Source organism: Evansella sp. AB-rgal1 (assembly GCF_041820985.1).
Classification (GTDB): domain Bacteria; phylum Bacillota; class Bacilli; order Bacillales; family Salisediminibacteriaceae; genus Evansella.
The window spans coordinates 1-57671 of record NZ_JBGUAU010000028.1 but is presented as its reverse complement, the minus strand read 5'-3'; the positions used below and the strand labels follow the sequence as shown (position 1 = coordinate 57671).

At 35.2% G+C, this 57671-nt stretch carries 55 protein-coding genes and 1 pseudogene (1 of these 56 running past the window's edge); 18 read left to right on the top strand and 38 right to left on the bottom strand.

The window, feature by feature from the left end; genetic code table 11:
• On the bottom strand, positions 1 to 156 hold the 5' portion of the coding sequence (locus ACERII_RS20205) for a DEAD/DEAH box helicase (RefSeq protein WP_373644719.1). Its footprint begins 2121 nt before the window's first position; 156 of the gene's 2277 nt are visible here — the first part of the coding sequence; its start codon is at positions 154 to 156; the stop codon falls past the left edge of the window.
• 419 nt (positions 157 to 575) lie between these two features.
• On the opposite strand from ACERII_RS20205, the gene pgeF reads away from it, so the two are divergent.
• Complete coding sequence (gene pgeF, locus ACERII_RS20200) at positions 576 to 1403, top strand: peptidoglycan editing factor PgeF (RefSeq protein WP_373644717.1); 828 nt, start codon at positions 576 to 578, stop codon at positions 1401 to 1403.
• Positions 1404 to 1481: 78 nt separating this feature from the next.
• Here pgeF and ACERII_RS20195 read toward each other — a convergent pair whose 3' ends face one another.
• Positions 1482 to 2060 (bottom strand): CBO0543 family protein, encoded by a 579-nt coding sequence (locus tag ACERII_RS20195; RefSeq protein WP_373644716.1) that lies wholly within the window; start codon positions 2058 to 2060, stop codon positions 1482 to 1484.
• 201 nt (positions 2061 to 2261) lie between these two features.
• On the opposite strand from ACERII_RS20195, the gene ACERII_RS20190 reads away from it, so the two are divergent.
• Positions 2262 to 3548, top strand: coding sequence for an ATP-binding protein (locus ACERII_RS20190; RefSeq protein ID WP_373644715.1), 1287 nt, complete (start codon positions 2262 to 2264; stop codon positions 3546 to 3548).
• Between the two features lie 79 nt (positions 3549 to 3627).
• On the top strand, positions 3628 to 4182 hold the full coding sequence (locus tag ACERII_RS20185) for a hemerythrin domain-containing protein (protein WP_373644713.1): 555 nt from the start codon (positions 3628 to 3630) through the stop codon (positions 4180 to 4182).
• A 64-nt stretch (positions 4183 to 4246) separates the two neighbouring features.
• On the opposite strand, the gene ACERII_RS20180 is transcribed toward ACERII_RS20185, so the two are convergent.
• Together ACERII_RS20180 and ACERII_RS20175 are read right to left on the bottom strand one after the other, a co-directional pair.
• Positions 4247 to 4630, bottom strand: a complete 384-nt coding sequence (locus ACERII_RS20180) for a VOC family protein (RefSeq protein ID WP_373644712.1) — start codon at positions 4628 to 4630, stop codon at positions 4247 to 4249.
• A 114-nt stretch (positions 4631 to 4744) separates the two neighbouring features.
• Entirely contained in the window at positions 4745 to 5278 is a 534-nt protein-coding gene (locus ACERII_RS20175) for a DUF4269 domain-containing protein (RefSeq protein WP_373644710.1), read from the bottom strand.
• Between the two features lie 140 nt (positions 5279 to 5418).
• On the opposite strand from ACERII_RS20175, the gene ACERII_RS20170 reads away from it, so the two are divergent.
• Positions 5419 to 6261: a hypothetical protein gene (locus ACERII_RS20170; RefSeq protein ID WP_373644708.1), complete on the top strand. Its 843-nt coding sequence runs from the start codon at positions 5419 to 5421 to the stop codon at positions 6259 to 6261.
• 96 nt (positions 6262 to 6357) lie between these two features.
• Positions 6358 to 7953, top strand: a complete 1596-nt coding sequence (locus ACERII_RS20165) for an N-acyl-D-amino-acid deacylase family protein (RefSeq protein WP_373644707.1) — start codon at positions 6358 to 6360, stop codon at positions 7951 to 7953.
• 72 nt (positions 7954 to 8025) lie between these two features.
• On the opposite strand, the gene ACERII_RS20160 is transcribed toward ACERII_RS20165, so the two are convergent.
• Genes ACERII_RS20160 through ACERII_RS20150 form a run of 3 tightly spaced genes read right to left on the bottom strand, consistent with a single transcriptional unit; the run spans position 8026 to position 13205 of the window.
• Positions 8026 to 9594 carry an ATP-binding response regulator gene (locus ACERII_RS20160; RefSeq protein WP_373644706.1) on the bottom strand — a complete coding sequence of 523 codons (1569 nt, stop codon included), beginning with the start codon at positions 9592 to 9594 and terminating at the stop codon, positions 8026 to 8028.
• Entirely contained in the window at positions 9584 to 10468 is an 885-nt protein-coding gene (locus ACERII_RS20155) for a CheR family methyltransferase (RefSeq protein ID WP_373644705.1), read from the bottom strand. The genes ACERII_RS20160 and ACERII_RS20155 overlap by 11 nt, the downstream gene beginning before the upstream one ends.
• A gap of 22 nt (positions 10469 to 10490) precedes the next feature.
• Positions 10491 to 13205, bottom strand: coding sequence for an ATP-binding protein (locus tag ACERII_RS20150; RefSeq protein WP_373644704.1), 2715 nt, complete (start codon positions 13203 to 13205; stop codon positions 10491 to 10493).
• Positions 13206 to 13668: 463 nt separating this feature from the next.
• On the opposite strand from ACERII_RS20150, the gene ACERII_RS20145 reads away from it, so the two are divergent.
• Positions 13669 to 14112: a hypothetical protein gene (locus ACERII_RS20145; RefSeq protein WP_373644703.1), complete on the top strand. Its 444-nt coding sequence runs from the start codon at positions 13669 to 13671 to the stop codon at positions 14110 to 14112.
• A gap of 139 nt (positions 14113 to 14251) precedes the next feature.
• On the opposite strand, the gene ACERII_RS20140 is transcribed toward ACERII_RS20145, so the two are convergent.
• The 6 genes from ACERII_RS20140 to ACERII_RS20115 all read right to left on the bottom strand — a co-directional run bounded on the left by ACERII_RS20140 (position 14252) and on the right by ACERII_RS20115 (position 20129).
• Positions 14252 to 15310 carry a C40 family peptidase gene (locus tag ACERII_RS20140; protein ID WP_373644702.1) on the bottom strand — a complete coding sequence of 353 codons (1059 nt, stop codon included), beginning with the start codon at positions 15308 to 15310 and terminating at the stop codon, positions 14252 to 14254.
• A gap of 81 nt (positions 15311 to 15391) precedes the next feature.
• On the bottom strand, positions 15392 to 15775 hold the full coding sequence (locus tag ACERII_RS20135; protein ID WP_373644700.1) for a DUF1360 domain-containing protein: 384 nt from the start codon (positions 15773 to 15775) through the stop codon (positions 15392 to 15394).
• A 12-nt stretch (positions 15776 to 15787) separates the two neighbouring features.
• Complete coding sequence (locus ACERII_RS20130) at positions 15788 to 15982, bottom strand: hypothetical protein (RefSeq protein ID WP_373644699.1); 195 nt, start codon at positions 15980 to 15982, stop codon at positions 15788 to 15790.
• Positions 15983 to 16246: 264 nt separating this feature from the next.
• Entirely contained in the window at positions 16247 to 17380 is a 1134-nt protein-coding gene (locus ACERII_RS20125; protein WP_373644698.1) for a GerAB/ArcD/ProY family transporter, read from the bottom strand.
• A gap of 4 nt (positions 17381 to 17384) precedes the next feature.
• Positions 17385 to 18563: a Ger(x)C family spore germination protein gene (locus ACERII_RS20120; RefSeq protein ID WP_373644697.1), complete on the bottom strand. Its 1179-nt coding sequence runs from the start codon at positions 18561 to 18563 to the stop codon at positions 17385 to 17387.
• 18 nt (positions 18564 to 18581) lie between these two features.
• Positions 18582 to 20129, bottom strand: coding sequence for a spore germination protein (locus tag ACERII_RS20115; protein ID WP_373644695.1), 1548 nt, complete (start codon positions 20127 to 20129; stop codon positions 18582 to 18584).
• A 108-nt stretch (positions 20130 to 20237) separates the two neighbouring features.
• Here ACERII_RS20115 and ACERII_RS20110 point away from each other — a divergent pair, with 108 nt between their 5' ends.
• The 3 genes from ACERII_RS20110 to ACERII_RS20100 all read left to right on the top strand — a co-directional run bounded on the left by ACERII_RS20110 (position 20238) and on the right by ACERII_RS20100 (position 23656).
• Positions 20238 to 20441 (top strand): hypothetical protein, encoded by a 204-nt coding sequence (locus ACERII_RS20110; protein ID WP_373644694.1) that lies wholly within the window; start codon positions 20238 to 20240, stop codon positions 20439 to 20441.
• 464 nt (positions 20442 to 20905) lie between these two features.
• Entirely contained in the window at positions 20906 to 22177 is a 1272-nt protein-coding gene (locus tag ACERII_RS20105; RefSeq protein ID WP_373644693.1) for an L-lactate MFS transporter, read from the top strand.
• Positions 22178 to 22498: 321 nt separating this feature from the next.
• The gene (locus ACERII_RS20100) at positions 22499 to 23656 is read left to right on the top strand and encodes an MFS transporter (protein WP_373644691.1); all 1158 of its coding nucleotides are present in this window, start codon (positions 22499 to 22501) and stop codon (positions 23654 to 23656) included.
• Here the strand turns inward: ACERII_RS20100 and ACERII_RS20095 are convergent.
• A complete protein-coding gene (locus tag ACERII_RS20095) occupies positions 23619 to 24569 on the bottom strand; it encodes an alpha/beta hydrolase (protein ID WP_373644690.1) in 951 nt (316 codons plus the stop codon). The genes ACERII_RS20100 and ACERII_RS20095 overlap by 38 nt on opposite strands.
• Before the next feature lie 39 nt (positions 24570 to 24608).
• Entirely contained in the window at positions 24609 to 25136 is a 528-nt protein-coding gene (locus ACERII_RS20090; protein ID WP_373644689.1) for a type 1 glutamine amidotransferase domain-containing protein, read from the bottom strand.
• Between the two features lie 216 nt (positions 25137 to 25352).
• Here ACERII_RS20090 and ACERII_RS20085 point away from each other — a divergent pair, with 216 nt between their 5' ends.
• The 3 genes from ACERII_RS20085 to ACERII_RS20075 all read left to right on the top strand — a co-directional run bounded on the left by ACERII_RS20085 (position 25353) and on the right by ACERII_RS20075 (position 30831).
• Complete coding sequence (locus tag ACERII_RS20085) at positions 25353 to 26777, top strand: C40 family peptidase (RefSeq protein ID WP_373644688.1); 1425 nt, start codon at positions 25353 to 25355, stop codon at positions 26775 to 26777.
• A 743-nt stretch (positions 26778 to 27520) separates the two neighbouring features.
• Positions 27521 to 28534 carry a 2-oxoacid:acceptor oxidoreductase family protein gene (locus tag ACERII_RS20080; protein ID WP_373644687.1) on the top strand — a complete coding sequence of 338 codons (1014 nt, stop codon included), beginning with the start codon at positions 27521 to 27523 and terminating at the stop codon, positions 28532 to 28534.
• On the top strand, positions 28534 to 30831 hold the full coding sequence (locus tag ACERII_RS20075) for a thiamine pyrophosphate-dependent enzyme (protein WP_373644685.1): 2298 nt from the start codon (positions 28534 to 28536) through the stop codon (positions 30829 to 30831). The genes ACERII_RS20080 and ACERII_RS20075 overlap by 1 nt, the downstream gene beginning before the upstream one ends.
• 61 nt (positions 30832 to 30892) lie before the next feature.
• On the opposite strand, the gene ACERII_RS20070 is transcribed toward ACERII_RS20075, so the two are convergent.
• The gene (locus ACERII_RS20070; RefSeq protein WP_373644684.1) at positions 30893 to 31651 is read right to left on the bottom strand and encodes a DUF3891 family protein; all 759 of its coding nucleotides are present in this window, start codon (positions 31649 to 31651) and stop codon (positions 30893 to 30895) included.
• Positions 31652 to 31932: 281 nt separating this feature from the next.
• On the opposite strand from ACERII_RS20070, the pseudogene ACERII_RS20065 reads away from it, so the two are divergent.
• A pseudogene (locus ACERII_RS20065) lies at positions 31933 to 32070 on the top strand (hydroxylamine reductase); the annotation flags it as partial.
• Positions 32071 to 32271: 201 nt separating this feature from the next.
• Here ACERII_RS20065 and yhfH read toward each other — a convergent pair.
• Positions 32272 to 32403 (bottom strand): protein YhfH, encoded by a 132-nt coding sequence (gene yhfH / locus ACERII_RS20060; protein ID WP_373644683.1) that lies wholly within the window; start codon positions 32401 to 32403, stop codon positions 32272 to 32274.
• A 441-nt stretch (positions 32404 to 32844) separates the two neighbouring features.
• On the opposite strand from yhfH, the gene ACERII_RS20055 reads away from it, so the two are divergent.
• On the top strand, positions 32845 to 33039 hold the full coding sequence (locus ACERII_RS20055; protein ID WP_373644682.1) for a hypothetical protein: 195 nt from the start codon (positions 32845 to 32847) through the stop codon (positions 33037 to 33039).
• A 231-nt stretch (positions 33040 to 33270) separates the two neighbouring features.
• Here ACERII_RS20055 and ACERII_RS20050 read toward each other — a convergent pair whose 3' ends face one another.
• Entirely contained in the window at positions 33271 to 34062 is a 792-nt protein-coding gene (locus ACERII_RS20050) for a peptidylprolyl isomerase (RefSeq protein ID WP_373644680.1), read from the bottom strand.
• A gap of 87 nt (positions 34063 to 34149) precedes the next feature.
• Between ACERII_RS20050 and ric the strand changes: the two genes are divergently transcribed.
• Positions 34150 to 34863 (top strand): iron-sulfur cluster repair di-iron protein, encoded by a 714-nt coding sequence (ric, locus tag ACERII_RS20045; protein WP_373644679.1) that lies wholly within the window; start codon positions 34150 to 34152, stop codon positions 34861 to 34863.
• Between the two features lie 182 nt (positions 34864 to 35045).
• The gene (locus tag ACERII_RS20040) at positions 35046 to 35435 is read left to right on the top strand and encodes a YhjD family protein (RefSeq protein ID WP_373644678.1); all 390 of its coding nucleotides are present in this window, start codon (positions 35046 to 35048) and stop codon (positions 35433 to 35435) included.
• Positions 35436 to 35592: 157 nt separating this feature from the next.
• Here ACERII_RS20040 and ACERII_RS20035 read toward each other — a convergent pair whose 3' ends face one another.
• From ACERII_RS20035 to ACERII_RS20025, 3 genes are all read right to left on the bottom strand, one after another.
• Positions 35593 to 36465 (bottom strand): amidohydrolase family protein, encoded by an 873-nt coding sequence (locus ACERII_RS20035; RefSeq protein ID WP_373644677.1) that lies wholly within the window; start codon positions 36463 to 36465, stop codon positions 35593 to 35595.
• Position 36466: 1 nt separating this feature from the next.
• Positions 36467 to 39565, bottom strand: coding sequence for a GNAT family N-acetyltransferase (locus ACERII_RS20030; RefSeq protein WP_373644676.1), 3099 nt, complete (start codon positions 39563 to 39565; stop codon positions 36467 to 36469).
• An 86-nt stretch (positions 39566 to 39651) separates the two neighbouring features.
• A complete protein-coding gene (locus ACERII_RS20025; RefSeq protein ID WP_373644731.1) occupies positions 39652 to 40173 on the bottom strand; it encodes a YwpF-like family protein in 522 nt (173 codons plus the stop codon).
• Positions 40174 to 40342: 169 nt separating this feature from the next.
• Here ACERII_RS20025 and ACERII_RS20020 point away from each other — a divergent pair, with 169 nt between their 5' ends.
• The gene (locus ACERII_RS20020; protein WP_373644674.1) at positions 40343 to 41167 is read left to right on the top strand and encodes a hypothetical protein; all 825 of its coding nucleotides are present in this window, start codon (positions 40343 to 40345) and stop codon (positions 41165 to 41167) included.
• Between the two features lie 40 nt (positions 41168 to 41207).
• Here ACERII_RS20020 and ACERII_RS20015 read toward each other — a convergent pair whose 3' ends face one another.
• The 13 genes from ACERII_RS20015 to ACERII_RS19955 form a co-directional block, all read right to left on the bottom strand.
• Positions 41208 to 41933, bottom strand: coding sequence for a TVP38/TMEM64 family protein (locus tag ACERII_RS20015; RefSeq protein ID WP_373644673.1), 726 nt, complete (start codon positions 41931 to 41933; stop codon positions 41208 to 41210).
• A 135-nt stretch (positions 41934 to 42068) separates the two neighbouring features.
• A complete protein-coding gene (locus tag ACERII_RS20010) occupies positions 42069 to 43250 on the bottom strand; it encodes an MFS transporter (RefSeq protein WP_373644672.1) in 1182 nt (393 codons plus the stop codon).
• 304 nt (positions 43251 to 43554) lie between these two features.
• Positions 43555 to 44622, bottom strand: coding sequence for a hypothetical protein (locus ACERII_RS20005; protein WP_373644670.1), 1068 nt, complete (start codon positions 44620 to 44622; stop codon positions 43555 to 43557).
• A 199-nt stretch (positions 44623 to 44821) separates the two neighbouring features.
• A complete protein-coding gene (locus ACERII_RS20000) occupies positions 44822 to 45691 on the bottom strand; it encodes a PHP domain-containing protein (RefSeq protein WP_373644669.1) in 870 nt (289 codons plus the stop codon).
• Positions 45692 to 45694: 3 nt separating this feature from the next.
• The gene (nadE, locus tag ACERII_RS19995) at positions 45695 to 46522 is read right to left on the bottom strand and encodes an ammonia-dependent NAD(+) synthetase (protein WP_373644668.1); all 828 of its coding nucleotides are present in this window, start codon (positions 46520 to 46522) and stop codon (positions 45695 to 45697) included.
• Positions 46519 to 46839 carry a hypothetical protein gene (locus ACERII_RS19990; protein WP_373644667.1) on the bottom strand — a complete coding sequence of 107 codons (321 nt, stop codon included), beginning with the start codon at positions 46837 to 46839 and terminating at the stop codon, positions 46519 to 46521. Before ACERII_RS19990 ends, nadE begins: the two co-directional genes overlap by 4 nt.
• Before the next feature lie 129 nt (positions 46840 to 46968).
• Entirely contained in the window at positions 46969 to 47175 is a 207-nt protein-coding gene (locus tag ACERII_RS19985; protein ID WP_373644666.1) for a hypothetical protein, read from the bottom strand.
• Positions 47176 to 47337: 162 nt separating this feature from the next.
• Positions 47338 to 47565 (bottom strand): small acid-soluble spore protein Tlp, encoded by a 228-nt coding sequence (gene tlp / locus ACERII_RS19980; protein WP_373644664.1) that lies wholly within the window; start codon positions 47563 to 47565, stop codon positions 47338 to 47340.
• Between the two features lie 66 nt (positions 47566 to 47631).
• Positions 47632 to 48063 carry an acyl-CoA thioesterase gene (locus ACERII_RS19975; protein WP_373644663.1) on the bottom strand — a complete coding sequence of 144 codons (432 nt, stop codon included), beginning with the start codon at positions 48061 to 48063 and terminating at the stop codon, positions 47632 to 47634.
• A 4-nt stretch (positions 48064 to 48067) separates the two neighbouring features.
• Positions 48068 to 50398: an AAA family ATPase gene (locus ACERII_RS19970; RefSeq protein WP_373644662.1), complete on the bottom strand. Its 2331-nt coding sequence runs from the start codon at positions 50396 to 50398 to the stop codon at positions 48068 to 48070.
• 80 nt (positions 50399 to 50478) lie between these two features.
• Complete coding sequence (locus ACERII_RS19965; RefSeq protein WP_373644661.1) at positions 50479 to 50697, bottom strand: hypothetical protein; 219 nt, start codon at positions 50695 to 50697, stop codon at positions 50479 to 50481.
• 71 nt (positions 50698 to 50768) lie between these two features.
• Positions 50769 to 51701 carry a DMT family transporter gene (locus tag ACERII_RS19960; protein WP_373644660.1) on the bottom strand — a complete coding sequence of 311 codons (933 nt, stop codon included), beginning with the start codon at positions 51699 to 51701 and terminating at the stop codon, positions 50769 to 50771.
• Between the two features lie 213 nt (positions 51702 to 51914).
• On the bottom strand, positions 51915 to 53201 hold the full coding sequence (locus ACERII_RS19955; RefSeq protein ID WP_373644659.1) for a glycosyl hydrolase family 18 protein: 1287 nt from the start codon (positions 53199 to 53201) through the stop codon (positions 51915 to 51917).
• A gap of 199 nt (positions 53202 to 53400) precedes the next feature.
• Between ACERII_RS19955 and ACERII_RS19950 the strand changes: the two genes are divergently transcribed.
• Positions 53401 to 54039: a TVP38/TMEM64 family protein gene (locus tag ACERII_RS19950; protein WP_373644658.1), complete on the top strand. Its 639-nt coding sequence runs from the start codon at positions 53401 to 53403 to the stop codon at positions 54037 to 54039.
• A gap of 184 nt (positions 54040 to 54223) precedes the next feature.
• On the opposite strand, the gene ACERII_RS19945 is transcribed toward ACERII_RS19950, so the two are convergent.
• The 4 genes from ACERII_RS19945 to ACERII_RS19930 form a co-directional block, all read right to left on the bottom strand.
• Positions 54224 to 54652: a hypothetical protein gene (locus ACERII_RS19945; protein ID WP_373644657.1), complete on the bottom strand. Its 429-nt coding sequence runs from the start codon at positions 54650 to 54652 to the stop codon at positions 54224 to 54226.
• Positions 54653 to 54956: 304 nt separating this feature from the next.
• The gene (locus tag ACERII_RS19940) at positions 54957 to 55856 is read right to left on the bottom strand and encodes a GNAT family N-acetyltransferase (RefSeq protein WP_373644656.1); all 900 of its coding nucleotides are present in this window, start codon (positions 55854 to 55856) and stop codon (positions 54957 to 54959) included.
• 97 nt (positions 55857 to 55953) lie between these two features.
• Complete coding sequence (locus ACERII_RS19935) at positions 55954 to 56124, bottom strand: hypothetical protein (RefSeq protein ID WP_373644655.1); 171 nt, start codon at positions 56122 to 56124, stop codon at positions 55954 to 55956.
• 150 nt (positions 56125 to 56274) lie between these two features.
• Positions 56275 to 56757, bottom strand: a complete 483-nt coding sequence (locus ACERII_RS19930; RefSeq protein ID WP_373644654.1) for a VanZ family protein — start codon at positions 56755 to 56757, stop codon at positions 56275 to 56277.
• Between the last annotated feature and the right edge of the window lie 914 nt (positions 56758 to 57671).

Sequence of the window (57671 nt, the reverse complement as noted above, 5' to 3'; positions counted from 1 at the left end):
TCCTCGTTTTCTCAGAGCTTGTTTTATTTTGTCATCCATTTTCTTAGGAAAAGCAACACTATTTGCGGGTTGCTCGTCCATCTCAAGCCAAAAGGATACGTGTTGATCAGTTCTTAATTCTTGTATTAGATCATGCAATGATTTTTTTCCAAACATATAAACCCCTCCACTTTCATTATAGCGAATATACGTTTGGTTTTCAAAAAAGAATTTTTAGTTTTTCATTATCTATCTTTTAGTTTACATAATATTATTATTGTAGTCTATAAAGGTTTTTTATGTGTAGATCTTCCCTTAAAATACGTGTATCAGACTTTCTAGTAATACTCACTTTGTTGGATAATATTCCATTCGCTTCTGTCCACTCCTTTCCGTGGGGAGCTGTGCTTTCCACTGGAGTTCTCGCACCTTCGCTCATTCCATATACAGTTGATGTGCTAAATCATCAAATTACATAGATTCATTCTCGAAGGTGCAAGTTTTTAGTTTACTTGGTAACCCGCTCGTGAATGTTTAGATATATGAAAAGTATTTTATGGTAAAATAAAAAAAATGAATCATAAAGGATGTTTGCTATGAAAAATGAACCATTTTCATTAGTTCAAAAGCAATTTTTAGTATTAGAGAGTTGGAAACACATACCAAATATTGTTGCTGGATTCACAACCAAAAACGGTGGTACAAGTGATTCTCCTTTTCGTTCCTTTAATTTAGGACTTCATGTAAATGATGACGTAAACAAAGTGATAGATAACCGCAAATTGTTAAGTTCCTTGTTAGGTTTTCGGACTACAAATTGGGTTTGTTCTGATCAAGTACATGGTAATAATATAGAAAAAGTTACGATAAAAGATGCTGGCAGTGGTGTAGTAGATTATCAAACCTCCATTAAAAGTACAGATGGCTTATATACAGACGAACCTAATATACTTTTAACATCCGGATATGCGGATTGCGTTCCTTTATTCTTTTGTGAACCAAATAAAAAGCTGATAGGGGTCGCGCATGCGGGATGGAAAGGTACAGTGAAAGATATTGCAGGAGAAATGATTCGAAAATGGCAATTAACTGAGGGGATAAATCCTTCAGACGTGTATACTGTAATTGGTCCTTCCATCGGTGGATGCTGTTATGTAGTTGATGATCATGTCATTGATTTTGTTAATAATGCATTATCACAGAAAGATCCTAGACCATATCAAGAGATTAGTAAAGGTCAATATGCATTAGATTTGAAAAGAGTTAACAAATTATTGATGTTAGCAGCTGGCATCAGAGAAGAGAACATTATCATTTCTTCATACTGCACGAGTTGCAGTGACAATTTGTTTTTTTCTCATCGACGAGACAAAGGGAAAACCGGGAGAATGTTAAGCTTTCTAGGATGGAAACAAGAAAAATAACTGATTAGTTTACATTGATAATACTAATGAGGACAAATTCCAATATTCATTGAATTTGTCCTTTATTTAATGCTTCCCTCAATCTCTTTCTGGGTTTACAATAAACGTTAGTTTGAAAAACTCTTTTATAGCCGCTGGTTTAAACATACTATTGGAGATAGGAATTTTAAACAACTGGACAAACATCTCAGTAGACAGAATCGTTAAAATAAAAGTAAGAAACCGGCTTCGGGTATATAAATAGCTAAAAAGATATTGCAAAAAATAAATCAATCCAGACCAGCATATATTCCATCGATGATAAAAAGAAATCATATCAAATTTTGATTTAGCAAGCCACTCAAGTAGTGTAGAACCTAGTGAACATTTAACAATATGAAAAATTTTCATGCCGAAGGATTGTTGATTCGTTAAACCAGAAAGACACAGAAGTGTTAGTAAAGGTGTACCTAAAAATACTTGTAGTACCCTCACCTTAGGTAAAGGCATATTATTAGATTCAAATTCCCATACTAGTTTCTTTTGACATACAAAATAATATAATATATTTACAAATGAAACATAAAATAACGCAGAAGAATATAGAGGTAGTTTTCTCCATGTTTTATATTTTAGGTTTAACAATAGTAACAATAGTACCATGACTATATGCTTCACTTCATGCACCTACTCTCTTCAAACAACTATGACCGTTTTTATTTTTTTCTACATTTGCAAACATTATGTAAATAATTCATAAACAAACGTAAAGTAGAAAATATATCGTATATAGGTCGAGAAGCATAAGTAAAATTATTTTACACACAATATGGTAATATTGTTCGTATAATAACATTTTTTGTACGGAAGGATTTCATTATGACCGAAACATTATTAATTAACTTTCTCTTTCTACTAATACCTGTAACACTCTATTTAATTTTCTTTGAGAATAAAGCGAATGTATACAATTATAAAATAATTCTATTCCTTCTATCCTCTATTACTATGATTCTTTGTATGACATATCCAATAAAAATGGAGTTTGGAAACATCTTTGATCTACGATATATCCCTTTTATCATTGCATCTCTTTTTGGTGGTTATATCATCGCTGCACCCCTATATTTAATCTTAAATATATATCGTTTTATTCTTGGTGGAGAAGGTATATTTTTATTTCTGTCTTTTATTTTTTCCACCTTTACAGTCCTATTCGTCCCGTTATTAAAACGCAAATTCATACGAGCACAACCACATATCCGTGTTCTTATTGTAGGATGTATCGTATTTATTATTATGGGAACTTACGTCATTATGTTAAGTAGTTTCTTTGTTAGCCTAGATAGGAATTTTTGGATTTATGCTGTAAATATCATCTCAACGAATGTAATTGGATCCATTGTCATTATGTTATTAATAGAAAAAATCAATATAAATATCAAAACAAGGGAAAAGATGATAGACTCTGATAGACTTTCTGTTGTTAGTGAATTATCTGCTAGCATTTCACATGAAATAAGAAACCCACTTACTGTTACAAGTGGATTCCTCCAGCTTTTGAATAAGTCTCAGAATGTGAACGAAGAAGAAAAGAAATATATATATTATTCTTTAGAAGAATTAAAAAGAGCTGAGAAAATTGTTAGTGATTTTCTATCTCTTGCAAAGCCGCAAGCGAAAAATATGGTTTATTCAAATTTAAAAGATGAAGTAGAATATGTGCAAAACATCATGGTTCCTTACGCAAATAATCATCATGTGGAGCTTCAACTTTCTTTTTCCAATGAGTTATGTAAATGCTATGATAAAAACCAAATGACACAATCTTTAGTTAACTTATATAAAAATGGGATTGAATCAATGAAAAATAAGGGGGGAATTTTGAAAGTACAGGTAATAGGAGAAAAAAATACCATCACGATAATAGTGAATGATACAGGAGTAGGAATGTCAAATGAAGATCTAGCTCGCTTAGGAAAGCCTTATTATTCAACAAAAGAAGGCGGAACAGGTCTTGGTATGATGATTGTTTATAGTACCATTCATAAACTCGGAGGAAAAATAAAAGTGTACAGTTTGCTGCAAAAAGGCACATCCTTCCATATAACAATACCCATAAAAAAAAGTGATGTAAATAAAAGACCTAATGACATTTTACCTTAAGATGTGATTAACATCACCTTCCATTCCTTCAAGATCTATTACAATAAAGTAATAAAATGATCTACAGGAGGAATTGACAATGACTCAACATGCTTGTTTTGGTAATTTAGGGGACATAAATGACATTGATTTTTGTGTTCCATTACAACAATTATATGATGAACACCCTTCCCTATTAGCAAAAATGGGGGATTTCTATTCCATGGTTCAACAATTAGAAACTAACAAAGAAAATACAGATTGGTCTGAAGCAATAGCTTCACTAAATGATAAGTTAGAAATTTTTGTAGCAGAATTAGAGCCACATTCTGATCGTGAGGAAGATATACTGTTTGAAATGATGGTGAAGTATATTGGTAGAGAAGGTGGTCCTATCCAAGTAATGGAGTATGAACATAATACTGCCAAACAGAACATAAAACTATTTTTTGAAAAAGTGACGGATATAACAGTAAATCATAATCAAGTATCACAAGAGAAAGCCTTTGAGCTTTTTAACCATATTAAAATAATTTATACTACCTTAACTGATCATTTTATGAAAGAAGAACAAATTCTCTTTCCAATGGCAGAGAAAATGTTATCAGATGCGGAAAAAGAAGAGCTAGCTTTACAATTTAAGACATTTAAGTAACATCAAGGGTGTCGCCACAGTGACACCCTTAAAAACTGTATTATATTTATAGCTACTTGTTCTTCTATACTTCACTATTCAACCATTCTAAAAATTCTAACCTGTTCCCAAAGGGATCATTTACAAAAATTCTATTTGCTCCAGGTAATTTATTATCAACGGAGAAATCTATCCTATGTTTCGATAAATGCTCCTTTAAATCTTCTAAATTCTCTACTTCAAATGCTGGATGTGCTTTTTTTGCAGGTGAAAAAGGCTCTTCAATTCCAATATGGATTTGAGTAACGCCTAAAGAAAACCAGACTCCCCCACGCTTCTTTAATACTCCTGGCTTCTCTACCTCATCAAATCCTAGTACATCCACAAAAAATTGTTTTGCTCTTCCTTCTGAACCTTTTGGTGCAGCCAATTGAATATGGTCAATTTTTTTTACAGAAAAATGATTCATAAATAACCTCCAGTATGAAAATGTCATACTTTAAAGGTACCTCATTCTCCGTGATAAGAATAATACTTCTTTATTATAAAATTCGATAACTTTTCCTTATACACTCAATGATATTTATATAAGAGCATGTTTCCTTCCATAAGCCAGTAGTGTTTCATACGCATCTTCCCCTTTTAATCCTAATACCTGACAAAAAGCCCGCTCCGTCTTAACTCCTTTTTGTTTAAAATGAATTACCTTTTCTTTCATTTCAGGGAATTGTATCATCAACTTGTATTCAATTATCATATGTAGATAGGCATATTGTTTTGTTACTGGTTGAGCTTGACCAAATAATTCAAACTCAAATCCTTGATAAAGGAAATTTGCTTTTATAACAGGAGATTTTCTACTATTTGTTCGTTTAAGTACAAACTTTTCGTAATTCTTATATAGCTTGGTCACTTTATTTTCAAACGATAAAAAATGATTCACATTTAAAATAATATCTAAATCCGACCCTTCGATATCAATTTCAATGGGGATTGTTCCACAAACAATTGGATTAAATTCACTTAAGTCATTCATTAAATTTAATTCTTGAATAACACTATATGCCTCCTGTTGTTTAGAATTGCCCGAAAATAGATAGTCAATAGTTTGAAACATGTGCGCACTCCCCTTTTTTTGATCTAGTATACAAAAACAGATTCAAAATAAAAAGTAATGTAAAATTATTCCGCTCCTAATTGGGAACTATAATTATTACCATAACAATATCAATCCATTCGTTCTATAGGAGTATAACAATGAAAAATAGGATCTATTATTTAAGTTTAAACTTTCTGTCGCTACTATTATTAATCTATACTTTTAAAAACGCAAAAGTTCATCAAAAAAGATATCTCATACCTTTGTATTTATCATTTACAGGTATAAATTATCTGTTTGAATTTTTCGTTCTTGTAATTGGAAGAGCATATGAATACAAACCAACTATTTTTAAACAAACATACTTTGATAATATCTTCGGTTCTAATGTTTCACAGCTTTTTGTAATTCCAACAACGGCCCTATTCATTTCGGTTTTCCATTTAAAATATAAATGGTTCTTATTTTTTGCGAGTTTATTAACCTTTATTGAAAGAATATTTATAAAACATAATGTATTCAAACTTAATTGGTGGAGAACTCCTTTCACCAGCATTGGTGTTCAACTTTTTTATACGCTTGCAAAAGTGTGGAATACGAATTTAACGGAAAAACACAATAAAATAATAGAAAGAGCTACCATATTTTTGGCCGTATTCGTTAGTTATGCAACATTTAATTTTTACCATGTTGCCATATTAAAGACATGCTTCTTTAATTTAAAATTATTTTCGAATTCATATCGAAGTCATGTAACTTATTCTAGCATTTATAGTTTCATTTGTTCCTTTTTCTTTACTTTAAGTGTCCATAAGAAAAAATGGAAACACACTCTTTTAACCATGATATCTTTTCTAGGGATAGAATTTATTTTTATAAAAAATAATTGGATTATTATTGCTGGGAAATACTTCTATATCATTTCACTTTTAACGAAGGTTGGAAGTATTCAAATAGGGAATTATGTTTTCGAATTAATTCACGAAAACAAAAATGAATAATATAAGGACTAGTATGTTTTTAAGAATTATTGCAGGGATATGAATATAAATAGAGAAGTGTTGTTTCTGAAGTGAAAGGTTAAAGGGAGGATTCTCGTGAAAGTAGATACGTTAATAAAAAACGGATTTATTGTTGATGGTACAGGAAAAGAAGGAACATACGGTCTAGTAGCTATGAAAGACAATAAAATTCTCTTACCGAGGGATGAAGATGATGTAGTTGCTAAAGAAATTATTGATGCTACCGGTTCCATAGTTTCACCAGGTTTTATCGATATTCACACACATTCCGATTTAACATTATTGATCGATTCTCGAGGTGCGAGTAAATTATCACAAGGAGTTACTACAGAAATTATTGGTAACTGCGGAATTGCACCTACACCATGTCCACCTTCTAGAAAAGAATATATTATGGAATCTGGTACCCTTCTTTATGCAGAAAAAATAGATTGGGGTTGGGAAGATTACGCTGACTATTTACAAAGGTTTGCAGATGGGAATGTTTCCATGAATATTGGCTTTTATATAGGGCATGGAGCAATTCGAGCATCTGTTATGGGGTTTGATGATAGAGCGCCAACGAAGAAAGAAATGGATCAAATGAAAAAGTACGTAGCAGAAGGAATGGAGCTGGGAGCTGTTGGATTATCCACCGGTTTAGGGTATGCACCAGGTATGTATGCTGATGTAGATGAAATAGCAGAGTTATGTAAAGTAGTTGTAGATTATGGTGGCATCTACTCCACTCATATTCGGAATGAAGGAGATCAATTAATTGAATCCATTGACGAAGCTATCGCAGTTTCAAGGAAATCTAGAGTTCCCCTACAAATTTCACACTTAAAAGCTGTAGGTAAACAAAATTGGGGAAAAGTGATCACCGCAATCGCGCACCTAGAAGATGCAAGAAAAGAAGGAATCGATGCTCATTACGACTTTTATCCTTATACAGCAAGCTCCACCACATTGTCTTCACAACTTCCTAATTGGGCACATGAGGGTGGTTGGGAAAAGCTTGCCGAACGGTTAACAAATCCAGAAACAAAGAAAAAAATGATTGATAGTGTCCTTTATACTATCGAAGAGTCTGTTGGTTGGCAGTCTATTTTAATAGCGTCTGTTCGTTCTAAAGATTTAAAACAATATGAAGGGAAAAATCTAGATGAAATAAGTAAACAAATGAATATTCCACCCGCCGAAGCGATGATACATCTCTTATATGAGGATAAGGGTTTTGTACGGATGATTAAGTTTTCTATGAGTGATGAGGATGTAAATACAGTTGCTTCTGGAAAATTGTCCATGGTTGGATCTGATGGATATGCTATTGCAACTGATGGACCATTGAGCAGTGGGAAGCCACATCCACGAAGCTATGGAACTTTTCCACGAATATTTAAAAAGTACCAACGAGAAGAACAGCTTTTTACAGTGGAAGAAGCTGTCTTCAAAATGACTGGTTCTTCCGCACAAAAGTTAAAGTTTAACAAACGAGGTTTTATCAAAGATGGTTATTATGCAGATATAACTATTTTTAAACCTGAAAATATGGATGATATTTCCTCTTATACAGAACCTCACCAATACTCTAAAGGAGTTGAATATGTGTTTGTAAACGGGAAAAAAGCGTATGATGGGAGATCCTTTTTAAATCCAAAAAGTGGTGTTTTACTAAAACCTTATTCATAGATTTAGATTTCCTGTCGTAATTAATAAAAGAGGTGTGTACCAAATCTAATATTTCTGTACACACCTTCTAAACTATTCTTGCAGTTGTGGAACCTTATTAAAAAACGTAATAACAAAGGTTGTTCCACTGCTACTTGTATTAATATTGATTGTAGCACCATGGCGAGAGGCTACACTATAACATATGGCAAGACCTAATCCTGTTCCTTTATCTTTGGTTGTATAGAATGGTGTTCCTAAATTATCTAATACCTCTTTCTTAATTCCTGGCCCCTGGTCTGCTATTTCTAAAACAACAACTTCCTCTTTACTATATGTTCGTATGGTGATAACCCCATTAGACTCCATCGCTTCTAATCCATTAATTCCAATGTTTAAAATGAGTTGCCTAATTTCTTTTTCATCAATATATATATCTGGACAATCTTTTAACTCTAAGTGAACATTCTTATTATTCATTAAAGCTTCTGCTTGAAGGAGTGGATATAATGCTTCAATAGTCTTGTTAATACTCTGGTGCTTTTTATGAGACATTTTATCTTTCGCTAAAGACAAGTACTCCGTAATAATATGATTTGCTCTCGTCAATTCATCTATCATTAAGCTAAAGTACTCCTTATTTTTGGATGAATCCTTATCATTCTTTGTCAACTGTAAAAAGCCAAGAACGGTGGTCATTGGATTCCGTATTTCATGGGCAATTCCTGCAGCCATTTCTCCTACTAAGTTTAACCGATCTAAACGAGAAATTTCCTTTTCTAACTTAAGATTATCTGTAATATCAGTAATAGCACTTATGATACAAGTTTCTCCGTTAATCTCAGATTTTTCTGTTGATAGAAGTCCTTGACGTTTTTCGTTATTTTTCGTAGTAAAGGTTACGCTAATATTATATAAACCCTCCATTAAATCAAGAGCAATATCAATATTTTGAAAGCTCCCATCATTTGTTACTAGCTGAAGAATATTATCATTGTATCCATCTACTTCGGCTACATCATAGCCAGAAAATTCACACCAACTTTTATTAACATTTAAATACCTATGATCCATTAAAGAACGAATAGCCATTAAATTAGGACTTGATTGAAATATTTTACGAAAATGTTCTTGTGAAATTTTCAATTCCTTATTTATTTCCATAAGTTCTTTCGTTTTATCAGAAATGATACTTTCCAGATTAGAATATCCCCTGTTTAATTCTGCTGTTTTAACTACTAATTCATTTCGTTCTAATTCGATCTCTTTTTTCTTTTTATAAATACTTACTAAAGCCTCCACTTTACTTTTAAGCATATAAGGATTAAATGGCTTAAAGATATAGTCTACCGCTCCTTTTGAATAACCTTTCGAAACATGAATATTCGCCTTGCTTAATGCTGTAATAAAAATAATAGGTATATGTTTTGAGCTCTCTCGTTGTTTTATTATTTCTGCTGTGTCAAAACCACTTAACCCCGGCATCTGCACATCTAATAATATGACAGCGAAATCATGCTTCAAAACATGTTTCAATGCCTCTTCCCCCGATTTGGCTTCAATTAACTCATATTCATCCGAATTTAGCACTGCCCTTAATGTTATTAAATTTTCTTCTCTGTCATCCACTAGCAATATATTAATCTTCTGATTATATTTCATCCCTATTACCCTCTTTTTTCTTTTGAAAATGATCTTTGCTTTTACTATATATTTTTTCTTTAGAATCAAATTCGTGAAAAAAAGATTCTGCTTCCCTGTCAGTAATTGTTTCTTTATTACCAAAACAAACAAATCCATCTTCACTTAAACTATTATTAAATAAGTGGTACACTCTATTTTTCAAAAAATGATTAAAATATATAAGAACATTTCGACAAATAATTACATGGAATTCATTAAAGGAATGATCTGTAACTAAGTTATGATGTGCAAAAATAATATTCCTCTTTAAGAATTGTTGTAACGATACGAGCTCATCTTGAACGGTATAATATTGGGAAAACTCTTTTTTTCCACCAGCTTGCTGATAGTTTTTCGTGTATAATTGCATATTTGTAATTGGTATTTCTCCTTTATTAGCTTTTTCAATAATGCTCTCATTCATATCCGTTGCATAAATTCTTACTTTATCATATAGACCCTCTTCGTGTAATAGGATTGCCATGGAATATACTTCTTCCCCTGAGGAACATCCCGCATGCCATATACGAATCACTGGCTTCTCTCTCAAAAAAGGAACAACTTTCTCTCGAAACACTTTAAAAAATAGTGGATCCCTAAACATTTCCGTGACATTAATAGAAAAATCACTCAGTAATTTATCCATACTAGATTTGCTTCGTAGAATTATTCCTTGTAACTGGGAGATTGATTTAACGTTCTCGATGTTCGCTCTGTGCCAAATACGTCTCCTAATAGAAGAATACGCATAGTTACGAAAATCAAACCCATAATACCGATAAATGCATTCTAGAAGGAGTTCAATTTCTATTCTCTCAATTTCTTCATTCTCATCTTCATAGTAATCACCCATCTAGAAATTAATTCACCTCCAATTATTTATATACCCACACTTTTATTAATGATAATAGCTGTTCCATGTCAACTGGCTTACTTATATAATCGGAAGCACCTGCTTCGATACATTTCTCTTTATCATGCTTCATTGCTTTCGCAGTCAATGCAATGATTGGTAGCTCACGGTATTCTTCATAATCTCGTATCATCTTCATTGCCTCATACCCATCCATGACTGGCATCATAATATCCATTAGTACAATATCGATGGCTGAATTCTCGCGTAAAGTAGTAATTGCTTCTTTCCCATTTTCTGCAAAAATGACTTTCATGTTATGTTTCTCTAGCGCAGCTGTTAATGCAAATATATTTCTCATATCGTCATCAACAACTAAAACTACTTTATCATCAAACGAACCTTTAGTAGTGATATTACGGTTCGCTTCTTCCTTAATGAACAAAGATTGTACTGATGATTTATTGGATTTAACTGGATGGTTTGTAGGAATTAGTTTTTCTTCCTCTACGTCTGTCGTCGCAGCTACTTCTGTTATGAATGGAGCTGTGTCAGTGCAATAATCCTGTAAGTATAAATAAAACGTACTTCCAGTGCCTTCGTTACTTATAACATTAAGGTCGCCACCCAAAACTTTGGATAAATTTTTACTAATGGAAAGACCTAATCCAGTTCCACCATATTTACGTGTTGTGGTACCATCTCCTTGATAAAAAGCATCAAAGATATTTTTTTGCTTTTCTTCCGTAATCCCAATTCCTGTATCTGTAACTGTAAAAATAATTTTAGAAGTATCTCCCTCTATACCTTCTTTTATAGCTAAAGACACCTTACCTTCATCTGTAAATTTAAAAGCATTGGACAACAAGTTATTTAGTATTTGTTTTAAACGCTGATCATCAGTAACTATACAACTTGGTGCGTTTTCACTAATCAAAATTGTAAACTCAATTCCCTTTTGTTCCGCTATGAAAGAGAATCTTCTTTCAACGAATGCCTTAATATCTTCTATTAATACTTCCTCAGGAAAAACTTCTATCTTCCCCGATTCAATTTTGGATAAATCTAAAATATCATTAATTAGATTTAACAAGTCCTTTCCAGACGAATAGATAGTATCAGCATGTTGAACTTGTGTATCGGTTAAGTTTTTCTCACTATTTTCATGCAGAAGTTGAGATAATATCAAAATACTATTTAATGGAGTTCGAAGTTCATGGGACATATTGGCTAAAAACTCGGTTTTATATTTCGAACCAAGTTGAATATCACGGTTTCTCTGTTCTAGATCTAGACGAATCTTTTCAAGCTCTTTTGTTTTTTCATCTGATTGTTTATATTGCTCATGAAGCTTCTCGTTGATCATCCTCAATTCTTCTTGCTGTTGTTGAAGTTCTTCTGACTGAGTTTGAAGTTCCTCTGTTGTTGTTTGCGATTCTATTAATAGCTCACTGATCTTAATATGATCTTGGATGGAGTTGATACTAATACCAATAGAATGACATACTCTTTCTAAAAATTGGATTTGCAATGTAGTAAATGGTTCAAACTTAGCCAATTCCAGTACGCCTATAACCCCATTTTCAAAAGGGATTGGACATATAATGAGAGAGGTTGGTGTACCTACACCTAACCCTGAGTTAGTAGAAATATAGTTATTTGGTAGCGAGTCTATATTCATCATTTTATTATCTGAAGCACACTGCCCTACCAAGCCTTCTCCAAAGTAAAATTTCTCTTGACCTATGTTACTATGATTCCCAGCAAAAGCCCCTCCTTTGACGAGAACTTTGCGATCATTCGTTATATAAACAACTCCGTTTGTAGCAGACACTATCGGAGCGACAGTTTTTAACAATATTTCACTAAATTGTTGTAAATCTTGTATTCCTTGTATTTGTGCGGTTACATATGCAAAATTTGTATCAATCCAATTCTCATTTAAAAGAGATTCATTTAATTCTTTTTCATTTTTTGAGATTTTTTCTAACGAATCAGCCATAGTATTGTACGCAACAGCAATATCTCCTATTTCATCCTGTCTAATATCTTCAATTCTAGGAAGATCGTCCATTGAAGAAGACGGTACACGTATCATTACATCCCGGACTTTATTAATTGTTTTATTAATATTTTTTGTTAATTGAAAAGTAATACCTATAATAACAATAACAGTTATTGTTATTAGACTTAAAAAGATAAGTAGTGCATTATGTATCATAACTTCAGTTCCTAAGATAGCACTTTCCATCTCTGTTTCTTCCCGCAAAACTAACTCATCTACCTGCAGTAATAGATTTTCTCTAATTTCTCTATTAGAAGTGAGATGCTCTAGAGCTACATTTCCATTTCCTCGTTCTACAAAGACTAAGATATTATCTATGAAATCATTATAATCATGAAAATAGTTAGTCAGATCTCTTATCAAAGATTGATCTGCTAAAGATAGATCACTTAGAGTGTCCAATGAGTCAGAAGCTAATTCACGTAACTCTGCTATATTGTCCCTTGTCATATCAGAGTCATCTACTAAAAGTATTTCCCTCACTTCACGGGAAGTTCCTTGTGCGTAACGCGCTAGCTGATTGGCTAATTTCACTCTTTCATAATTTTCGTTAACAACACTTGTCATATGATCTCTTTGTTGATTATATGTAAGTAATACTAAAACACCTACAATTATGATAATGGCTAAAACAGATGAAAAAGCTATGTATAATTTTGTTTTTATACTCATTTAATTAACTTTACCTTTCCGGGTTAGCTACCCTTTCCTTTATACATTATTTCTAACCGTTTTATAGTATTTCCCTTATCTTTTCTCCTCTAGTTATCCATCCATACAATAGGAGAATACAAACTTATTTCAAACTACCGAAATTAATTATTTCAGTATAACGAAAACAAAATATATGTTTCTACTTCTATCTATACTCACATTAATATTCTACATGAAACCTTTAAATCCTTCCATAATTTTCATTGTATGAAAGACAAAAATCACTAGATTCACAGATTTCATGCACAAAGAAAACAATTTATATTAAAATAACAAAAAATGCAACACATTCTACAAAAATAATACATTTTTCGCAATTGGTTTTTTGTCATAGCCCTTTTTCTCGAAAACACCACTTCTAGTCTATTCATAATAAAATATGTTTAATATACTATTGTATTCATTGTGGAGGTGGGGTTGTATGATAGCATTATCCAGAATTTATAGCACTGGTCCAATCCAAAATAGATATAAGCCTTCTGCTGATTCTATTTTAATTAATATGGTAAATAATAATTTGTACAAGAGTACAGAAGTAACCGTCTTCGTCTTCGCTCTAGAGGGAGATAAACGAATACTTTTTAGCCACTGTTTTATATTACCACCAAATTTTAGTACCGAAGTAGAGTTTTCGGGGGGCTTAACAGGGGTTTCGGCATATGAAATCCAAATAGAAGCTACGAACGCTTCAAACAACACAGTTCTTTTAAGTGTTAATGGAGTAACTTGTTCGACACAAATATTGGATTACCAAAGATTTTTGCATTCAGAATTAATTCCAATTCCATATTTATCTTTAGCTAAACAGGATGTGAAAAAGAAGCATGTGACAAAACGTAGAATGCGACTTCATAGTAAAGCTTAAACAATGAGGTGGCTGGAACAAAAGTGTTTTCAATTGAGAATTCAATCAAAATGATACTTGTGTATACTAGTCGCTACACATCGTTCGTCTTCTCAGTTTTAAACTACACTTATGGCCCAGCTTCCTCATAAAACAAACATTATTGAATTACTCTTTTAGCAAACAAGTAATTTTCTTGCCAATAACCGATATTTAAAAAGTTTGATGCAATATGCACTCCTCTTGAAGAAGAAGCGTGAATCATATCTCCATTACCCATATAAATTCCTAAATGACCTACTCTACCATCAGAATATAAGTCTGTATTGGTAAAGAAAACTAAGTCACCTGGTCTTAAATCCTCTACAGCTACAGGAGTTCCTAGCTCCGCCTGTTGTCTTGATGTTCTTGGTAATTGAATCCCATGTTGACCAAATACAAATTGTGTATAAGAAGAGCAATCGAACAAATGTGGCGCTTCATTTAATGTTGCACCAAATTTATATCCTGCACCAATGTAATTTTGAGCTTCATTTAAAATGTTCCTTGCTACATCAATCGAAGGAGCAGGATTCTTATTTTCCACTGGTTTTTTTTCTTTAACTGGCTCCATTTCCTTCCCTTGATCAGCAACAGGTAATTTCAGAATTTGCCCTGCATAAATGATATTAGAAGTTAAATTATTTGCAGATTTTATGGACTGTACTGTAGTATGATGCGCTTCAGCAATTAACCATAACGAATCACCAGGTTGAACACGATATCGTTGAGCCGGCTTTTCCACTTGGATAGAGCCATTTTGTGGTTTAAAGTAAATAAATGAATTAAACAATGAACTCGCTGCTTGAAGAGAAACATACGCAGTTTCATTTATCCATCTAGGAGCATGGATGCGTATAAATTCATCTCCTCTCCGTGCTTGTGTTCCACCCATCGTTGCTCTTACTACGGTTGATCCATCTGTCATTTCATATGTCTTCGTATTATTTGCGAATGTTATATGATTGTAACCCAAAATTTTTGATAATTGTGTTAGTGGTAAGTAGTATATTCCCTCTATCTTTATTGGATCAATACCATTTACCATTTTACCGTTAATTGCTATACCTGCAGTTGGTATTCGTTCATAAGCTTGCGCTGTTTGTACTTGGAACACAGATGAAATTAATACAAATGTCATGAAAAAACTAACAATGATTTTTATTTTATTGGTTCTCATAAAATCCTCCAGTGTACTATTATTTTCATAATGTATCTTTTGCTCTTTTTGCGTATCTATTCATGTTTTAGTACAGATTTACTATTTTAATTTATCTCCATATTTGTCTAAAACAGAAATTGTTTTTGTGCCTACTCCTACAAACGTTTCTAAAATAGCCTGAGCCCCAGCAATCGATAAGATGAAAATAATAGGTAAAAATATAGAGGAGAAATATAGGTATCCCATTCCTAATAAGATGGCACTCCATACACCTGCACACCAGTAACAGTTTAATAGATAGCCTATCTTAGAAGTTGGTACTTTTTTTCTCTTTTCATGTCCACCATCCATTATCTTCTTTTCCTTCATAAAAGGTTTTCGCAAAAATTCGGTTATTTTATCAAAAACTATGAGATGAGTAAAACGATAACTTGCTAAAATAATCATGACAAATAGTAACCAGTTGTTTGTTACTGTGGTCATCCTCTTCCTACCCTACGACTTTTTACTATCATTTTCTATTTTTTCATCTTCCAATTGACTTTCGATAATCTCATCTCTCTCTCCACCATCGGCTAATTCCTCAGCAAACTCATGCTCTCTTTCTTTTTTCGAAATAAGTTTTGAATTTTTCAAATCAACAGACGTTAAGTTTAGATTAGGTACTCCCTCTTCATTCCACTTTGTCATATTCAATCATCCCTTCTTCCTAGCTTTTACAAGAAGTAGTATGTCCTTTTTTATGGATAAAATGAATGGCGTTTATGTGAAGTAAGTATAAACATAAGGAATGTACGTGAATGACATATCGAAGTAAAAAAATATAACGTAATTGGAAAACAGTCATAATCTAGTGGAGTAAGAAAACATATGAATATACCACAGGGAATAAAGCGAAGAATAAAAAGAAGTAAAAGATCCTTTTCTTTGTTGGAGAAGATTTAAAAACCTTCTCTATACATCCTTTTCCAACGATTTGGATGCTATTGACATATCTTGACTTTTCCATTTCTTTTTCATTATCAACCCTAATAGGAACAAGATTATAGGAATAATAAACGCAATCGGATTTGATATATTTGGCCAATAATATGTTAATAGATCCATAGCACGAATATGATCAACTACTACCCAGTATCCAAAACCACCTAAAATAAACGCCACAGGAAGGGACAACTTATTTAAGGATTTCACACCTATCATATGTTTCATAGAAATGGTTGCACATAATAAACATGTCATAATTTGAACAAGTGCAGACAAAGAAAAAAAGATAATCATAATTAATTCATAACGATGAATAAACAAACCAATTTCTGCACTTCTAGCCATCTGCATACAGGAGACAATATATTGTCCTGTAACTTCAGGTGATAGAACACCAACTTGTAAAATAGGCCATAATAAAATTAATAGGCCACCATAAATAATCCCTTTAGCAGATGTTGCAATCCACTTTGCTTTTTCCTTCACCATTGGTAAAATAACAGCAACCATTAACGTAGCCATGGCCCAATCACCATTTTGGTGTCTAGTTACTTCGATACTACGTAAAACCCCATTTCGAAACAGAGGAAGAAAATGCCTTATTTCAAAATAAGAAAGAGAACCTAATAAAATCAATAAGTTTAAAATAGCAATAGAAAACACACCTAGGATAGCGACTCTAGAAATGACTTCGATTCCGTAAAAAAGTCCGAAAATTCCAGCGAACATTCCTACAATTACAAACAAAATTATCGGTGCATCAGGCAAAAAATAATCATTTAAATGATAAACTAAGGTAATCATAATACCGCCAAAAGAACCCAGAAAAAAAATAAAAAATATGAGGCCTACTACTTTCTCTCCCCATTTCCCAACTAGTAGTCTGGTATGTTCAAATATATTTTTATCTGGAGTTCGTTTAATGATGAGAATAGTCAATATCATTATGAAAAGCCCCAATATAGTAGACACAATGGATGCGATCCACATATCTCCACCTGCTTGACGCGCTACAATCCCTTGTGTGACTCCAATAGCTTTTGCATAAACAATATTTATTATGATAGCCAATAACATCCCATTCGTAAGTTGGGTTTTCATCGTATCAATCCTTCACAGTTCTAGTGGGATTTTCTAATAGTAGTGGATTATTTAACTCAACGTTAGCTGTAATATTTACTTCTACATTTGGAAACAATTCTATCCACTGTCCTTCTATTTGCTTCCATTGTTTTGGATACTTCCCTTCAAAGATTCTACCCAAATATAAGACATCCACTTTATATTCCTGTTGAACCTTTTCAAGCATCCTTTCAATATCAAGTACTATAGCTTCTTCAACTTGCTCTTCTAGTTTTTTCAATACTTCACTATGTTCCAATTGTGTAGAACATCCTAATTCAACTAAGTGTGGCTTTGACTCAACGTTTACATTAAAAGAAACAAGACTTTCTTTATAAACTGGTATCACATCAAAGGTATTGTTCCTTAGCTCCACACTTACCTTGCCGTCCATATCAGGACAAGATAGAGGAATAATGGCAGATTCTATCCCTTCTACAAACCACAAGAAACCTCTCGATTCGTCTACATTTAATTTCCCAACCATTTTGTCATGTTTAAATACAGCTGTACCTGATAATTCTGCTTGGGGAATACTTCCAAATTCTGTTGGAGTTTCTGCATTGATACCCCTGTCTCCTAGATTCACGAGCGCTAAATAAGGATGTGTATGTTCACCTAAATAGGACGCAGTGAGAGTCATCACATCCGACCTTGGCGCTTCCGCTACAATTTGACTATATCGAAATAACCTTTCTAACGACATTCCAGGAATAATTTCTAACCCTGTTTTGGTCGCGACTACCTCACTAGCTTTGTCTTCTGTAACAACGATCCAGGTTCGCATACGAAGTTCATTATTACGATTAAAAAAATCGATCACATCTACTACCCCTTGTTGCCGTGCAACTGTCTCATTTACAACAATGATGGCATTATGTGCCCAAAATACTCTCCTTGACGCCATTCGCGCTAAATTTCGTACTGCTTCAAAAATTGTTTTTCCCTCACTAGTCGCAGTCCAGATACTCTCTCCATTTCCTCCACCTGTATTCCCGGTCACGTCACCCGGCCTCGCTATTTGAACGGTTAAAATGATATTGTTGTCCTCATTCGTATCAATGCCCATTGCCATTACCATTGCCAAATCATCAATTTCTTCTTTTCCTAAGCATCCAGCTAGTAAAACTATTAGAATAAGAAAAACTATTACCGGTTTCATCATATAATAGCTCCTTTTTTATTCGCTATTTTTATCAGAAGAAGATTCCTCATTTTTTGATTTAGTAGGACTCGGCTTTTGTTCCTTTCCTAACCTTTGTTTATCCTTAGCTGTTTCTGGCCTTTTTTTATGCGCCCAGAAAGGAACACGAATGATTGTATCTTTTTGATCTGATGCATTAAGTGGAATAAGTGGCTCTAAATAAGGCTCACCAAATGAACGAAGAGATAGTGCGTGTAATGCCAAAATAGTGAAAACCCCAGCAAACCCTAATAAGCCCATCGTTCCAGAAGCAATTATAATTGGAAAACGTAAAAGCCTAATAGAATATGATGCGTCATAATTTGGAATGGAAAATGATGCAATACCTGTAGTAGCTACAATAATTACCATGATCGGAGACACGATTCCAGCTTCTACAGCTGCTTGTCCGATAATTAAAGACCCTACGATACTAACCGCTTGACCAATAGGTTTCGGCATACGTAAACCAGCTTCTCTCATTAGCTCAAAGGCAAATTCCATAATGAGTGCTTCCATTAAAACAGGAAAGGGTATATCCTCTCTCCCCGCTGCAATTGCAATTGCTAATGGAGTTGGTATCATTTCTTGATGAAAACTTACTAACATAACATATATAGAAGGCAAAGTTAAACTGATGATAAATGCACAGTAACGAAGAAAACGAAAAAAGGAACCCATTAAATAATTGGTATAATAATCGTCACTCGCATGTAAAAATGACCAAAATTGTGTAGGAGCTAATAAGACGTACGGCGTGTTGTCAACAAATATAGCTACTCGACCTTCATATAAACTAGCTGCCACCTTATCTGGTCTCTCTGTCCCTTGCAAGGTAAGAAACGGAGATAACGGTGCATCGTCAATTAACTCTTCTATATATCCACTTTCTAATACAGCATCGATTTCAATTCTATTTAGCCTATCTCGAACTTCTTTTAATAATCCATCTTTTGCTATTCCTTCAATATATCCAATTGCTACATCCGTTTTTGATCTTGTTCCAATAGTTAGAGCTTCGAGACGAAAGTTATTGTCTCTCACTCGTCTCCTCACAAGAGCAGTATTCGTTCGTATATTTTCAATAAAGCCATCTTTTGGGCCTCGTACAACCGGTTCCGTTTGCGGCTCATTAACCCCTCGATTTTCCCATCCTTTTGTGGCTAATAAAAAGGCAGTATCAAAAGAATCAACAAACAATAATGTATCCCCTGCTAACATCCCGTCTAATCCTTCTTGCAAAGTAGTAACATTTGTAACAGACGGATTAGCAATAAATTGTTCAGAGAATGTTTCCATTGAAACACTACCGTGATCCATTGCATAACTACGAGTAATAATAGGCGAAATAATGGAGTTTTCAATAATTTCTTCATTTACTAAACCGTCAATATAAAAGAGTACACATTTCAATTTTAATGATTGGTGTATTGTGAACTCCCGTTTTTTTACGTCAGAACTGTTGCCAAGAGTTTTTTCTATATGTTGGGTATTTGAACGAATATCATAATGAACCATTTTTATCTCGTCTTTATGTATAGTCATTCACTTATCTCCTATCCATAAATCTCCACATAGTATTTATCAATTTGGATATTTCATACTTTTTATGTAAAAAATTTATAACATACTACAAAATAGGAGTCGATGTTGATGACTATATACGATTTATGGATATACAAGTACATTCTTAATACAGAATGGTTTGTTTGGACTATCCTTATTTTCATTTTCGCCTTTAATATTATTACTCCCATTCTTTTTTGGTTTAGCATCACTGAAAAAAAGATAAAATTTCAACCTATGAAAGATATTAAGAAAATAACAGAAAAACAAGACGGTTCAGGACCATCCTAGACATGTATTATTTGCTCTATTATTTTCCATTACATTCATACAAGTTCATATATAGTTTATTGGAAAGAATCGAAGAGACACCGTAGCAGACGGGAGCCAGGTCGGCGACATGACGCCGTTGCCCACAGGAAAGGAGAGGACTGGAGCGAATGTAATATTAATCAACAAAGTTAGTCATACTAGATAAGTTTGACTACCATGAACCCACGTATTTTCAGGGTAGATCCAAAAAATGAAACAAAATATCCATAAGTTGTTCAATAAATCTTCATGTTTACTCTCTTTTTATACTTGTGATTTACTGTACAATGAAACTATAAAAGATGTGAGTTTATCACACAATATAACTAAAGTATTCTTGGGTCATCTATGCAATTTTATAAGTATGTCCATTTTATAAAGTTTCTTATTTAAAATGTTGAAAAACACCCGAGATACACTTACCTTGAAAGGGAGAATAACAAATGGAGAAAACCAAAAATCGCTGGCTTATTGCACTTTCAGCAGTAGGAATTCATATTTCGATCGGGTCTGTATACGCGTGGAGTGTATTTACAAATCCAATTACAGAGCAATTCGGATGGGATTTATCTTCTGTACAGTTAACATTTAGTATTGCAATTCTATTTCTCGGTTTGTCAGCTGCATTCTTAGGTCATTTCGTTGAAAAATACGGTCCAAGAAAAGCTGGAATTTTATCAGCTTGTTTCTTTGGAATTGGAATTGCAGGTTCCGGTTTCGCTATCTTATTAGAAAATATTTATCTTCTTTATATTTTCTATGGAGTGTTTGGTGGAATTGGATTAGGTGTTGGGTATATTACACCTGTATCAACTTTAGTAAAATGGTTCCCAGATAGAAGAGGTCTGGCTACTGGCCTAGCTATTATGGGGTTTGGATTTGCATCCATGGTAAGTAGTCCAATTATGGCTTCCTTAATTAGTTCTTTAGGATTAGCAACAACATTCTTCATTTTAGGGTCTTCCTATTTTGTTATTATCATGGCTTCAGCTCAATACTTAGAACCACCAAAGGCAGGATGGGCACCAAAAGGATTCGATATTAATGCAACAAGTGGTTCAAAAGTAATCAAAAAGGATTTAGCACAGTTAACAGCAAATGAAGCTGTACGTACAAAACGATTCTGGTACTTATGGATTATGCTATTCATTAACATTACTTGTGGTATTGCCATTATTTCTGTAGCATCTCCACTTGCACAAGAAACAGTTGGTATGACTGCAGTTGCAGCTGCTACAATGGTTGGTCTCATCGGAGTATTTAACGGGCTTGGTCGTATTGGTTGGGCATCATTCTCTGATGTAATTGGACGACCAAATACGTATTTAGCATTCTTTGCTATTCAAATTGCAGCATATTTTTTACTTCCTAGTATAAGTCACGCTATTATGTTCCAAATTGTTATCTTTGCAGCAATTACTTGTTACGGTGGTGGTTTTGCATCAATCCCAGCATATATTGGTGATTTATTTGGTACAAAACAGCTAAGTGCTATTCATGGATATATATTAACAGCATGGGCTGCTGCTGGATTAGTTGGTCCTATTCTAACCGCACAATTACGTGAAGTTACTGGTAGCTATCAAATTATGATGTACATTTTCGGTGCAATGTTTATCGTAGCTCTCGTGGTTTCTATATTAGTACGTTTTGATATCGCTCGTATTAAAAAGCAACAAGAAGCAAAGTTACAAAAAGGTGAAATCGCAAGCTAATCCAATATTCATTAAAAAAAACACTTGAGAAGGTAATTCTCAAGTGTTTTTATTTCATCTTGAAGTATCAGATATACAAGTAGCTACTTCTAATTTTCTTTGGCATAAGTAGAAGCTCAATGAGAAGTAGTCGGATTTCCATAGTGTTCATAGAAAAAACGAGACATTACATCAACCACTTTATTATCGATAGGCGTACCTGCATTATAATCTAAATATATTTCTTGCAACATGGTTCACCCCTCTACTATTCTAACACTTTGCTTGACCTAAGTGGATATTGTATAGTGATAGTAGAGATTGTGAAAAGGAGAACGTTTTATGCTGCTATTTTTATATACAATCATTATTGTCGCATTTTTAGATACCTTTATTCAGTTACCGATTATATCCACATACGCCCACAGTCTTGGTGCGTCAAGCTTTTTCACAGGAATTATTATTGCTATTTACTCTTTTTCCAATATGATTGGAAATGCAATTTCTGGTCATTGGATCGATCGTTACGGTCGAAAAAGAATACTTCTTATAGGCATGATCTTTGTTGCTATTATTCTTCTGTTTTACCCTTTTATCCAAACACCTTGGGGGTTATTTTCTGTCCGCTTTATTCATGGTTTAGCAGGAGGAGCTCTCATCCCAGCAGCATTTGCTTATTTAGGTGATTTAGCACCCTCACATCGTCGTGGGAAAACAATGGCTTTCTCTGGAGCTTGTATTGGAACAGCTGCAATTATTGGGCCTGCCATGGGAGGGATTATTTCTTCACATTTTACAATCTCTGCCGTTTTTTATAGTGTATCTATTCTTTTTTTACTCACATCATTACTTTCGTTAATCTTGTTAAAAGAATCGTTAACAACGGAAAATAAAAAACAAGTGAAAATAAAAGACATGGTTCCCTTACTTAAAAACCCAATTATGATACAAGCAGCATTAAGTGCCTTTGCACTTATGATGAGTATGGGGGTTCTTACCTACTCATTACCACTAAAAGTAGAAGCTCTTTCTTTAAGCTCGGCTGTAACCGGTTTATTACTAAGCAGCTTTGGCCTTGTCGCTATCATTATCTTTTTATCACCTATCAATCGATTATTTGATAAGTATCAAGCTACCACGTTTATCCTTATAGGAATGGGGTTTATTAGTTTTTCCCTCATCAGTTTGAGCTTATTGCAATCCATTCAGTTCATGACGTTCATTATGTTTTTTTACGGAATAGGATTCTCCTTCATTTTCCCATCTATGAATCGAATGATACTAGAAATATCAACAATGGAAACACGTGGGAAAGCATTTGGTATCTTTTATGGAGCATTTTCACTTGGTGTAGTATTCGGCTCCAGTTTTGCAGGTGCTATGTCCCAAGCTTTTGGTTATCCTCTTCTTTTGAGTGGAATTGCTATGTTCGTAATAGCTATCCTATTCTATTTTCTTGTTTTCAAAAAGGAGAGAAAATATCAGATAAAAATGAATTAATTCTCCCTTGAACAAGATTTCGAACATCGTATCTTTCATTTAATAACTGATGTCTTGCACCTTCAAATAATGCTACCTGGATGTGCCCACATTTTTCTTGATAAAAATATATATTTTTCTTCCAGTCTACCGTCGTATCCCGAGTACCTTGTAAAATGTAGACTGGAAGAGAAGACCCAGGACAATCCGTAAATTGTCCTTGCCAATCCTCTAGTGCCATTACCCAATTAGCTTTCAATACTTTCACCTGAAGTGGATCGTGCTTCACAAATTGCCGATAAACCAAGTCTGTCGAGTTCCTTTTAAACGATCGTTTTTTTTGAGATACAACCTTTCCTGAAAACAATAAGAATCGTCGATATAAATTCCAACGAAATGGATAGTAAAGTGGTGCCACTAATAACAGACCATCAAGCTCCACTTTTCTTTCAGACTGTGCATGAAATAATAAGGCAGCACCCGTACTATGACCAAGACCGACTACTTCTTCCACATTTACGTACCGACGAATTAATTCATTCCCCTTTTCAACAGCAATTAGATAATCATCAAAGCTAGCAATCATCCCTTTTTCTCCTGAAGAAAAGCCATGCCCGGGTAAATCTAATACAATAACTTGATATTTATTTTCTAACAAATAATTAATTGTTTTACTTAATCCTCCACTATGGTCTAAATACCCATGTACTAAGTAAATGGTACCTTTCGGATTGTTTTTTAAGAAAAATTGATAGAAGTGATTTTTTCTGTTGATCTTCTCGAAGCCACATCTATATTCATCTACCTTGTCTATGGCAAAGCTATAATGGGATAAATACGACTGTAACGCTTTATGGTGAAAGTGCGGGTTGATCTCTTCAAATGAAAAATCTGCTTTTTTTATTGCTTCGATCCAATAGTAATCTTCCTCCATCTTTTCTCCACACTTCCTTCTGTGATGAATGTAGTACTTTTATTTTTGCAAATGAACAAGCGTTTCCGCAAGTATTTTGCCATAGGCTGGTAAATCCGGAGGACGACGACTAGAAATAATATGCCCATCAACTACAACTTCTTCGTTATGCCAAATCGCCCCAGCATTTTCCATATCATCTTTAATACCAGGGGTACTCGTTACTTTTTTTCCTTGTAGTATATTTGCTGAAATTAATACCCATCCGGCATGACAAATTTGTCCTATTACCCTTTTATGCTCATTCATAAATGTAACCATATTTAACACTTCCTCATACCTTCTAAGCTTGTCCGGAGCCCATCCACCTGGAATTAGTAAGGCGTCATACTCTTCTATTGTGATTTGTTCAAAGCTATAATCTGGTTTTACAGGAACACCGTATTTCCCATAATATATTTTATCTTTCTCCATCCCTGCAATATGAGATATCGCTCCTGCCTCTTGCATTCTATAATGAGGATATAATAGTTCTAAATCTTCAAATTCATCCTCCACCACAGACAACACTCTAAGTTCAGTATTCATGAAATCATCCTTTCAAATTGGAAATTAAAAATCTTATCGGAATGTTTCTCCCCTTATTTTCATGATTCCATCTTCTCTTTTGTTCTAAACCTTTAACCTAAAACATACTATTTTCTCGTAGACGATTTGTTTGTTTTGAATCTCTTAAAACACAGAGCTTTAGCTAGTCTTTAATTTTTCTTAAACACATGTTTGAACCAATGGGAGGGTATACAATTGTCAAAGAACAACATGAAGAGCCATAAAGGTACGGCTTTGTTTACTTCTGTCGTGGCTGGAGCTGCATTAGCTCCCATTCTCTCAGGTCAAATGGAGCAAGAGGATAAATTAAAATCTATTGTTAATTATCAACCTCCTCTTTTTACAGATACTGCTGAACAACTAACATTGAAGCAGTCACTAGTTGTTGTACCTTCTTTATCCTATTTAGATACCAATGTAAGTCTAGAAATAAAAGAAGATAAATATGTCTCCTCCTCTTTATCAAAAAGAAATACAAATGATTTACAAAAACAAACAAATCCCCCTCTTCGATTGGTTACGAAAGAGCGGATAGAAACAGATGAAAAAATTGCTTCTCACTCCATAAGCATCTGGCCAGTGGACACAGAGTTAGCTCTTGGGGATACGGGCCCAAAAGTAAAAACCATTCAAGAATATCTATCTGAAAATGGATATTATGTCTTTACAATTGACGGGATATTTGGAGACAAAACGAAAGAAGCATTAAAACTGTACCAAAAAGAAAATGGATTACCTATTAACGGGATTGCAGCTTTTGAAACGCTCGTACATTTGCTGGGAACAAAGCAAACTGTTACGGAAGAAAGGAACAAAGACATACCAAACCAACCTTCTGATATTTATCGTCCATATAATGAACATGACAACTATTTATACATTTCTCCAACCAACTATGAAGTGGAGGATACATTCAAAGTAGCTAACCGCCCTAGTTACTTTCAATATGGTGATGTTCATGATGAGATTATTCGATTGCAAGAATTATTACAAAAATCTGGATATTATAAGGGAGAGCTAGATGGTGTTTACGATAGTCATACTCAGCAAGCGGTAAGGACCTTGCAACGGGAGCATAACTTAATCGTAGATGGTCTCGCAGGAAATCAAGTATTTTCATTTTTACAAGAAAATGACTTAAAGAAAATAGCTGACAATCGTAATCATCAGGACCAAAGCCAAAATAGCAGCCAATCAGTAGAAGCAACTAAGCAAACTGAGAAAGAAAAAACTACGACCACTACTTTACCGAATACAAATACACCTTCTATGAATTCCATTATTGAGAGAGCCCATGAACTTATTGGTACACCTTATGTATGGGGAGGAACTTCTCCTGCTGGATTTGATTGTAGCGGGTTTCTAGTTTACTTATTTAATCAAATTGATGAAAATCTGCCAAGAACGGTTGATGGGATATGGAATGTGACTACATCTGTATCTAATCCGAAAATAGGAGATATTGTCTTTTTTGAAACCTACAAAAAAGGTCCATCTCATGCGGGAATTTATTTAGGTGACGGAGCATTTATTCATACAGACGCTACTGCTGGTGTAAAGGTATCTTATTTAAGCGAAACGTATTGGGGTAACCGCTATCTTGGTGCAAAACGTTATTAGTAAATATTTTTTAAGCACACGGTTAGATATTTAAACGAGTTTACTTCAGTGATTCAAAACAGAAAAATGCAGGCAATTTCACACGCTACAACACACAACTTTCACAATCAAACATACAGTATAATTCGCATCTTTAATTGGGACTGGAACATAACCAAAGTGTAGATAATTTATTTAGTATAAAACACTGATAAAACAATAAAAAAACACATGTGATTGCTGCTGTGAAATCTCATGTGTTTTTGCTTGTGAATGGCTTGTTGGCACCTTTGAAGTAAACCTGAGATTTGATATTCTCATGTGTCATTTTCCTTTTTTCATGGCAACGTTTTAAAAAATGCAACTATAAAAACTAGGCGTCATGTTTTATTTGCCTAATCTAATCTTCTAACCAAGACGAACTGTACTCCATGGTGCGAAGTTATCACTACAACGTTAGATTTCTATCTTTATTACATTACACCGTACTTACCACCCTTATATACCTCAAGGATAGTAATACCAACTATTTGCCCCACTCTTGTCTCTCTATATTCTGTGTTATAAGGCTAACATGAACTGTATTATAGTAATTAGTTTGAGAAAGCCTTATTAAACAAGGTTTTTTTTACTGTAAATAAATGTGTATTAATCAGTAAATGTTAACATTTTGTGAAAGTGTGACTAAAATCACCACATACACTATTTTTATTGCTTATAATACGTGTAGGGAGTTATGAAACTTACATGAGGGGGATAACTAGATGTCTATTTTACCTAAAAAGAACGAGTTAGGGTTCTTTGAAATCCGTCTAGAATCAATTGGCGGACTTGGAGCAAACTTAGCTGGAAAGATGCTAGCAGAAGCTGGAGTTTTAGGACTGGGCCTTAACGGATCCAATTTCTCATCCTATGGATCAGAGAAAAAAGGTTCTCCTGTTAAATCATTCGTGCGTTATTGTGATGCTGAAACGGAAATCCGCGATCACTCACCAATTGAGCAACCGCATGTTATCGGAGTGTTTCATGAAGCACTTTATAAAATGATAGACGTTGTAAGCGGTTTAGATGCAGAAGGCATTGTGCTAGTAAACTCAAAGCGTGACTTTGATTCAGTTAAAAAAGATTTAAAACTCGAATATGGAACGCTAGCAATTGTGGATGCATTAAAGATTGCGAACGAAGAAAAAACAAAAGTAAACACAGCAATGCTTGGTGCATTATACCGCACACTAGACTTTTTAGATCCAGAAGAAATGAAAAATGTTATCCGTAGAACTTTCGAGAAGAAATACCCTCACTTTGTTGAACCAAACATCCGTACGTTTGAGCGTGGATATAATGAAGTGACATTTAAAACATATGAAGTTCCAGAAGGAGCTACAAGCAAAGAGTTTACTAGAATTCAACCTAGATTAGGATATGAAACACAAGTACTTGGGGGAATTATTACCGCTCAAGGAAACAGTGTTTTAAAAGACTTAAGTGGTTCTCGCCAAGGCTTCCTTCCATCTTATAATTCTGAAACATGTATCCATTGTGCAGCCTGTGATACGGTTTGTCCTGATTACTGTTTCGTTTGGGAAGAAGGAGAAGACAAACGTGGTCGTAAGCAAATGTTCTTAAAAGGAATTGATTACCAATACTGTAAGGGATGTTTAAAGTGTGTAGATGCTTGCCCTACGGATGCACTTGCGGACATGGAAGAAATGCTGGGTTATGCAGACGAAAATAGAGTAAAACATAACTTTCCATATGTAACAGGAGGGGTTAAATAATGGCAATGATAGAAGATAACTTAAACAAGACGAAAACTGCGCCAGAGCAACTAACTACCTTTGAATCGGGTAATGAAATGGCAGCAACGGCAGCAGCACAAATAAACTATCATATAATGGGATATTTCCCTATCACTCCTTCTACGGAAGTTGCACAATATTTAGACTTAATGAAATCAAAAGGAATACATGATATAGAATTAATTGCTGCAGACGGAGAGCATGGTTCTGCTGGAATCTGTTTCGGTGCAGCAACTACTGGTGCACGTGTATTTAACGCAACAAGTGCAAACGGACTTCTTTATATGATTGAGCAATTACCTGCACAATCCGGCCTTCGTTTTCCGATGGTAATGAACCTTGTAACTCGTGCAGTAAGTGGTCCATTAGATATTCGTGGCGATCACTCTGACCTTTACTATGCTTTAAATACTGGTTGGGTTATTTTAACAGCACGTACACCACAAGCGGTTTACGATATGAATATTATGGCACTGAAACTTGCTGAACATAAAGATGTGAGGTTACCAGTTATCGTTGCATATGATGGGTTCTACACTTCTCACCAAAAGAGAAAAGTAGATTATTTTAAAGAGCGTGAAGTTGTTCAAGAATTTGTTGGACCAGCTCCAAAAGGATACCCTGTTTCCATTGATAAACAAAAGCCTGTAACCATTGGTGCTCACATGAATGGCGATGACTTATTAAATAATAGCTATCAACAGTCGGAAGCACTTTACCGTGCATATGACGTCTATAAAGAAATTACAGCTGAGTACGAAGAATTATCAGGACGTAACTATGAAGTGCTAGACCTATACGGTATGGAAGATGCAGAAGTTGCTTTATTTTTACTAAACTCTGCTGCCGAATCTTCCAAAGACGTTGTAGACCGTCTTCGCGCAAAAGGGATTAAAGCTGGTGTCATTAGCCCGAACATTATCCGTCCTTTCCCTGCTGAGGAAATTCGTAACGCATTGAAAAATGTGAAAGCTCTATTAATTGGTGAGCGTGCAGACTCTTACGGTGGAAACGGCGCTAACTTAACTCATGAAGTAAAATCAGCATTACAAGATGATAAAGAAAATCAAACAATCGTTTTGAGCAGAGTATTCGGATTAGGTGGGAAAGACTTCTATGCAGACGATGCAGAAAACTTATTCCAAATGGCCATCGATGCAGCAGATATGGGTTATGCAGTAAAACCGTTTGATTATTACGGACAAACTCCTGGTGACCCGGAGAAAGCGTTAGAGCAAGTAATTGAACCAATGACTGGCGACACATATAAAACGGGTTTAATTAATGTAACAGAAGATGCTGAAACTGGTAAGCTAAAAGTACGTATCCCTCCTATGCGCCAATTAACACAAAAACCAAAGCGATTTGCTTCTGGTCACGGCGCTTGTCCAGGGTGTGGTATCTTTCCTGGTCTAGAGCTATTCTTTAAGGGAATTGAAGGAGACGCAGTAATTCTGTTCCATACTGGATGTGGATACGTTGTTACATCTGCATATCCTTATACGTCTCATAAACAACCGTTTATTCATAACTTATTCCAAAACGGACCTGCTACCCTTTCTGGTACATTAGAAGCATTCTTCGAAATGAAGGAACGTGGTGAAATTGATATTGATGAAGATTTCACTTTCGTAATGGTAACTGGTGACGGAGGAATGGATATTGGAATGGGCTCTGCGATCGGTACTGCGCTTCGTAACCATAAGATGATCATTTTAGAATATGATAATGAAGGATATATGAATACAGGTTCTCAAATGTCCTACTCTACACCACTAGGACACATGACTAGTACTACTTCTGTAGGTAAAACACAACAAGGAAAAGCGTTCCACCATAAGGATACAGCGCAAATTATGGCTTCCACAAATATCCCTTATGTGTTCACTGGAACAGAAGCTTATCCTCAAGACTTAGTGAAAAAAGCAGCGAAAGCACAATGGTATGCTCAAAATGTTGGGCTTGTTTATGGGAAAATCCTTATCACTTGTCCTTTAAACTGGAAATCAGAAGACCGTGATGGAGAAAAGATCATGAAAGCTGCTGTTGAATCTAACTTCTTCCCTATTTATGAAGTGGAACGTGGCGAAACAACGATCACATATGATCCAGAAGCAAAGAAAAAGCAAATTGAGCTTTCAGAGTGGTTAAAGATGATGGGGAAAACAAAGCATCTATTAAAAGAAGAAAACAAACCAATGTTAACTGAATTTGAAAACGAAGTTGCTCGTCGTTGGAAAGTACTAAAAGTAAAACACGAAACACCGTTTGTATAAGAATATTAGTCTTTGAGGTTTCAAGCATTGTCTTGAAACCTCTTTTTTTAGAGCCAAACCTTCACTCTGAAACAAATGTAACTAATTTTCTTTTATATGGAATTTTACTATACATTTTAGCTATATCATTAGCTTCCTTTCGCTTGATTTGCTTATATGGGATTTCTACAGTTACGCTCTCTTGATTAAATGGGTATGGAGTAAGTTGAACGGTGTCATCATTCTTCCAAGTTGCATAAAACCGCTCTCCTTCAAAAGGCTCTAACTTTTGAGGGAAACCATCTTTAAACCAAGAGATTTCCTCTTCCTTTCTACATCCCCATTCATTCATACAGATATAAAGAGACAAATTATCACAAAACTGAAGAAGGTCAAAATGAAAATTTACTGATTTTACATCCAAATTATGTATTGTTTTATACAAGTTACTTTGACGTTTCTCTTCTCCATATTTAAAAGCTCTCCCATCTTCGTCTAACTTACTTTCAAAAAAACTGCTGTAATGCATACTAATTAATAAAGCTGCATATTTATTTTCTCCTTCTATTGAATCTACACCGTTCCGATAGGCTTCAATTTTTTGAAGCAATGGATAGTTAATAAAAGAAGCGGGTATTTGTTTTTGAGGTATATATAATCGCAGATTGTCTAGCTCTCGCCAACACCCATCATGATTTTGAATAGCCAACTCTACATCTTTTCTTCGCTCTCCCCCAATAAAATATCGATCATCCCACTTCTTCGCAAATATCCCTGAAATAATGGCGTGCTCGTGTTGCTCTATGACAATAAACTCTTTTTTCCTTTCTCTTACAATCATGGAACCATCTCCCCTTCCCTTCGCTACATACGGATTCTTTTATTATATCGCTAAAACCATTTACACACTTCCATTTCATAAAATTTCAGAAAATCGAATCTGTACAATTGTTTGAAATCACTGTGTTGCTACTTTTATGCAAAAATTACAATGAGATATCCTTATATATCAAGGTCTGCAAACATTATTGTGATGTGAACCATATCACTGATTCACTCTTTCGAAGAACTGTATTTTAAAGAAGTATTAACAACTTAGAGGGGGATTTATAGAGAATGGATATGTTTTGTTATCCATGGGAACAAACACCTACAGAGGGCTGTAAGATTATGGGGGGCTGTGGAAAGGATCCTGATATCGCCAGTCTACGAGATACGATTATCTTTGGCTTAAAAGGTGTTGCTGCCTATTCCACACATAAGCGCAAGCGCCTAAGATCACAAGCGAATAGCAAAGTGCGATCTTACACTTTTATAATATCACAGGACATCGATCGAGTAGTTCCTGAAGCTGTACTTCTTTCCATTACACAAAAAGTGTTATCCACAGGCTAAAAATATGGTTCTCTAAAAACAAAAAAGTATCCGCTTTCTAATAATCAGAAAGCGGATACATAGTCTTTAATGAATTTCTCCGTCACAGTCCTCACATTTGTGAGAATAGCAGTCAGCCATTTCTTCGATTTGATCCCCACACTTTGCACATTCTTTTGGTGGTAAATTTCTAAAGAATTCAGTACTAGATTGTAACATATTAATTCCCTCCATCCCTCAAGTTGTGATTAACTTCCCTCAAAGTTTTTTCTCAAAGTTCTTAATTACATTGTAGTATAACAATTATTCTAATTCAACAGGCTATCATAAGACAATTTGAACGTTTTGTGAAAGAAATGTTTTAAAACATACGTACTTTAGCTACTGTTATTACCATGACTATGTTATAAATGGACGATCTGTGACAATTTAATCAAATATTACACTTCTTATTATATAACAGTATATGTTTATATAAAAGGGCTTATTCACTGTTTTTTTTGAAAATTTAGATAAATTATAGTCAATAGTATTTGTACTTTTAAGTTGCTCCTTTTTATCATTTACTATCCACTAAAGAGAAGATTCATTTGCGTATAACTAAAAAGCATTCTATAATATACAAGTAGGATTGAAAGGAATGTTAGGGGGATACATACTATGATAAAACGCTTATTAACGACATCATTATTTACTTTACTCCTTCTTTTTGTTCCACTAGCAACAGCTTTTGCAGCAGCTGCAGGAGATGGAGAAAATGGGGCAGCTAGTGGATCATCGTTAATGGAAGGACCTTTTATTATTTTAGCGTTTGGAACACTTGTTATCATGATTTATTATTGTTTCCGTGATTAGAAAATCATACAGAAAGAGGATGTACCGTTATCTATTGGTATATCCTTTTTTGTATTTTATTGTCTATCGTGGAAATCCGTGGGTTAATTGTTTTTAAACTTAACTAGTATTACTAACTCTGTTAGTTTGTATTCCATTCCTTTCCTGTGGGGAGCTGCCGAGCTACTCACACATGAAAGAAAAACAACCCCCAGCTTTTTTACACACTGGAGGTCGCTCTCTTTCATACCATTATTTAACTACTTCTACCGTTTCAATAATTACATCTTCTACCGGACGGTCCTGTGCTCCTGTTTCTACATCCGCTATTGCATCCACTACATCCATGCCATCAATGACTTGACCAAAAACAGTATGCTTAAAGTCCAGATGCGGTGTTCCGCCTACTTCTGCATATTTCTCTACTAACTCTTCTGGATAACCAGCTTCTGCAAGCTGTTCTGCACTAAAACGGGCATTCCCTGCTTGAACAATATAGAATTGACTTCCGTTTGAATTAGCTCCAGAGTTAGCCATAGATAAAGCCCCGCGCAAATGAACTAGCTGTAAAGAAAACTCATCTTCAAATGGTCCACCATAAATACTTTGTCCGCCACGTCCAGTTCCTTCAGGATCTCCACCTTGAATCATAAAATCCTTAATAACTCTATGGAAGATAACACCATCATAGTACCCTTCTTCCCCATGCGTAAGGAAATTTTCTACTGCTTTTGGCGCATGCTCAGGGAACAATTTCAAATGAATGGATCCCATGTTCGTGTGAATGATGGCTTCCCTTTCATTCTCTGCTACTGTATCAGTAAATTGTGGATAGTCATCAATTGTTAACGCGTCTTCTCCATCTTGATTATCTACTGTGTTGTTACCTGCTTCTTCTTGATTCTGATCTCCTGTTTGTCCTTGGTCATTTCCTTCAACGTTCCCTTGACCACAAGCACTTAGTACCAGCATAAAGCTAATCATCATAAAAAATAATAAGCGTTTTGTTTGCATCTCTGTTTTCTCTCCTATCAATAATTTCATCATCATTCTTCTTATAGTGAGCCACATCACCGACAATATCTTTCATTCACCGTATGATAAAGGTAACTTACTAAAGGAGGAATTTTGATGGAAACTGTCTTTACACGCGATACGAAAGTACGAGAAATTGTTATACAAGTACCACGATCAGACGAGTTATTTAAACAACATAAAATTGACTTTTGCTGCGGAGGTAACCGCCCTATACACGAAGCCTTAACTGAAAAAGGCTTACACGAAGAAACATTCTTGAACGAGCTTCAATCTCTCTTTGACCAAGCTAGTGAAATGAAATCACTCGACTCAAACGATTGGACGAAGGAATCATACTCTTCCATTATGGATCATGTTATCCATCGTCATCACGGCTATCTTGCAGAGGAATTACCAGACTTAAGTTTCTATGTAACAAAAATCTACCGTGTTCATGGGAACACTCATCCTGAGCTTGGCGAGTTGCATCGTTTATTCCATACGTTAAAAATGGAGCTTGAGCAACATATGGTGAAAGAAGAGCAACAAATCTTCCCTGCTATCCGTCAATATGATATGAATCCAGGGCAACAGCAACGAGACATAGCTCTAAGCCGAATTCACGAGCTCGAATCGGAGCACGAAGAAGCCGGTTCACTCCTAAAGCAAATTAGAAATGTCACTTCTGATTTTACATTACCTAGCGGTGCTTGTACAACATACAAAATGACTTTTAAACGATTAGAAGAATTAGAATCAGATATGTTCCAGCATGTACATTTAGAAAATAATATTTTGTTCCCTCGTTTACAAGAGGAAGCAGTATAAAAATTCACAAAACGTTCGGGGACCAGGTCCCCGAACGTTTTGTGAATTCACGGATTCCCCTCTTGACTATTTGATTAGAAAGAGTAAAATGAAAATAGAACACATGTTCTTAATTGTATTTGCATATGATATAAATATACGAACCATTACTCATTTATTCTGATCAAGAGGGGGGAACTTCTATGGCCAAACTCACACCAGAGGAAGAAAGCCTAAGTGAGTCGTACATCTTATTTGAGTTGGCCCGAAAAGTTTTAGAGAAGGATCTGACGAAAATCGATCAGTCGCCTATGAAGCTGAAAGACCCATACATTCGATTATTAGAACGATCCCTCCAAGAAATTAGTAAGGAATTGTACACCACAAAAGCAAAAATGAAAAATATCGGCTTAAAAATTCAATTAAATGAGCACGATGATACCTTCTCGGAGTATACTATTTTTTTCCGTGGCTATGTATTAACAGCCAAATATTTAAATGCCCATTTAAAAAACCAAGTAAGTCATCGAATTGCTACTATTTTTACTGGTTCACCAACACAAAATACGGAACATCCCTTTCCCGAAGCGTAAATGTTTAGATTTTTTTACTCCAGGGCCTAGTCTAAACAGGATTGAATAGTGCAAAAATACGTTTCATCCCCAAGCCAAAACACATGTACTTTCACAAGAAAATCACATGTGTTTTTTTGTTATATCCACACTCCTCTCCAGCGATTCAGAATCTACCTTAGTAGCGTAACTCTGCTATCCTACTTTTTATTTTAGGAAATACCTCCGTTGCTGTTTTATAAAAAACAGTATCCCACGACGATGGCGGCATATATGTTTTTACAAAATGGATATAAGGCTCCATCGGAACTAGTGGCCAGTCCGTGCCAAATATGAATTTTTCATAATGATCACAAAAGGCAAGAGCATGTTTGAAATGATCGAAAAAATGCGGTGTATTCATAATTCGTTTCACATTCCCTGCATCTCCCACTATGAGACCAGATAAGTCTGCAAACATATTTCGGTTCTTATATACAACCTCTGCTGCATCTAACATCCACGGATCACCAAAGTGAGCCATAATAAAGTTCACATCACGATGACGAACGGCAACCTCATCTAATGTCAGAGGATGAGCATATTTCAGCAGGCCACGTTCTGAGTATGTATCACCACTATGAAATACGACAGGCATGCGGTACGCCTTTGCCAACTCATATACTGGTTCATAAACAGAATCATAAGCATAAAAAGGATAATATCCTAAATAAATTTTTATCCCCACCACATCAGGATTCAGTAATGATTTCTCCAAATTGGATAAATCTGTTCTCCCTAAACGATACGGGTTGACCCCCGCACAATAAACAATGCGTGGATCTGATTTTTTCATGATATCTAACCCCATCGGAGTAGATGGCTTGGAACACGGAAAACCATCTCCACCCTCCATTTCTCTTAAGCCCATTCCAATACTTAATACTACTTCATTGTCATCCATTTCTTTTTTTAAACCACGAACAGAATAATCAACATGAGACAGATTTTTCGCTGTGTCGTAAAAAGAATGGATATGTGATAAATGTATATGTGCATCTATAATTTTCACATCAGCCATCCTCTCGTACATTAAATTTTAATCCTCGAAGTTCTTTATAATCATCTAGCGAATACGCTTCCTTTGAAAAAATCAAGAAGTGCGGAGCTGTCAATTCGAACTCCCCTGTTTTCGTAGACAAAAGCTGTTCACCAATACCCCAAATAACATGTTGACTCATATAAGCAGTCACATCTTCCATTTCTGCACTGGGAATAAAATGTAATTTATTTGCGATTCCCGCTCTTTCCACAAGGATATCCTTTAGGCCAAACATCTCTGTTTCATGATCATGATGCTGAAGCATCGGAACCGTATTATCTTCAAACGAAAGTGTTACATCTCCCCGCTTACTACCCTCCGCTAAATTAACATACGTGTGCTGTGTTGTTCCATAAAAATGATGTCCGATATTTTGCTCGATCCCAGTGAACACAGCTAAAACGGGCAGACCAGGACGAGTAACCGCAAATTGATGAAAAATTAGCCCTTCATATTTAGGATGATCATTTACTGTTGTACTTATTTCAATTCCAGTCCATTTATCTTCAAATTGATCTGTTACCGTGACAAACTTCACTTGTGAAGGCAACGCAATCATCTTTCTTTGTAGTAAATAAGAAATCCCAAAACTAAGTCCGCCTACCCACGGATTCCACCATCCCTTAGGTTTTGCAGTAGGAAATGAAGTAGCAAGCCACTCTGTCTCCTTATCTCGCAGGGAGTAAAACCCTGGAAAAAAGCTCGGCGCAGTCTTAATAGAAATAACACCGTTATTTAGTTCATACGACTGATGACCTTCCACTTCTTCCACTTTCGTCTCCACATGGGATCCCGATGTACGATAAAGCAGCATTCGCTTCTCTATCTTTTGAGCGGATAAATTACCCTTCACATAAACGGGGGTAATTTCCTTTTCTACTGACACAGGTACATCCCAAGTAGACCAGTTTTCGGACTCTGGCATAACAAGTGATTCTATTTCCTCTTGGCGGTCTGTACAGACAACCAAATCTACTTCTACATTCTTTTGGGTTTTCCTCTGAAAACGAATAGTTCCGTCTTTTTCTAAGATAGGAGATCCTTGTTTCATTTGAAGCGATAAGGGTTCCTCTATATCAACAATAGAGACAATCTCCTTTTGCTTCGCAAATTCTCGAACCTCTTCCACAGTAGAAAAAACATTTTGTCCGAACCATAACTTGTTTGAGCGTACATATGTAGAAGGCTCCATCGTTTCCCACTGGTATTCAAAAAAGTGAATATGCCAGTGGTGGAAATGGATAGAGGCTTTTCCTTCCCATATCAATGCTGTTTTTGCATCATCGGCATGAGAAAAGAACCAGTTTTCTGAAATCTTTTTCTCTTCCCACACATTCACTTCAGAATTCAGTGTACCTTGATTATGAATGACGCTATCATCATATGGAATATAAGTATCTGCCAATGAATAGCGCAATGACTCATTAAGATGTACATCTGAAACAGAAACATCACTATTGTTTTCAACAATATATTCCTGACTCATAAGACCTTCCCCAGTAAGTTCAATCACACGAGACAGAGTTAACGCTGGAAAATCTCGAGAAGGATAACACAATTTCATCCCTACCCGATCTGTATCGTAAAATTCAACAGACTCAGGTTTCATCATGGAATATTCCTCTGAAAAAGGTTTTCCAAGCTTCGGATAATAAAAGTAATAGTCACTTTTATTTTGACGACCACGTTCGTAAAACAGCTCATTATTTTCCTTTTTTAAAGCAACATGAGTTAAACCAGAAAACAAGTGATAATACTCCCTACACTCTCCATACAACCTACTACCGATAGTGTTAAATGGAATGCTAATCGGCTCAGTATAATGAACCGTCTCTTCCCCATCCAGGAGAACTTCTACCCTTACCAGTTCATGGTAAAACACACTCCTATGTAATACATAAGATAACGGTACGGTATGACGTTCCTCTGGCTTCAACTGTAATTCCCATTCAAGTGACTCAAAAGCAACATCTTCATGCGAAGGAAGATTAAAACGCACTTTCACATCTGAAGTGCAATTGTTTGTAAGCTCTATATAGGCTGTTTGCTTTGAGTTTAAAGAACTAAAGGTTCCGGGTATTTTCCCTACACATTTTACAGGAACCATCGGCAGTACTCCCATCTTAAAAGGAATGCTCTTACCATTGATGGAAACCGTAGCAACAACAGAAGGATGTGTTTTCTTTGTACTCTGATCATCTGCAGTAGAAGCTAAAAAACTACCATCAATAGTACCTTCTTTTTCTACTACTGACTCGTTACTTAACTCAAATTGAATACTCTTATTGTTTTCACCCACAACGGAAACATGTAATGGTTCCTTCGTAAAGTTCTCTACAGTAAATCGAACAGGATAAGCTTTTCCAAAGACAATCTTATGACTTTCTAACTCCATCTTAATTGAATACTGGTCTGTCTTTACAGTACAAATACCTCTGCCCGTTTTTTCAATTTGCACATGTAAGAAGGAATCATCTTTTTTCCACTTATATTCATAGATTTCAAAGTTCCCAACCTTTTCCCCATCTGGTTCTACTTCAATTTCTCGTATACTATCGCTATACCAATCTGCTTTTTGAAAAAAATCTGTGAATGCTTCAGTACGTAACACAGTAGGCATGAAATTCATTAAATGAACAGAGTCATCCCGATTTTCCCAAAAGAAGCCACATTTTTTATATAAGGGAACAGCCTTCGTATTCCCTGGCCACGTATTCAAATCTAACCTTGGCCATCCTCGCTTCATCGTCTCCTCTAACGCAGTCAGCAATAACTCTTTCCCGACCTTTTTACCATGAAAATCGGTTCGTACATTTAAAAGAGGAACATATAAGGCACCTTCATCTTCGCGATATTCGGAAAGACCACAATACCCAACAGCCTCTTCGTTATGTAAAGCAATATATGTTTTTATATTTGTGGAGTTGTCCTCTTCCATCCGTACTTGTTCCTCTGTACGAATATCACCATGACCACCCCAGCCTGCCCGACTTTCGTTCCACATATGGGCCACAGTTTTCGCATAATTCGGTTCGTAATTCACAACTACTATTTGATTATTGTTATTCACCTTTCATTCTCCCCTATCCCTTTGAACTCATATGAAAAGAATGTTTCTTTAAAAAAACGCCTTCAAGCCTGAAGACGTTTTGCTTATTAGGAAGTTCCTGAATCATAAAACCCTTTTTGTTTCACTTGTTCGTAAGCATTCGTTAAAATTCCTTGAATTGCTTGACCCCGGTCCTTTTTTCTTCGTTTAAATTCTTCAAATAATTCATCACCCGTAAATCCTTCACTTATTAAATTTTTAAGTAACATATCCGAAAGGTCATCCTTTTTCACAACAAGAATCCCCTCCAAATGAACACTATAATGGTCTTTCAATTCTCTTACAGACTTTACTTCACAAACAAGTGTCGCAGGATCATTTGTTCGCTTCGTAATCGTTACTTCCGCCATAAATTTTTCACTTCGCTTTAAATAATCTTCAAAAAAAGACTTCCATTCCTTCGTAACCACAGCATCTAATAGCCAATTCTTTTGAGCTTCTTCTTTATTAATGATTAACCCATCAACAATAGGGATATCTTTACCTCGAAATGGACGATAATCTTTTTCTTGTTCATTATCAAACAACATAGCTAACGAGCACAATTTAAAGGTTTTCAACTTAGACACCTCCAACATATTTACTACAATTGTAACATTTCGTCAAAAGACTTATGGATTCCTTCCAACATCATAAAATTACTATTTTATCTTTTGATAAAAATGGAAATCACATACCCTTTTCCTTCTAGTTTCTTCATGATATAGTGAGCAAAAAGAGGAAAAGGACGGTACAAACGTGAGCAGTCGCATGGCAATTATTACAAGTAAATACGATGATGTACACAACATAAAAGAACTAACAACAGCCACCATTATTACAATTAATGATACAAAAGAATACCAGACAATGCCATACAATTGGGATAGTATTTCCACCTTGTTTCATACCTTTGATAAAATAATACTAGCAGATACTCTCTGTTCAAACGATCAAATGATCCAAGGCCAGCCATGGAAACTGACAGAAATGATGATCATCATACTACAACACGCATCAAAAATATATCATAAACCCCTATATCGTTTGGAAAAACAACGTATTGTGCCCATTCCATTCGACGTACCTACATCCGAATTATGTTCACAGTTTTGGAAAGCATACCCTCCTCACAAGAACGATATGAATAAAAAAAGTGTTACATCTATACAAAAAGTAGACATAGCTGTTGAGAAAAATACAGAAGAATGGGTGAATGAGTATTTTCAGTGGATTCAGAAGTTTACAAAGGGGATTATTAAAGTCCATACTGTCTCTTCTACTTCCTCCTTTCATGTATTAGGATGGAAGAAACCGCTTCTCACTCTTGAAACAAATCATCATCTAGAAGCTTACCATATTACAGAGATCAAAATAAAAGGTGGTTTTCTAAATAGAGAAGCGAACGTTCACTGTCCTATCGGTCGTTTTTGGTTTGTACAATCGAAGAATAACTCATACCTATACACTGCTCTCACCCACTTTAAACCATCACTACCTTGGTTAGTATACCGAATGAGCCAAGGCTGGATTCATAGGTTTGTAATGTATAAGTTTGCTAAGTTTGTCAGAAAGAAGACATAAAAAGAAGGTGTGTATGGGAACATACACACCTTCTAATCTATTATCTTGCCTTTTCCAAGCTCCGTCTTCCTTCTAATTCATACCGTTCTATTCGCAGATAGCGAATTCCGTAATACGTTAATAGGATAACTACATAAGCTAAATAACTAGAAAGATAGGGAAGAAAAATAGAGTCAGACATCCAAATCGGAGCGGAGAGGATACTCAGCAACCAAATCATGGAGATATTTCCCCATATGGAAGACCAAATATATTGTTTGAAATGAATAGGGCTTATTGCTGCTGCAATGGAAATAAGGTTACTTGGTATAAACGGCACACTTCTGAAAAAGATAATCATTAAGACACCATAATGTGTAAAGATTTTTACAAAGCGATTCAATTTATGTTTTCGTTTTTCCCAGTAGTGGTCCACCCACTTTGAGCTAAAAGATTTCGTTAACCAATAGCAAAATAACGAGCTTAATACTGTTCCTAGTAAACTAATAAAAAATCCTTGAATTAATCCGAACGATAAAAAGTGAAGAATTATCAATAACAATACTGGGAATATGGTAATAACCCCTTGAACGATCATCAGTGGCATAGTGATTAATAGAAGGTTGTATCCTAAACCATCAATAACTCCCCCAGTAAAGTACTCCATATCTTCCTGACGTAGATGAGCGACCCATTCCCAATCAATTAAATATAAAATTATTCCGAACCCTACTAACATAAGGATTCCTTTTTTCATCTCATCACCTATTTTTAATATATTTTCCATCTTGTTACACTCAAACAAAAAGATGCATTCGTTATACTAATTATATCGTAATCTGCTTTTAAATGATAAAATCATGTACGATAATATCATCATACATGATTTTATCCACAAAAAGAATACTTCTTGGGTAGTATGTTACTCCATCGCTTTGAATCGAGCTCGATCTTTTTGACCTTCTTCACTACGGAAATAGATTATTCGATACAGAAGTGATCCAAAGAATCCTACCGCAGCTAAAGCGGCCATAACAAAGTATAACGTTCTTAAGTCAAAGACATTCATAATATTTCCTCCGAGCAACGATCCTACAACACCAGAAATACCAAAAAACATAGAGATGAAGAGTAAATGACCTGTTGATTCTAATTCTTCTGGTACTAATTTAGATACAAACTGAAATGCAGTTAAATACAGTATGGCGAAAGTAAATCCGTGGAAAAGCTGGATGACTAAAATTATATTAGGGTTCGGTATTAAATACATAAGCAACCAACGCACAAAATATAAAACCGCAGCAATATTTATAAGTGTTAGAGGATGTACACGTCTAAACCAGTAAATACTAAATGCAAATACAAGTGCTTCTGTAATAACTCCAATAGACCACGCAATACCAATATACGATTCATCTGCTCCTAACTGCACAATATATAAACCTAAAAAGGAATCATTCATACGGTGTGTTAATCCGATCGTCATAACCATTACGAGAAATAACATTAGCTTTTTATCTTTTAACAGCTTCAAAGCACTCAATAATTGAACTGGCTTTTTCGAAGGTTCACTGTCAGGTGATGAATAACAAAACAAAATAGCTATAAATAAAAACGCTGCATAAATATAGTAAATGTTTGTGATGCCAATTTGAGCCAAAATGAATCCACTAACAAGTGAGGAAACGCCGAAGCCTAAGGAACCCCATAAACGGATGCTTCCAAAGGATACTTTATTTTTAGAAGAAACTTTCTGCGCCAAACTGTCTCCAAGTCCACCAGAGGGAGATGTAAAGGAAAAGAAAATATACATGATGGGTATAAGCAATAAATATTCCGTTAATTGAAATAGTAAAAAGCCTGTAGCCAGAGCACATGATAAACAAATTAATAACACCCGTTTGACTGTCTTCCATTTATCACTCATGAAGCCCCAGAATGGTTGCGCAATAATAGCCGCAGCTGGACCAACAGCTAGTAACACTCCGATTTGTGAGCCATTTAAGCCGAGTTGTTGTAGGTAAACAGGCATATAACCAATAATTAGTGACATGGATGCATGAAAGAAAAACAGCATCCCTTTTAATTTTTGAATTGGATTCATTATTTTAACCGGTCCTTTCACTATCGTCCAAACAAAGTATAAAGGTATAAGTCTTTAAAAATCCTAAAAAATACAGCGGGTTTGTTTCTCCACATTTCTATAGTCTTCCCTCAATAGTTACGTTAACGATAATTAATTATTTTTATTAAGTATACTTTTCAATATTTGTAAAATCATTCACTAATTAAAATGAGCAATAGAAACATTATAACATGTTACAAACATCGTGAAAGGAAATTGTTTGTTTGCAATTTTTGGGGTATGAGAAAAAAACCAAGGATTTATTATCCTCAGTTTAGTGTTTCTATTTTTCGTTTTCTAAATTTGATATTATTGAATTTACTATTGATTGGAATTCACTTTCATCAATATGATTTTTATATAGTTCATCCATATATTTTTCATTCTTATGTGCTTGAGATAAAAAAGATGTTCCATGTTTCATAATATTTTTATAGTGTTGTTCGATCTCCTTTAAATGTTCTATATTTTGTTTTTCCACTTTAACATCTATACAACGCTCAAACATATCTACAATTGTGTCTCCAGACCGATCGGCTTCAATTACATGAGGTGCTGTACCATCGATGACTGCAAATGAGAGGGATGGAACAATTACCATATCTAAACTTCCTGGGTCCAAAGCACAAGGGAAGTAATCTACAGAAAGCTCTCTTTTTTCTGCCTCTGCCGTAATTTTCCTCATCAACGTAGATTTTCCACTTCCAGAGCGCCCTTTAATTATGATTCGCTTTTCCAAACCTTCCGTAATTTCATTAATATAATTTACCGGCCCAAATGCTGTAGCCGCTCCAAAAAATAATTTTCTAGAAGTTGGAAGAATATCCTTCTCGGAAGAGGTAGAAAACAATTCCAGAATTAATTCTTCTGCTACAGTATCTGCTTCTGAAAAACTCATTCCTGATAAATATATTTTCTCTTTCTCTTCATGAACTTCTCTTCCCTTAGCGAATTTCTTATAAGCACTATGAAGATGAACCCCTCTATTTTCAATAAAATAAAATAAGTCACTTTTATGTCGGAGAATTGTAGAATCTATACATTCGTTTACATCATACGTAGTGTCAATAAGACCAGAAAATTTGCTTGATGGGAACAATGGTGCGTTGTCAGCTAACAATAGCATTTTTTTATCCGTAAAAAGAAGTCCATCTATTGTTTCTCCATCGTTAGGGTGAACAAAAATATCTACATTTTCTTTTTCACTAACATGATTAGCTACCTTTTTTAATAAATTACCACGTAATTCCATACTTCCACCTGTAATTACTGAGATAGAATGATCGGCAAACTTTGTTAGTAAGTGGTAAGGCCCTTCACTTGTATGACCATTTACGAAATATTTTTTCATTCACATACCCCTCCTTTTAATCCTTCTCCTCATAATATTCCAAAACGCCCAAACGTGTGAAAAAATCTCACAGAAGTTTGGTGATTTGAGATAACTTCACCAATAGTACAGCCTAAAAAATTAAATGTAAAAAGAGCAAGCCAACAGGTTTTTCCCCCATTGACTCACCCTCATTGCATAAAATATATAAAAATAAATCTCACCTATGCCTGACATTCTGCAATAAATACTCTGCCTCTTCAAACGGTAATCTAGTTGTTCCGATTTCCTCTCCTAATCTACCAAAAGATTCATGATGGAAATCCGATCCCCCTGTTAGAAAGACTCGTTTCCCAAGTTGTTGTTCTGCTTTTTTCGCAAGAGCATAGAATCTTTCTATTGCTTCTTCATCATGATCACGATGATACACTTCCACACCATCTAGCCCATCTTCTAATAACCATTGATAGATATCCTCATCTAACGTATATAGAATTGGATGAGCTACAATGGCGATACCACCTGCGGAATGAACTAAATCAATCGCTTCTTTCGGCGTCATTTCTTTTTCTTTTTCCACATAAAGAGGTTTATCTGGAGTTAAATATTTATCAAACGCTTCCTTCACTGTTTCAACAATACCGTGATCCACTAGAACTTTCGCCATATGTGGCCTAGACAGTGTATCTCCTTTCGCAACCTTCTTGACTTCCTCGAAGGAAATGTTGAACCCCAATTCTTGGCACTTTTTCACCATTAATTCCATTCGATTCACACGCATTTTACGATGAAATGCAATCGTGTTTAGGAGGGTTTCACTCGTAATATCGATACCGTATCCTAGAATGTCTACATGTTGCCCTTTCCATCGAGTAGATAGCTCAATCCCAGTAATAAACTGTATGTTATTTTCTTCTGCTATTTGTTTAGCAGTAGGTACACCTGATACTGTATCGTGATCAGTTAATGATACGATTCGCAACTTCGCATCTACACATTTTTGCAGTAATTCTGTAGGACTGTATCCACCATCTGATGCCGTAGAGTGCATATGTAAATCTGCTAATTGTTGTTCTCCTATATTGTTCAAGGCTTATTTCCACCACCCGTCGTACAATGTTACTGGAAGTTGACGCTTATGTTCCGTAATGATGTAGTGACGTTCTATTTTTGCTTTCGCCTCTTCTCCCACTTCTTTTCCTTCTAAGTAATCATCGATTTGGTTATATGTAACTCCTAATGCTTCTTCGTCTGGTAATGCCGGTCGATTATCTTCTAAATCTGCAGTTGGTGCTTTTTTATATAAGAACTCTGGAGCATTGAACTCTATTAATAGCTCTTTCCCTTGTCGTTTATTTAACCCAAACAAAGGGGTAATATCGCAGGCCCCATCGCCGAATTTCGTATAAAAACCAGTAACAGCTTCTGCAGCATGATCCGTTCCCACTACTAAACATCGATAATGTGCTGCTACATCATACTGTGCCTTCATCCGTTCTCTTGCCTTCGTATTCCCTTTTACAAAGTCAGATAACGCTTCCCCTGTAGCTTTTTTAAATTGTTCAAACGAAGCATCCACTGCCGATTTAATATTTACCGTTAAGCGGTGATAAGGTTGAATAAACTCAACCGCTTGCTGTGCTTCCTCTTCATCCCCTTGAACACCATAAGGTAATCTCATGGCATAAAAAGTATAACGATCAGTGTTTTCTTCTTCATTTAGCTCTTCCATCGCTATTTGTACAAGCTTCCCTGCTAAAGCAGAGTCTTGTCCACCTGAAATCCCTAAGACATATCCATTTAAACCAGATTTTTTCAAATAATTCTTTAGAAGCTCCACCCGTTCACAAATTTCCTGCTTAGGATCGATCGTAGACTTCACCTCAAGAGCAGCGATAATTTCTTTTTGCAAATCACTCATTTCATTACATCCTTTCCTTTTGTCAGAAGCTTTTCTAACTGTTCATACTGATTTTCTTTTTTTAGTATATCGCGCTGTCTATCACCTAATAAATCAAAATGGGGAAAGTCTTTACGGTCATGAATCCATTCAGGCTTTAAGTTATACTTTTGTCCCCATTGTATGAGAGTATCTTTATTTGCGCAAGCTGCCTTTGTCACTGTTCGGTATTGAGGAAACCGTTCGTCGAACCAAAAGTGTGTAATAAAAGCAACTTCTCCTTCATTCGCACGTTTCTTCCATTTTTCTATGTCACTCTTTTTTAAACCGAAGGCCATATAACAATACTCCTTTCTCCTCTATTATAACAACTTTATGTATGAACATTTCAATAGAAAACAATGAAGATGTTATAAAATCTACCATGATTTTTTTATGAAGGCTACCCTGAAAATACGCGTATCAGACTAATATGGAATACTAACTTTGTTGGTTAATATTCCATTCGCTCCAGTCCACTCCTTTCCTGTGGGGAGTTGCCGAGCCTCCTCGAACGCAAGCGTTCTGCTGTGTCTCGCCTCTACTCTACTTCCCACTGGAGTTCGTGGACTTACGCTCATTCCATATACAGTTGTTGTTACTAAAACATCTAATAACGTATTTTCATCCTCCATGGTGAAAATATTTACTTGTCTGGATATTAGATAAACTTGGCTTATCGCCAAGTCCTTAATGGCAAAAGCCTTAGTTTACCTTATACTTTTATCCTTTAGTGAAGTTAAACTTTAAAGTATAAAAAAACAAGACCTCTCCATGGAAGTCCTGTTCTTATCACCTTATACTCTACCGTTTTCACGATCTTGTTTTTCATCCACAATTTCCGCTTTAAATGACTCAATACTCTCTTGTCGACGATGATTTTTTTCTTGAATATCTTGTTTATCTTCAGCAGACAGATCATGATTGTGCATTGTTTCTTCTGCTGCTTCCATATTTTCTTTCGTATTCTCCACCATTTTCTGTAATCGTTCTACATTATTTTTTCTGTTATCTGGTTTTGCCATAGAAATGCCCCCTTTATAAAATTATTACCATGTTAGTTTCTTCAAGGGCACAGTCCTTTATTCACATTATTTTACAGCTGAAGTCTTTATATTTTTTTCATATGCTTCGTGCCACTCCGGAAAATGCTTCTTTAATGAAATGGGACGAAAGGATTCTTTTTTAACTAAAACATGCCCACTTGTTCCTGAAAAGCATTTAACACCAGCTTCGTTCACAATCTCATAACCATACGTAATGCGAATTCCATTATAGTCCTCAATCCAGGTTTGAATGGTTACAGTCTCTCCGTATTTCGCTGGGAAATGATAATTCATATTTACACTCGTAACTGGAGACAATACCCCTAATTTTTCCACATCCGCATATTTATAACCCATATCCTCTATTAGCTTCGTTCTGCCAATCTCACACCATACTAGATAGTTTCCATGATACACAACACCCATTTGATCTGTTTCTGCGTAACGCACTGTAATGTTTTCTGTAGAAATTAACATTCACCTAGTCTCCCCTTTTGTGCAAAATAAGAAAATCTTTGTCCTCTAATTTTATTAACGCTTCACCGTAATCCATTTTTTCATTCATAATGCGATATGCTTGTCGTTGAATGGCATCCTCCACCATATCCTTCATGGATCTCCCATTCCCTTTTGGTGGGTTTTCACGGGTAATCTCTAACAACGAACTTTTCGTATTTTCATCTACAAAATACCCATGTTTTTTAATATAAAACTCTAGTATTTCTATTAATTCCGTCGGTTCATAAGAAGGGAACTCAATTACCTTTTTAAATCGAGATATCAAACCTGGATTACTGTTCATTAACGGCTCCATGGAGGAAGGATACCCAGCTAAGATAACTACTAAGTTCTCCTCATGCTTCGTCATTTCCTCTACGAGAGTATCAATAGCTTCCTTCCCGAAATCTTCATTCCCTCTCGAAAGTAACGAATACGCCTCATCAATGAACAACACACCACCCAGTGCTTCCTTGATTTTTTTCTTTGTTTTTATCGCAGTTTGCCCTACATACCCCGCTACTAAATCACTTCTTCCTGCAATGACGAGGTGCCCTCGCTTTAACAGGCCTAACTCATTTAGAATTTTACTATAAAGAGATGCCACCGTAGTTTTCCCCGTACCTGGAGGACCTGTAAAAATCGCGTGTAACTGTATAGGAACAGCAGGCAAACCACTTTTTGCACGCTTTTGCTGTACTTTCACAAAGGAAGCAAGAATATTGACCTGCTCCTTTACATTGCTTAGACCAATTAACTCGTTCAGACGTTCTTCTGCCGAGTTATGCGTTTGTTCAGACTTCTTTTTGTGGGAAAAATCATGGTCGTCCAATATAACAAAGTTTTCCCTTGAATATTGCTTTGTTTTCCCAATAACGGAGCCTTTCCGGAAAATAGCATCTGAAATAATGTTGATCACAGTTCTCGCATTACCAAAACTTTCATCCACACGTTCTTCTTCAATTCGATTCCGTAACGCCTGCAAACCTTCCTCAGTTATGGAAAAATCATTATCTAGTGCAACTTGTTCCCCAATCTCGATAAGCTCATCTAACGTATAATCAGGTAAATGAATATGATTACTCTCCGGAAACCGACTTCGTAAACCAGGATTACTCCAAAGAAACGACCTCATTTCCTCCGGGTATCCAGCCAAAATAACAGAAAATTTCCCAGCATACTCTCCGCTTGTCATCGCAGAAACGATGGTATCAATGGCGGTTTGTCCATAATCCGTACCTGATGAGTTTTCCCGTTTTAAGCTATAAGCTTCGTCTATAAACAATACTCCGCCAACAGCTTCTTTTATGACATTCATTGTTTTCTCTTCCGTTTGCCCTACATAAGAGCCTACTAGATGAGATCGATCTACTTCGAGAATGGATTCTTTTGGTAAAACACCTAGATCGTAATAGATTTTTGCTAGAAGTCGAGCAATCTCTGTTTTCCCAGTACCAGGATTTCCCGTTAAAATCATATTTAATGATTGTTCATTTTGGAGCTGAAATCCATGTTTTTCTCGTTCCTTTTCGTACACTAGGTAATAATAATAATTGTGCACTTTCTCTTTTACTTCGTTTAACCCAACAAGGGAGTGTAGCTTTTTTAAACCGCTTGCTTCCTCCTCTTTTCTTAAATTTTCTTGCCACTCTTCCCATCGCATCGATAAGACGCGGATTTCTTCTATGGACTGATGAAGTATTTCAAGCTTTTCTTTTGAGGAATAAATACCAGAAATAGTAGCTTCATATCGTGCAGCATGTTCCATCGTCTCTTCGATTTTAGATATGATAGACAATAATAATGATTTCCCATCTTTTGCCTTTCTTAATGTATCACGGTCCTCTTGTGCTCCGTGCTCATACCGAGAAATATGCTTTATTAGTGTCTTTGTTATTTGTAATCCTTCTTGTAACATACTCTGGATTTGCTGGATCGTTTTTTTCTTTCCTTGACTATGATCCGTTTCTCTAATCTTCGGAAAGACGGCTGAAAAAATCACTTCACTAAGGTAATAAGAAGATAAATACACAATTCCCTTCTTTACATATGGATCATCTTTACACAATGACAGTGCTTCCTCCAGTCGCTCTTCTACTTTTCCATCACCCTCTTGATACCGATTAAACCTTGCTACAGCGGCCATCATTAGTAACTGACCTTTCATAATATGTTCTTCTTTCCCTAATTCTTTTTGTTGTTCCAACTTTGTTAATTCGCGAACAATCTCTTGTTCCCGTAATTTATGAAAAGGAAGCTCTGTCCATGCCTGAACGCGATCATAAAGCTCCCCAAAGGTTGTTTGTTGTCTCATGTTCACTAACCCCACTTTCTTCTCTATTGTAGCAAAGGAAACGAAAACAAAAAACCAACTAGTCTTTTTCAACTAGTTGGCTATAGACGCAATGTTTTCAAATAATACGTTATTTCCTGCAAATATGCTTGCTTCTTTTCAATCCGCTGGTCACTTCGTTTGCTTAAGGCAAGAAATAGTAATTCTAATTCTTCTTTTAGCCCGTCTACACGAAACCCTTTCTCCATGTAACCTCTTATACGCTCATAATAGGTTACTAATTCAGCTTCACTAAGCTTGTCATACTCTATCTTTCTCATAGAATCCCCCCATGACATGATAAAGGATGGAACTTTCTTTATCATATTCTTGGGTGAAAATATGGTGAGTACTATAATGAACTTGCTTTTTTAATCTTAGATGCTGATTTTCGTTGCTTCGACCATGTACCAACCGTAACACCCGTTAATACAAAAACTGCTCCAATGATATGAACAGGTAAAAGAGGTTCTCCTAAAAGAAGAATTGCCATAATGACAGCGGATAAAGGCATCAGATTTATAAAGATGGAAGCCTTCGCTGCCCCAATGGTACGAATTCCTTGATAATACATAATAAAACTTACAACAGATACGATGATACTCATATGAAGAATAGAGCCCCATGAAAGAAGGCTAGCTTGTGTGAATTGTGACCACTCTGCTTCGAAAAGAGCAAATGGAAATAACATGATGGTACCAAATACGATGGCATACGTGGTACTTTCAATGGAACTGAAACGTTGTAGGGCGACCTTCCCTAACACACTATATAGAGCCCAACAAATTACTGCTATAAATAAAACGATATCAATCCTTTGAAACCCCGCCTCTATAATTGTTCGAAATTGCCCCTCTGTTATAATAATGACAGCACCGGCAAGGGCAAGGGTTAATCCTACGATATTTCGCCTCGTAATTTTCTCTTTTAAGAAAATAGCAGATAATACAATAATTAATACTGGATTAGATGCGATAAATAAGGAACTTTTTACGATAGGAGCTTCCTTTGTAGCAATAAAAAAGCAAATATTATACAATGCAATGCCTGTAAATCCTAATGAAGCTAACAATAACCACTCTTTCCCCTTTGGGAGTTTGAGGTTCTTTTGTTTTATCAACATTAATGGTACAAGGATAATTGCCGCAAAGAAAAAACGCAGAAAAGCTACAGTGATTGGATCAAAATCACGTGTTGCAAAATTACCAGCAATAAAAGCACTGCCCCAGCTACTAGTTGCTAAAGCCAACATAACGTAAATAATCCAAGGCCTTTTATTCAACATACTCTACACCCGCTTCTATGAAAAAAAGTGAAAAATCCGTTCTTCTATCTTTTGTTTCGATATACGAAATATACATCATTTCCGATCTTATATCTAGTGTTTTTTTATAATTTCCTGACGAACCAAAAATAGCACCATCATGGCGCTATTTTTGTATGTCATTCATTTTTTTATAACTATCATTACATTGATTCACGTATTACATGATTTTGATCAAAATTTTCTAATATCAAACTGATCCGCAAGAAGTTGCCAATTTTGCGGGAATGGTAATCCTAACTTCCAATAACTGATTCCCCGCAGACCTAACTCTTTCATTAAATCAAATTTAGCCTGTATACTTCTTGCATCCTCAAACCACACCACATGCTCAGCACCTTCATCATCCACATATTCAAAAAATGGTGCTTGAGCTTCCTCATCATACTGAATAGGAACATTTCGTGAATAAGCTAGTTGAATTGCTTTGTTCGGACTTAATGCAGCAGCATATGGCCCACCTGGTACATATGGTAATGTCCAATCGTACCCATATAAGTTTTGACCCATCATAATTTTTTCTGCAGGCATCTCCGATAACGCATATTCAATTACCTCTCGAACTGGCCCAATAGGAGATACTGCCATTGGTGGTCCTCCACTGTATCCCCATTCATATGTCATTAATACCACAAAGTCTACAATTTCCCCGTGAGTTCGATAGTCATGTGCCTCATACCATTGTCCTGGTTGATCTGCTCGAGTTTTTGGAGCTAGCGCAGTAGAGATCAACAAGCCCTCCGCATGCAAACGTTCTGCTGCCTTTCGTAAAAAGTTGTTATAAGCCTCTCTATCCTCTACACGTAAATACTCAAAATCAAAGTGAACATCTCGATATCCTACTCTTTTCGCTTCCGTTACCACATTATTAATTAAGTTATTCTGTGATTCTTCACTCGTCAACACCGCAGCTCCCACTTCTTCACTAAAGGCCCCTGCTTCTAAGTTAGTAACAACCATCATTAAGCCAGCATTGGTATTTGCTGCAATTTCTGAAAAATTGTCTAACGGGGGAGCATTGAGAGTTCCGTCTCGATTCATCTCATAACTAAATGGTGCTAAATAGGTGAGGAAAGGAGCACGATTTCTCGCCGACGTAATTAATGCTTCCGATACCTCCCCTCCCATTGGCTCGACATAGGCATTCACTTCAGCTGGAGTTTTCGGGCGAGGTGGAATATAAAGTCTAAGTCCTACTTGTAACGGTGTATCCAAAGGGATTTGGTTTATTTCGGAAAGCTGTTGTGCTGGAATGCCGAAACGTTGCCCAATTGTAAACAGACTATCACCAGAACGTACCCAATAAAACGAGCCTTGAATTGGTATAACAAGACTCTGACCAACTACTAGATTGTTAGGATCCGGAATTTCATTTGCCCGTATTAATTCATCAATAGAGACAGAGTACGCCTGCGATATTCCATAAATATTTTGACCTGACTGGACGATATGAATTTGCATAAGATCACTCCCTTTACACTTCCATCAATTAAGTTTACGCAAACATGGGAATGTCCAATGCTAAAATATTGTTGAGTGTTTGGAAAAAATTATGTATCATTTGTGGAAAATTTATTCTAATAAGTGAGAACTTGTTCCTTTCTACATGTACCATTCTATTGTAAGATAGATGTTGTATGACAAAAAAGGAGATAATTCGATGATACGAAAATCCATTGTATTAGTTACAGGCATAGTTATTATAGCGTTATTGTTTTTATTCCATGAACCCTTACTTCAATGGATACAAAACAATGAACAAGATTACGTTATCCTTACTACTATCATAGCAACATTCATGTCCCTTTTCCCTGTAATCCCTTACCCTATCGTTGGTGGAGTTATTGGAGCAGCATATGGCCCTATATTAGGTGCCTTTGTTATTTGGTGTGGATCAACGCTTGCGTCCATCATCTTTTTCTCGATGGTTCGTTATGGGGGATTTGATACTTTTGGGCAAAAAATACTGTTGAAATACAGCTCTACGAAAAAAATTACCCTTTTATTTGAAAAAAATGCCTTTATGAGTATTACCATCTTGCGTATGATTCCAGTCATTCCCTCAATCCTTATCAATGCATATGCAGCATTAAGTAGAGTATCGTTTCTTTCCTACTCTATCGCATCAGGATTAGGAAAAATACCAGCAATGACTTTGTTCGCACTTGTTGGACATACCATTGTAACGGACCCTACGGAAATCATTTATATGATTATTATTTATGGAATTTTCATCTCCATAACATATGCCGGTTATCGCTTATGGACAAAACGGATAGATTCAGCGATATCTTCATAATAAAAACAAAACATTGCTCAACTTTGGAGTCGTTAAGTTCATAAGAGAAACCCCCTCAACTTAACGATTTCAGCTTGATCGTTTAGTTCACGAGAGACATCTTCCCTCAACTAAACGATCTCTGCTTGATCGTTTAGTTCATAAGAAAAATCTTCTCTCAACTTAACGAACACTTTATACGTCTTCAGCTTTTCATAGATTTTTCCTCATTAGTAATCGAACGAACTAATAGAATACCTGTCAAAATATACAGAATATGGTTTACGTAGGGCTGTTGTAATAACCCCGAAAGAAAATTTGATTGAATATTAAATCCAAAATGAAGGTAGGATAGTGGATATGGAAATATGATGGTGAAAAGTAACATTAATAGCGAAGGTACTACTAACCAATTCAATTTAAGACCACCATTTAATAGAAATATAATCCTCTTCGACTCTATTAACATACCAAACAATATCATTAATATAGGCAATATTAAATAATGAAAATGGTTTACTGATGCAAAATCAATCCTCGGTTGTATAATTTGATTTTGTGAATACTCCATTAGATATAGTAGAATAAATCCAATTGAAACTACAATTACATAAAATAAGATTTTTTTATTCATCCCCCCCTCTCCTTTCATAAATTAAGTTCTATTGATTATAAAATAAAAACCATTCCCCAGTGACCGCGAAAATGCAAATATTTATTTATTTCTCTCATCTAATTTCGATTTAATTTCTTTTAGTAATTCAATTTGCTTATTTTGTCTTTTTATTACCTTTTCAGATACTCTTACTACTATGATTAAAAGTAAAACAAAAAATACAATTAATACTATTTCCACTAAAAATCACTTCTCCCTTACTAACGAAAATCTTTTAACAAATTGTTTTCTCGCTAAATATCGTAAACTAATTGCTATAAACTCAAAATGTTTCGTTTTTCATAATTGAAACTTTAAAACTCACTAGTTCGTACTTCACTTTAAATCCTACGGAACGATATAACTGGATTGCACCTTTATTCTCTTTTGATACACAAATTGTTATTTGTTCAATTTCTTGAAACGAAAAAAGATGATCTAATGCCGATGTTAAAAGCAAATAACCAATGCCTTGTTTTCTATACGCTTCCGACACTGCTATGTACTCAATATTTCCTTCTTTATGTTGAGGATTCGCTTCACTATATACATATCCTTTTATTTCGTCGTTACTTTCCGTAACTAAAAACAATCGATTGTGTCTATTTAGTCTACTTACAATTGTTTTTGCATCGTAATATGTATTCGGAAAAATCTGATTGTGTAAACGCGTAAACGAATTATGAAAACTTGTTTCGTAGTTAACAGGTTCTTTCCTGTTTTTATTCGTAAAATTTTCTTTATTGATGCTAAGCACCAGATCCTCTCCAGTATTTCTTCCACCGTGTTTTACGGCAAATTCTTCTACTAGATGGTTATCTTTATTTAGAAAAAAGGAAAATTCATCTATCTCTTTTGGGACTTTTAATAATATAGATCTCCACAGATCTTCTGCTATTTCAGGGAAATCTTCGTTTTCTTTCACAAATGGGCCCCATACATCCGCACAATTTCTCTCCGTATCAATATCTAACCCAAGAGCTCCAACAATGGAATTCTCCTTATAAGCCACCACAAAGGAATCCGAAATCTCTAAATCTGAAAAATCGTTTATAAGAGTTTCATATATTTCATCTCTGTCCTCCCCACAGAATCCAATATGAGAACTTCTTTTGTTGTTCATTTCTTCTAAAAAAAACGCAATATCTCTTATATTTGTAGGGCTCATTATATTCATTGTCATAAATCTAAACACCTCTCCTAAATTAACAATACAGTACCTAATGTTTATAAGCTCTCGCTCTGATCGTGCCCACCAAGAGTTTTTATAACGCTATCTTCTACTGTTCATCTTTTTTAGCTAATTTAATTCCAATCCATAGTAAAGCACCAATAATAAGTCCAAAGTTCAATTGTGTGACCGTATCCTGTCCTGCAACGTCACTTAATGTGAGTGTGATTACCATATAAACAACAGCAAATATAAGAGTGAACCCAAATGCATACAGCATTTTATATCCTCCTTTTTCATCCGAACTCAGTCTCTTTAAGTTTAACATCTTTTCCCAGTATGTGAGCATAAAAAAACGAGTTGCGCTGAGTACAACTCGATAATTCCAACTATGATATATGAATGTTTTTAATCTAACGGTTCATTTACATTACTTTCTTATTAACCTGAAGATACGATAGAGGATAACACCTATAAAACCACCAGTGGTATTCAATATAATATCATCAATATTTGCAACCCTGTATGTAAAAGCAAACTGATTTAATTCGATAAAGAAAGACAAAAACATAGCCATGATGGTAATAGGTATAATCCTAACTGGCTTATCGTCATATTTAAACCTTTCTATCACAAATGGAAAAAGAAATCCAAATGGAATAAACAATAAGATATTACCTATAATTATTCGAAAGATCATCGAAAAGTCATTACTATAAAGTGTAATATTCTTAATGGTCAATAAAGGTTGTATATTGTAGTTTCTTCCTCCTGGGCCAATAGGTCCTAATGATGCACCGTAATTCCAAGCAAAAAAGGTAATATAAATTAACACAATAAAGTAAATGATAAATAGCCAAGGTGCCATTGGAAAACTTGTCTTAAGTTTAGAACGTTTTTGATTTTTAGCCAAGCTGCAGACACCTCAAATCACTTTTAGAATGTACTTATTATTATCTTATGATTTACATAGTAATACAAGCACAAGCTATTTAATTTTTAACCTTTTTTATCTAAAACTGGGGAAAAAACTCCCTCTTCAAGCGTGAGAAGGGCATAGCCCAACGGTAAGTGGGAGATGAATTAACCGTAACCGTCTGACAAGAAACTTTGTAAAAAGATATTTTGGTGAGGTTTTTAGCACGAGTCCCTCTTAACGGAAATTAAAATAATGAGAACTGGTTAAGCACAAGATCTGATAAATAGACGGAGAAATTCCTCCTAATTTGAAAAGATCATTAAAACTAGCCTAAATAGAGGGAAAAATTCCGCTTAAAGATTCGAAAAACGTGAAAATAGGCAATTTATATGTCCATAAGTGGAAAGCCTCCCCTTATTTTTCACGAAACGGGCGCCATTATATAATTAACGGGAAATTCTCCCCTTATGTTACTTCTTGTGTTTACTTAATAAGGACAACATATCCTTAAGGTTGGGAGCCTATAACATAATTAACTTTATTGGCAGAATTAGAATTGATAAGAATTGTATTGAATAATGAAATAATTCTATTAAACTAAGAATAGATCAATCCTCGAATTCTTCTCTACATATTTTTCATGTTGGCTACTGTTACTTTTTCAAATTGAAAGCCGTATTTTACCACTTTTATCACTCTCATTAAACATTCATTAATTTTAAGTGCAAAGACGGTAAAAAAATACTTTATCAACTAGTTAAGAAAAAGATGTTGATTCCTGCATCTGGGATCAAGAAGATCCTCTCTTATCGGTTGGGGATCAGGTTAGGCGCCCAATCTGATAAATAGCCGGAAAAATTCCGGTTACTTAGTGAATAAAATTAAAAATAGCTTAAATAGAGGGAGAA

What these genes read in the sequence shown, in the direction of transcription:
- pgeF (WP_373644717.1), top strand. Translation starts at nt 576, where the DNA reads ATGAAAAATGAACCATTTTCATTAGTTCAAAAGCAATTTTTAGTATTA.
- ACERII_RS20190 (WP_373644715.1), top strand. Translation starts at nt 2,262, where the DNA reads ATGACCGAAACATTATTAATTAACTTTCTCTTTCTACTAATACCTGTA.
- ACERII_RS20185 (WP_373644713.1), top strand. Translation starts at nt 3,628, where the DNA reads ATGACTCAACATGCTTGTTTTGGTAATTTAGGGGACATAAATGACATT.
- ACERII_RS20180 (WP_373644712.1), bottom strand. Translation starts at nt 4,630, where the DNA reads ATGAATCATTTTTCTGTAAAAAAAATTGACCATATTCAATTGGCTGCA.
- ACERII_RS20175 (WP_373644710.1), bottom strand. Translation starts at nt 5,278, where the DNA reads ATGTTTCAAACTATTGACTATCTATTTTCGGGCAATTCTAAACAACAG.
- ACERII_RS20170 (WP_373644708.1), top strand. Translation starts at nt 5,419, where the DNA reads ATGAAAAATAGGATCTATTATTTAAGTTTAAACTTTCTGTCGCTACTA.
- ACERII_RS20160 (WP_373644706.1), bottom strand. Translation starts at nt 9,594, where the DNA reads ATGAAATATAATCAGAAGATTAATATATTGCTAGTGGATGACAGAGAA.
- ACERII_RS20155 (WP_373644705.1), bottom strand. Translation starts at nt 10,468, where the DNA reads ATGGGTGATTACTATGAAGATGAGAATGAAGAAATTGAGAGAATAGAA.
- ACERII_RS20150 (WP_373644704.1), bottom strand. Translation starts at nt 13,205, where the DNA reads ATGAGTATAAAAACAAAATTATACATAGCTTTTTCATCTGTTTTAGCC.
- ACERII_RS20145 (WP_373644703.1), top strand. Translation starts at nt 13,669, where the DNA reads ATGATAGCATTATCCAGAATTTATAGCACTGGTCCAATCCAAAATAGA.
- ACERII_RS20140 (WP_373644702.1), bottom strand. Translation starts at nt 15,310, where the DNA reads ATGAGAACCAATAAAATAAAAATCATTGTTAGTTTTTTCATGACATTT.
- ACERII_RS20135 (WP_373644700.1), bottom strand. Translation starts at nt 15,775, where the DNA reads ATGACCACAGTAACAAACAACTGGTTACTATTTGTCATGATTATTTTA.
- ACERII_RS20130 (WP_373644699.1), bottom strand. Translation starts at nt 15,982, where the DNA reads ATGACAAAGTGGAATGAAGAGGGAGTACCTAATCTAAACTTAACGTCT.
- ACERII_RS20125 (WP_373644698.1), bottom strand. Translation starts at nt 17,380, where the DNA reads ATGAAAACCCAACTTACGAATGGGATGTTATTGGCTATCATAATAAAT.
- ACERII_RS20120 (WP_373644697.1), bottom strand. Translation starts at nt 18,563, where the DNA reads ATGAAACCGGTAATAGTTTTTCTTATTCTAATAGTTTTACTAGCTGGA.
- ACERII_RS20115 (WP_373644695.1), bottom strand. Translation starts at nt 20,129, where the DNA reads ATGACTATACATAAAGACGAGATAAAAATGGTTCATTATGATATTCGT.
- ACERII_RS20110 (WP_373644694.1), top strand. Translation starts at nt 20,238, where the DNA reads ATGACTATATACGATTTATGGATATACAAGTACATTCTTAATACAGAA.
- ACERII_RS20105 (WP_373644693.1), top strand. Translation starts at nt 20,906, where the DNA reads ATGGAGAAAACCAAAAATCGCTGGCTTATTGCACTTTCAGCAGTAGGA.
- ACERII_RS20100 (WP_373644691.1), top strand. Translation starts at nt 22,499, where the DNA reads ATGCTGCTATTTTTATATACAATCATTATTGTCGCATTTTTAGATACC.
- ACERII_RS20095 (WP_373644690.1), bottom strand. Translation starts at nt 24,569, where the DNA reads ATGGAGGAAGATTACTATTGGATCGAAGCAATAAAAAAAGCAGATTTT.
- ACERII_RS20090 (WP_373644689.1), bottom strand. Translation starts at nt 25,136, where the DNA reads ATGAATACTGAACTTAGAGTGTTGTCTGTGGTGGAGGATGAATTTGAA.
- ACERII_RS20080 (WP_373644687.1), top strand. Translation starts at nt 27,521, where the DNA reads ATGTCTATTTTACCTAAAAAGAACGAGTTAGGGTTCTTTGAAATCCGT.
- ACERII_RS20075 (WP_373644685.1), top strand. Translation starts at nt 28,534, where the DNA reads ATGGCAATGATAGAAGATAACTTAAACAAGACGAAAACTGCGCCAGAG.
- ACERII_RS20070 (WP_373644684.1), bottom strand. Translation starts at nt 31,651, where the DNA reads ATGATTGTAAGAGAAAGGAAAAAAGAGTTTATTGTCATAGAGCAACAC.
- yhfH (WP_373644683.1), bottom strand. Translation starts at nt 32,403, where the DNA reads ATGTTACAATCTAGTACTGAATTCTTTAGAAATTTACCACCAAAAGAA.
- ACERII_RS20055 (WP_373644682.1), top strand. Translation starts at nt 32,845, where the DNA reads ATGATAAAACGCTTATTAACGACATCATTATTTACTTTACTCCTTCTT.
- ACERII_RS20050 (WP_373644680.1), bottom strand. Translation starts at nt 34,062, where the DNA reads ATGAAATTATTGATAGGAGAGAAAACAGAGATGCAAACAAAACGCTTA.
- ric (WP_373644679.1), top strand. Translation starts at nt 34,150, where the DNA reads ATGGAAACTGTCTTTACACGCGATACGAAAGTACGAGAAATTGTTATA.
- ACERII_RS20040 (WP_373644678.1), top strand. Translation starts at nt 35,046, where the DNA reads ATGGCCAAACTCACACCAGAGGAAGAAAGCCTAAGTGAGTCGTACATC.
- ACERII_RS20015 (WP_373644673.1), bottom strand. Translation starts at nt 41,933, where the DNA reads ATGGAAAATATATTAAAAATAGGTGATGAGATGAAAAAAGGAATCCTT.
- ACERII_RS20010 (WP_373644672.1), bottom strand. Translation starts at nt 43,250, where the DNA reads ATGAATCCAATTCAAAAATTAAAAGGGATGCTGTTTTTCTTTCATGCA.
- ACERII_RS20005 (WP_373644670.1), bottom strand. Translation starts at nt 44,622, where the DNA reads ATGAAAAAATATTTCGTAAATGGTCATACAAGTGAAGGGCCTTACCAC.
- nadE (WP_373644668.1), bottom strand. Translation starts at nt 46,522, where the DNA reads ATGAGTGATTTGCAAAAAGAAATTATCGCTGCTCTTGAGGTGAAGTCT.
- ACERII_RS19990 (WP_373644667.1), bottom strand. Translation starts at nt 46,839, where the DNA reads ATGGCCTTCGGTTTAAAAAAGAGTGACATAGAAAAATGGAAGAAACGT.
- ACERII_RS19985 (WP_373644666.1), bottom strand. Translation starts at nt 47,175, where the DNA reads ATGGAGGATGAAAATACGTTATTAGATGTTTTAGTAACAACAACTGTA.
- tlp (WP_373644664.1), bottom strand. Translation starts at nt 47,565, where the DNA reads ATGGCAAAACCAGATAACAGAAAAAATAATGTAGAACGATTACAGAAA.
- ACERII_RS19975 (WP_373644663.1), bottom strand. Translation starts at nt 48,063, where the DNA reads ATGTTAATTTCTACAGAAAACATTACAGTGCGTTACGCAGAAACAGAT.
- ACERII_RS19970 (WP_373644662.1), bottom strand. Translation starts at nt 50,398, where the DNA reads ATGAGACAACAAACAACCTTTGGGGAGCTTTATGATCGCGTTCAGGCA.
- ACERII_RS19965 (WP_373644661.1), bottom strand. Translation starts at nt 50,697, where the DNA reads ATGAGAAAGATAGAGTATGACAAGCTTAGTGAAGCTGAATTAGTAACC.
- ACERII_RS19960 (WP_373644660.1), bottom strand. Translation starts at nt 51,701, where the DNA reads ATGTTGAATAAAAGGCCTTGGATTATTTACGTTATGTTGGCTTTAGCA.
- ACERII_RS19955 (WP_373644659.1), bottom strand. Translation starts at nt 53,201, where the DNA reads ATGCAAATTCATATCGTCCAGTCAGGTCAAAATATTTATGGAATATCG.
- ACERII_RS19950 (WP_373644658.1), top strand. Translation starts at nt 53,401, where the DNA reads ATGATACGAAAATCCATTGTATTAGTTACAGGCATAGTTATTATAGCG.
- ACERII_RS19945 (WP_373644657.1), bottom strand. Translation starts at nt 54,652, where the DNA reads ATGAATAAAAAAATCTTATTTTATGTAATTGTAGTTTCAATTGGATTT.
- ACERII_RS19940 (WP_373644656.1), bottom strand. Translation starts at nt 55,856, where the DNA reads ATGACAATGAATATAATGAGCCCTACAAATATAAGAGATATTGCGTTT.
- ACERII_RS19935 (WP_373644655.1), bottom strand. Translation starts at nt 56,124, where the DNA reads ATGCTGTATGCATTTGGGTTCACTCTTATATTTGCTGTTGTTTATATG.